The sequence below is a fragment of the Amycolatopsis thermoflava N1165 genome (assembly GCF_000473265.1).
Taxonomy (GTDB): domain Bacteria; phylum Actinomycetota; class Actinomycetes; order Mycobacteriales; family Pseudonocardiaceae; genus Amycolatopsis_E; species Amycolatopsis_E thermoflava.
Genome location: NZ_KI421511.1, coordinates 5,793,693 through 5,847,688, shown reverse-complemented (window position 1 = coordinate 5,847,688; position 53,996 = coordinate 5,793,693). Strand labels below are relative to the sequence as shown.

The following is a 53,996-nucleotide window of genomic DNA, read 5'->3' as shown; positions in this document are numbered from 1 at the left end:
TCCCGGTCCGGCGCAGCAAGCCGATCAGGCGGGCCCGCTCCAGCTGGTCCGGCGAGTACCGCCGGTAGCCGGAGATCGGGTCGACCGAAGCGGGCCGCAGGAGGCCCAGGTCGTCGTAGAGTCGCAAGGCCTTCGGGGAGAGTCCGGCCGCGCGGGCGAATGCCCCGATCGTGAGCAGTCCCATGTCGCCCTCCTCGTACCGGGCATTTTGCCCGGTGGAAGCGACTGTGGGGCCTGCCCCAGGGGCAAGGTCAACCTTGGTTCCACGTGGAACGGCCAGGACAGACGGGGAACTGTGCCGCGTCTGACCTGGCCGTGTCTCGGGGGTGGATCACTGCTCGCTGCGCTGCCGCGCCTCACCGAGCGCCGCTTCCTCCCGCGCCCGGTCGGCTTCGGCTTCCTTCTCGCTGACGCGCTGCTGCGCGTCCGCCTTCTCCTGCTGCGCGCGGCCTTCCCGCTGGGCCGAGTCGTTCCCCAGGAACGTGCCGGCGGTCTCCTTGACCTTGCCCTTCAGGCCCTCGACCGCGCCCTTGATGCCTTCCTGACGGTCTTCCTTGTCGGTCATTTCTGCCCCTCCTTCATCACCGTCAAGAATCGGCTACCCGGGTGGCAGGGGGGCTAATCACTCACGCGGGTGCCAGTGCGGGTTTGATGTTCGGATTGCGGTGCAGCAGGTTCTCCGGGTCGTAGTGTGCCTTGATCCGGGCCAGCCGCGCGTATTTCGCGGCCCCGAAACTCGCACGCACGCGATCGTCCTCGTAGTCGGTCATGAAATTGACGTAGCCGCCGGTGCCGGACGAATGCGGTGCCACGGCGTCCCACAGATCCCGGGCCCACTGCCGGTCGCGCGCGAGCAGGTCCGCGTCGGTGGCAAACGCGCCGATGCTGAACAGCACCACGGGTTTCCGGGCGCCGCCGAAAGCCGTGGCGTCGTCGGCGACCTCGGTGAAGGCGCCGCCCGCGAACATGTTGGGCAGGAACGACATCGGCGAGTTCCGCAGCGGCAGCCGTTCGGTGACCGCGGTGATGACCGGCTCCGAGAAACGGTCCAGGTAAAGCGCTTTCTCGTAGGCGAGGACGCCCGGCAGCGCGGTCTCGTCGAGCATTTGCTGGAGCGCGACGTAGGGCATCGGGGTGGTGAACTCGAACAGCGGCGCGAGACCGGCGCGGACCTGCTGCGCGACTTCGGCGAATTCCGGTTCCGGGCCGAACCCGCCGAGGAGGAGCGCGTAACCCGGGCGGAAGCGGTGCTCCTCGGGCACGAAATCGGCGGGCGGAGCGTTCAGCGCCGCGATGATGGCGCCGGCTTTCCGCGGCAACGACTCCACGATCCCCTGCATGTGCCGCAGCGCCTCGGCGCCGCGGTCCTCTTCCCAGAAGAACAGACCGACCTGGACGACCGGGCCGACCGGGTGGAGCCGGAACTCGAACTCGGTGACCACGCCGAAGTTCCCGCCGCCACCACGCAGGGCCCAGAACAGGTCGGTGTTCTCGGTGTCCGACGCGCGCAACACGTCGCCGGAGGGGAGGACGACCTCCGCGGAGAGCAGGTTGTCACAGGTCAGGCCGTACTGGTTGGTGAGCCAGCCGAAGCCGCCGCCGAGGGTGAGGCCGCCGACGCCGGTGTCGCTGACGGTGCCGCCGACCGTGGCCAGGCCGTGCCCCTGGGTGGCGGTGTCGACCTGCCGCCACCGCGCCCCGCCGCCGACCCGCGCGGTGCGGGTGCCGGGGTCGACCACGACCTGGTCGAGGCTGCTCAGGTCGATGGTCAGGCCGCCGTCGGCGACCGCGGCCCCGCCGACGTTGTGCCCGCCGCCGCGGACAGCCACCTCCAGCCCCGAGTTCCGGGCGGTCGCGAGCGCCGTGGCGACGTCACGCGGGCCGGACGGCTGGACGATGACCGCCGGATGGCGGTCGATGAGGCCGTTCCACACGGCACGGCCCTGGTCGTAGCCCGGATCGCCGGGTGTGAGGGCGGCGCCCTCGAGGGACCGCCGCAAGGTCTCCACGTCGAAGGGGTTCATGGCATCCTGCTTTCGCGGGCGGACAATGGACGTGGCGCGAACCACCAGAGGAAGTCGAAGTGGATGTGACCTGCATTACAGGTCAGGGCCGCCCCGCACCGCGCGAACCTCCCCCTGGCGGGTGCAGTAGCATCGTGAGGTCAGCCGGAACGTCGAAGAGGGGCCTGAACGTGAAGAAGCTGCTGGCGCTCGCAGTCGTCGCGGGTGGGGTGCTGTTCGTGATCAAGCGCAACAAGGACGCGAAGGCTGAGGCCGACCTGTGGCGCGAGGCCACCGCTCCGACCGAGCGCCCGCTGGCCGCGGTCTCGACGAACGGCAGCGCGCCGGCGAAGGCCGCCGAGGCGGGCACGAACAACTGAACTTCACGCGGGCTTGGGGGCCCGCGTCCGGGGCTGTAGCTCAATTGGTAGAGCGCTGCTTTTGCAAGGCAGAGGTCAGGGGTTCGATTCCCCTCAGCTCCACGCATGGGAGGCTCGTGCTCGCGGAGAGCGCGAGCCGATTGCGTTTCGCGTGTTTTGTGGGGGCGCAGCCCCCACGCCCCGCTCGGGGGCGTGCCCCCGAACCCCCCGCGTGTGGTTGCGTTGGTCGGGTGAGGTCGCGGTTGTTTTCGCGCACTGGAGGCTCGTGCTCGACGTGTGGGGGGCTCGTGCTCGCGGAGAGCGTGAGCTGTTTGCGTTTCGAGTGTTGCGTGGGGCTGCGTTGGTCGCGTGAGGTCGCGTTGGGTTTGGCGCATCGGAGGCTCGTCGCCGAATAGCGTTTGATGTGACATCTTGGGCTGAACCTGTCGCGCGCGGTCTGCCGATCATGGACAATCGGGGCTCGTTGATCACCTGATCCGCTGGGGTTCCCTTGTCCTCCTTGGCCGTCTGGCTCGCCGCTGCCGCGGTGCTCGTCCTCGCGGGCGGTGGTGTTGTGTTGCTTCCCCGGTGGCGCGACCGGCGCCGCTCCACCAGCACGGCTTGGTCCTCGGCGCGGGCGGCCGTCGCCAGGGCGCAGATCAGCCGTGATGCCTCCCGGACCGACGTCGAAGAGGCCGAACACCTCCTCGCCAAGGCGGAACGCCTCCTCGCCGACGGTGGCGGCACCGGCGCGGCCGAGACCGCCGAGCGCGCCGCTCGTCGGGCCGATCAGCTGTGGCGCGACGCGTGAAGCGCGGGCTCGAATGGCTGCGCTGGGGCTGCCTCGCCGCCGCGATCGGCGTCCTCGTCGTCTTCCTCGTCGCACAGGGACAGACCTTCGACGTCAGCTACGGGCAGTCGCCGACGCGCACCGACCCCATCCGGGAGGGCGAGGCCGGCGAGCTCAGCGACACGACCGTCCCCTCCGTGGCCGAGATGACCGCGCTCGTCGCCGCCAACCCGGTCACCCGGCTGCCCGGTTCCATCGCGCAGTGGGACGAACAGCAGGTCCGCGCGGCGATCGGCGCCACCGACGTCCGCATCCTCGTCGCCCCGCCCGGGCTGGACGAGGCCGAGCGCGACCGCGTCCGCGACGTCGAGAACGCGAACATCACGATCATGGGCACCCAGGTCACCGGCGACCCCGGCCAGGTCGTGGCCGACCGGCTCACCGGCTGGCGCGCCCAGTTCGCCGCCGGAGACGTCACCGACCTGCTGCTCTTCCTGATCGCCCACATCCAGGACCGGCCCGAACCACCCGACGCCGACACCATCCGGTACCGCCAGCCGACCGCCGCCGAACTCGAACCCGTCGTCGCCGACCTACGAGCCACCGGGACCCACGGCATGACCGACATCCCGTCCGCGGCCGACGCCTTCCCGAACGGCGCGCTGTTCGTCGTCCTGCCCCGGCAGCAGGCCGGACAGCCCATCCCGGACTACGGCAGCGCGCTGACCAGCGTCTTCCCCGGCAAACCGATCGTCGTCATGTACGGCGAGTGGGTCGAGTACCACGGACCGCAGGCCGCCGACTTCGCCGAGGTCGCCGCCGCCGGCTTCTACGGCCAGTACAGCGACCGGCTCAGCCTCTACGCCTACCCGCAGCGCAACATCCTCGGCGCCTACCTCGACCGCGTCACCGACGTCCGCTACGCGGGCCTGTTCGACCGCCCCCTGCCGTACCAGCCGTTCGACCCCGTCCGGGTCGCGCTGCCCGCGCTGCCGTGGATCTTCGCGGCCTGCGCGGTCGTCTTCCTGGTCCTGACGGCGCGTGCGGTGCGCACAGCCGCGCAGCGGCGGCCGGGCGCGAGCGTGCGGATGGCCGGCCTCACCGCGCTGGCCATCGAGGTCTCCGGCCTCACCGGCGACACCACCGACCCCGCGCTGACCAGGGCGATCGCCACCCTCCAGTCCGCGCGGGAAGCCGTCGCCGAGAACCTGCCGGACCAGCACGTCGCCGCCCTGCTCGACGACGCCGAGGCCGAACTCGACCACGTCGCGAAGACCCTGAAGCGCCGCGGGTACCGGCCCGCGGTCTACCTCCGGGGCAGGCTGGCATGACGAAGTTCTTCCGCAGCACCTTCGGCATCGCCACCGCCGTCTGCTTCGTCTTCGCGCTCTGGGCACTGTGGACGGGCGGGATCTTCGAGGGCGCCATGGCCCGCGATGTGCGCACGTCCTCGGTGTACGTCGCGGACGGGGTGGACCTCGACGAGGGCGCGGCCGAACGCGTCATCGGCAACCGTCGGCTCGTCGTCATCGTCGAAGAACCCGGCGCGGACCTCCGCGAAGGCTGCGACGACGTCGAGCGCGCCGCCGACGGCAACCTCGTCCTGCTGCTCAGCCAGGGCGACGACGAGTACGACACCTACGGCTGCGCGCTCCTGCCCGACCGCGACGACGAAAACTTCGGCAAGGCCTTCGTGGCGGAGCAGATCGTCAAGCGCGGCATCGACCAGTTCGCCGACCGGCCGCTGGAGGCGATCAAGGTCGTCGCGGTCAACTACGACCTGCTCGTCCGCGCCGGCACCGTCCCGGACGGCGCGCGGGAGGTCAGCGCGCCGCTGCCGCGGTTCCTCATCGCCGGCGCCGCGGTGCTGGCCGTCGTGCTCGGCGCGGTGGGCCTCAACCTCGCGGCCCGGCGCGCCGCCCGGCTGGCGATCCGGGTGCAGGAACAGCGGACGGCGGCCGGTGACGCCCGCAGCAGGCTCAACGCCGGGGCCGCCGTGCTGGCCCAGCAGATCATCGACCTCGACGGCAGGCACCCCGCTTCGATCGTCGACGACTACGTACGGTTGCTCGACGACATCCCGGACGCCCGCACCGAGGCGGAGTACAACGCGCTGGCCAAGCGGGTCGACGCGCTGAGCGAACGCTGCCGCCGTGTCACGTAGAGTTGCGGCAATGGCAGGAAGAGGCACGAAGCGGCGCGGCACCGCCCGCCCGGTTCCAGGCCGTTATCCGGTCCGCTTCGGACTCGCCGAGTTGCTCGCCGACGCCGACCGCGCCAACGCCTGGCTCCTGACCGTCGACGAGGTCGCGCAGTCCTATGTGGACCTGGACGATCCGACGCGCCTGGAGTTCGAGTACGTGCGGCGCATCGGGGACGTGATCGACTGCCTCGCCGACGGCCCGCTGGAGGCGCTGCACCTCGGCGGCGCCGGCTGCACCGTGCCGCGCTACGTCGCGGCGACACGGCCCGGCTCACGGCAGCTCGTCTTCGACGCCGACGAGCCGCTCATCGACCTGGTCCGCGAGCAGCTCGACCTGCGCGCGGTCCCCAACCTGCGGGTGCGCATCTCCGACGGCCGCGAGGGCGTGGCCACGCGCCGCGAAGGCTCGGCCGACCTGGTCGTCGCGGACGTCTTCCAGCGCGCGAAGATGCCGGGCGACGTGGCGACCCTGGAGTTCACCACCGACGTCGCCCGGGTGCTGCGGCCCGCGGGCACGTACCTGATCAACGTCGCCGACGGCCCGGGCCTGAAGTTCGCCCGCCGGGTCGTCGCCACGATCGGCGCCGTGTTCCCGCACGTCGTGATGCTCGCCGACTCGGGCGTGCTGCGCGGGCGGCGGTTCGGCAACGTCGTGCTGGTCGCCTCGCGCGCGGACCTGCCCGTCGACGAGATCACCCGTCGCGCCGCGTCCGCGGCCTTCCCGTCCCGTGTCACCAGCGGCGGGGAGCTGGAGCGGTTCCGCGGCAACGCCAAACCGATCCACGACGACGAGGCGCTGGACACCCCGCGCCCGCCCTGGAACGTCTTCGGCCTGCCGCCTAGGACCTGATCTCGGCCAGGTGGTTGTAGGCCGACGCGCGGGAGATCCCCAGTGCGGCGGCCACCTCCGGCACGGCCTTCTGCAGCGCGAACAGCCCGCGCTCGTCGAGGGCCCGGAACAGGTCCAGGCGCTCGGCGCGCGTCATGCGGCTCACCGGGCGGCCGAGCTTCAGCTCCTCCTCCGCCACGACCGCGCGGATCAGCTGCCCGACGTCGTTGGTGAACGTCGTGGTCGCATCGGGCAGCGCGGTCACCGCCGCCAGCTCGCCGAGCAGCACGGCCGCGTGCCGCAGGTCGGTCACGTCCAGGTTCACGCACAGCGCCCCGAACACCTCGCCGTCGCGGTCGCGCAGCAGCATCGTGGACGCCTTGATCACGCGCCCGGCCGGCGTCCGCGTCAGGTAGTTGATCTGGTCGCGTGCGTCGCGGCCCTGCTTGAGCAGGCTCAGCCCCAGCTCGCTCATCGAGCCGCCGGGCGCGCGGCCGGTGACCTCGCCCGCGACGGCGACGACGGAGCCCTCCGGTCGCCGGTAGTCGTGCAGGACGACCTCGCAGTTGCCGCCGAAGGTGGCGGCCAGGCCGTCGAGCACGGGTCGGAGCGCGGAGAGCACCGCGTCGGCATCGGTCACCTGGGCATGATGTACAAAACCTGGATCGATTGTCTAGCGCGCCTCGGAGATCAGGATGTCCACCGCCGCGTCGTTGCGGGTCGTCTCCCGCACGATCTCCTCGTCCGGCGGGTAGAAGCCGGGGAACGGACTCGTCGGGTACATCTCGAAGGTGAACGTCAGGATCTTGTGGGTGCCCCACATCCAGTCGTTGATGTCGCCGTCGGTGACGTAGAGGTCGCTGGACTGCTGGGCCTTGTACTGGTTCGTCGCGGCCATGCGCTGCCCCACGTCGTGGAAGCGGGCGTTCTCCTCGGCCGTCATGCCCTCGCCGGTGTCGTCCTGGGTGTGCCCGAATGGCCAGAGCACCAGCTCGGAGTAGGTGTGGAAGTCGATGTGCGCCTTGATCCGCTGCTTCCCGCCCGCCGCGCGGGAGTCGACGAACCTGGACACGGCCTGCGTCTCCGGCTCGGAGAAGGCCGACGGGCCGCGATAGGTGTCCGAGGCGGGCCGCGTGCTGGAGCCGTCGCAGCAGCCCCACTTGTAGCCCCAGTTGCGGTTCAGGTCGGTGCCGATCTTGCCGTCCTCGACCGGCCTGCGGTTCTTGCGCCAGTACTTGTAGTCGGTGTCCGAGATGTCGTACTCCGACCCGTCCGGGTTCACGTTCGGGACCACCCAGATCACGTGGCCGTCGACCATCGAGCGGATGTGCGGGTCGTTCGCGTAGCCCTCGGTGAAGCGCTGCACGATGTGCAGGCACATCTCGGTCGTCAGGTGCTCGCGCGCGTGCTGGTTGCAGGTGAACAGCACCTCCGGCTCGCCCTCGTCGGCGGCGGCGTTGTCGCTGATCTTGATCAGGTTCAGCTCGCGGCCCTCGTAGGACTTGCCCACGCTGGACAGCACCGCGATGTCCGGGTGGTTCGCGGCCGTCTTCTGCAGTTCCGTCGTGACCTCGGCGTAGGTGTGGTAGCCCTCGTCGCCGGCCGGGAATTCGGCCGCGACGGCCTGCGCGGGTGCGGTCCCGGCCAGCAGGGCGGCTCCGGTCACCAGGGCGAGCACGCCACTGGCGGCCCGACGTGAATACATTTCGCCTCCGAACGAACACGTAGAGTAGTCTCTTCTACCCTGCTGTAGCGGCGCGCCCGGCACAACCCGGCGGGCGCCGGGTGGTTCACTGATCGGGTTATGCGACGAGTTCTGCCCGCCCTGCTCGCGGCCGCCGCGTTGGCCGGCTGCGCCACCCAGCAGGCTCCGGAGGCGCCCCCACCCCCGAGCGTGCCGCCGACGACCGCCGTGCAGCTGCCGCCGGAGCCCACGCCGGCCCGCGCCGCGCCCTGCCCGTACCTGGAGAACTCGGTCGTCGCGAACGCCAACGGCCAGCGGGTGTCGAAGGTGGAGGTCTCCGCCGACCAGCCGCACCCGACGTGCTTCTTCTACGCGCTCTCCGGGAAGCTCCAGCTGACCGTGCGGGTCTACACCGGAGACCCGGCGGTGGCGGAGGCGATCGTCGACCAGGCGGCCCCGGTGGCCACGAGCAACCCCGCGACCGATCCGCCAGGGTGGCAGGGTGGTTACGCAGCGAAACCGGACGGCGCGGTATATGCCGTGGCCAAGGGCGGTACGGCGGTCGTCGTGACCACCGATCAGCAACAGACGGTGAAGGCGAGAACCGTTGCCCGGCAGGCGATCTCGCGGCTTTAAGGCCGCCAGGGTGCAGTGTCAAGTTGATCTTGTATTACCCTGATCGCACCTCGCAGCCGGGGGAGGACCAGCACGCGTACGGTCGAGACCTGCGGCCGGCGCCGTGCCACGGGCTGCGAGAAGCCCCCCGTGTACCTCGATGTGAAGAAGGACAGACATTCGTGGCTGACACCCTCAAGGAAATCCTGCTCGACTCCAGCAGGCGTCCGGCCGTTGTGACCGACCTGGAGACGCTGGTCGACGAAGAGGTCTCGGACAAGGGCGGCGTGTCCGGCGCCGTCATCAAGACCGGCTTCGCCGCGGTCAAGAAGATCAAGCCGGGCATCATCGGCTCCGCCGTCGACAGCCTGCTCGACGACTTCACCGCCGCGCTCGAGCCGTTCTACGCCGACTTCAAGGGCCAGGGTGGCGGCGACTTCGGCGCCTACCTGTCCAGCCGTGGTGACCAGGCCGCCGACGCGCTGCTGAGCGTGACCGACGCGCGCGCCGCCAAGAGCAGCCGCGACAGCATCAAGAAGGTCTACGAGAAGCTGCGCCCGAACGGCAAGAAGAACGTCGAGGAGGCGCTGCCCCGCCTGGGCAAGCTGATCGACAAGCACGCGGCCGCCGCCTGAGGCAGGCCACGCGCGCGAACGGCCGTTTTCCCTTCGGTACCAGTAGGGAAAGCGGCCGTTTTCGCATGTGCGGGCGTCCCGCGGATGGCGCCCGCGCAAGCGGAAGCGCCGCTCGACCCAGAGCCGAGCGGCACTTCCGTGGAACGTGTCAGTTCTGCTTTTCCGCGGGTGACGGGCTCGGCGCGTGCTGGCCGTTCGCCGTCGACTCCGGGGTGGCCGGCTTCGGCGCGGCGCGCGGCGGCTCGGTGGCCACCGGCGGCTCCTGCTTGCCACGCAGCGCGACCGCGGCGCCCGCCGCGGCCAGGACGCCCAGCACCAGGAAGAGCGGCCACTTGCGGCTCTTCCGCGTGCCCTTGGCGGCCAGCTTCGCCTCCTCCAGCGCGGCCCGGAAGTCCTTCTTCGCCTGCTTGAAGTCCTTCTTGGCCTTGCGCTTCGACTCGCCAGCCGCCTTCGCGGCCTGTACCGCGGCCTTGCGAGCCTTGCGGCCGGGTTTGCGCAGCTCGGCGAGCCGCGCCGCGGCCTCCTTGCGCGCCTGTTTGCTCGCCTTGCTCAGGTCCTTCCGGGCCTGACGGCCCCGCTTGGCGGCTTCCTTGCGCGCCTCCTCGGTGCTCTCGGAAAGCCGTTTCTCGGCCGCGTGGGCGGCCTGAGCGGTCACCTCGGCGCCTGCCTTGCCGACCTCGACGGCCCGCTTGCTCAGGCCGAGCAAGCCGGCCTTGACCGACTCACCCACCGAGTCCGCAGCTCGGGTCATGGCCTTTCACCTCGACAATCGTTTCGTCTCACGTTCCATCCCCGTAACCATCCTGCCCGTTTCCGGCCGATCTCGCTGCGGATGGCACGATGAAGCGGTGACCCAGAGCAGTGAATCCCTCGTTGGTGCGAAGGCGACCGCCGTGCTGCACACCAACGCCGGTGACATCCGGATCAACCTTTTCCCTGATCACGCCCCCAAGACGGTGGCCAACTTCGTCGGCCTCGCGGAGGGCACGAAGGAGTACCAGCGCCCGAACGCCAAGGGCGAGAACTCCGGCCCGTTCTACGACGGCGCGATCTTCCACCGCGTCATCTCGGGCTTCATGATCCAGGGCGGCGACCCGACCGGCACCGGCCGCGGCGGCCCCGGCTACCAGTTCGGCGACGAGTTCCACCCCGAACTGCAGTTCGACCGGCCGTACCTGCTGGCGATGGCGAACGCGGGACCGGGCACGAACGGCTCGCAGTTCTTCATCACCGTGGCCAAGACGCCGCACCTGAACTTCAAGCACACGATCTTCGGCGAGGTCGCCGACCAGCAGTCGCGCGACGTCGTGGACTCGATCGCGAACACCGCGACCGGCCCGGCGGACAAGCCGCTGCAGGACGTCGTCATCGAGAAGATCGACATCGAACGCGCAGGCTGAGCCAGGGTAGGTTGGAGGCATCGTGAACATGCCTCCCCACCCGCCTGCTTCGCAGCCGCCCCAGCAGTCGGCCCTGCCCGGTTGCTGGTGGCACCCGTCGCGCCCCACCGGGCTCGCCTGTGTCCGGTGTGGCCGTCCGGCGTGCCCGGACTGCCTGCGTGAGGCCTCGGTCGGCTACCAGTGCATCGACTGCGTGCAGACCGGGCGGCGCGAGCAGAACGTCCAGCGCTACACCCCGCGCACGGTCGCCGGCGCCCAGGTTTCGCACCGGCCGGTGGTCACGCCGATCCTCATCGTGCTCAACGTGCTGGTGTACGTGGTCACGGTGTCGCAGGCGGGCAGCCTGACCGGCAACGACACGGCGCCGCTGTTCCGCGACGGCGTGCTGTTGCCGGTGCTGATCGCGGACGACGGCGAGTGGTGGCGCCTGGTGCTGTCCGGCTTCCTGCACTACGGGCCGATCCACCTCGCGGTCAACATGCTCGCGCTGTGGATCTTGGGCCGAGACATGGAAACCCTGCTCGGGCGGGTCCGCTTCACCGCGCTGTACCTGGTGTCGCTGCTGGGCGGCGCGGTGGCGGTGTACCTGTTCGACGGCATGACCAGGGCGACCGCGGGCGCGTCCGGCGCGATCTACGGGCTGCTGGGCGCGATGCTCGTCGCGGTGATCCGGTTGCGGCTCAACCCGGCGTACGCGATCGGCACGATCGTGCTGAACCTGATCATCAGCGTGTCGCTGCCGAACATCTCCCTGCTCGGCCACCTCGGCGGCCTGGTCGTCGGCGCGCTGGTCACGGCGGCGATGGTGTACGCGCCGGCGAAGGGGCGCCAGTACTGGCAGGGCGGCGCGGTGGCGGCGCTGCTGATCGCGTTGGTGGTGCTGGTGTTCGTGCGTGACGCGCAGCTGGCCGGCGTGTCCTGCGAACTGCGCGGGAACTTGCTGTCCTGCGCGGGGCTCGCCGGCTAGGGCTGCAACGCGGTCAGTGCGTCGAGCACGTCCCGTGGATCGGCGCCGAGTTCGAGCCAGCCGAAGACGAACAGCTGGTCACCCGCTTCGATTTCCAGTGTCGCCGAATCCCGGCCGAAGCGGCGCGTGGTGCGCACGCGGGCGGTCACCTCGGGCCAGTGCAGGTCGTGTTTTCCCGTCGTGGTGCGGATCCGCAGCCCGCGCGGATCCGCGGTGAGACGGGGGCGGACGAGCAAACCGTGCAGTGACAACGCGGTCAGCGCGATCGCCGCGACGGCGAAGAACACGGTGCCCATGCGGTCGCTCGCGAGCACCGCCGCGGCCGCCGCGAAAACGGCCGCGGCACAACCGGCTCCGACCAGAACGGGTCGCGGAGCCCAGTGCGGAGACGAGTTATCCACAGTGGTTATCCACACTGGGGAAAAGTCACAGTGCTGTAATTAGGGGTCAAGCGGCTGTTCGGGGCAATCGTTGTGATCTTCCGCTCAGCGCCAGCGCATCGTCATGAGCAGACCGACGATCATCAACGCGAAGCCCACCGCGAAGTTGCCGTTGCCGAGGTCCGCCATGAACGGGATCTTGTCGCCCGCGATGTAGTTCACGACGAGCCAGACCAGGCCGAGCAGCATCAGCCCGAACATCACGATCTTGTAGACCAGGCTGGACGGCCCAGCGGCGCGCACCTTGACCGGCGTGCGCCGATCGGCCGGCGGCGTGTAAGCCGTCTTCTTGCGGACCTTGGACTTGGGCATCGGAACCTCGCGGTGTTCGTGTCTGGCCAGGTGGTGCGCATCCACCCGTACCGTCACACGTTAACGTAAGCGTCCCCGAGAGAGGAGCGCGCGTGGCAGTCCTCGACGCCCCGCCACCACAGAAGTCCGGTGGCGGTTTCGCCAGGACCGTGCGGACGATCGGCGAACTGCTGATTACCGCCGGACTCGTCGTGCTCCTGTTCGTGGTTTACGAGCTCTACATCACGGACCTGTTCTCCGCGCGCAAGCAGGCCAGCGCGACGGTGGCGCTGGACCAGGACTGGGCGCAGGGCCGCACGCTGCACGCCGACCTGATCGACGGCGAGGCGTTCGCGAAGATGTACATCCCCAGCTTCGGCGCGGACTACCACTTCACGATCCAGGAGGGCACGGACGCGAAGGCGCTCGAAGTCGGGCCGGGGCACTACAAGGGCACCGCGCTGCCGGGCGAGCCGGGGAACTTCGCCGTCGCCGGGCACCGCGTCGGCAAGGGCGCCCCGTTCAACGACCTCGACCTGCTCGCCTCGTGCGACGCGATCGTGATCGAGACGCAGAGCGACTTCTTCGTCTACCGCGTCCTGCCGCACTCCGACGAACTCGCGAACTGGAACGCGGACAAGGCCGCGCGACCGCAGTGCGCGAACGTCGGCACGCTGCGCACCGACGCGGCGGACGGCGGCCCGTACGGCCGCACCTACGGCCGGGAGATCGTGACGCCGGACCAGGGCGAGGTGGTCGCGCCGGTGCCGCACCAGACCGCCGACGTGCTGCCGCCCGCCCAGCAGGTCGCCCTGCTCACGCTGACCACCTGCCACCCGCGGTTCTCCGACAAGCAGCGGCTGATCGTGCACGCCGTGCTGACCAACCAGTACCCGAAGACCCCGGGTGCCACCTACGAACAGCTGCTGCAGGCGATCGGAGGCGTGTGATGTACGGCTGGATCTGGCGCAGGCTGCCCGGACCGGTCGCGGTCCGGGCCCTGATCGCGCTCGTGCTGGTGCTCGGCGTGATCGCGCTGCTGCTGTTCGTGGTGTTCCCCTGGCTGGAGCCGATGCTGCCCTTCAACCAGGTTTCGGTGAACTAGCCGCGCGAGACGCGGATCATCTCGTCGCGCTCCACGACCTTCACGCGCTCGCGGCCCTGCGGCTCGCCGAGGGCGCGTTCGTGCGCGTCGAGCTTGCCCCAGCCTTCCCAGGTGGTGAACGGGACACCGCGGTCGGCGAGGAACGACGTGATCGCGTCCGGCTCGGCCTGCTTCGGCGCGGTCAGCTGGTCCGCGTCGGCCAGTAGGTTGCGGATCGTCTCGGCCGCGTCGCCCTTGGTGTGGCCGATCAGGCCGACCGGGCCGCGCTTGATCCAGCCGGTCACGTACACGCCGGGCACCTGGTCGCCGTCGATGTCCAGCACCCGGCCGCCCTCGTTCGGGACCGTGCCGCTGTCGTGGTCGAACGGGATCTCCGGCAGCTCGGACGACAGGTAGCCGACCGCGCGGTACACGGACTGGACGTCCCAGTCGTGGAACTCGCCGGTGCCGCGGACGTTGCCGTCGCCGGTCAGCTCGGTGCGCTCGGTGCGCAGGCCGGTGACCCGGTCGTCGCCGAGGATCTCCGTCGGCGAGTGGAAGAAGTGCAGGTGCAGACGCTTCGGCCGGTCGCCCTGGTCGCGGATCGCCCACTCCTGCAGCGTCTTGACCACCATGTCGACCTGCTTGGACGCACGGATCGCGGCGATCGAGCCGTCGTCGAACTCGATGTCCTCGGGGTAGACGATGACCTCGACGTTCGGCGAGTGGTCCAGCTCGCGCAGCTCGAGCGGGGTGAACTTGGCCTGGGCGGGCCCGCGGCGGCCGAACACGTGCACGTCGGTGACCTTGCTGGACTTCAGGCCCTCGTACACGTTCGGCGGGATGTCGGTGGTCAGCAGCTCGTCCGCGGTCTTCGCGAGCACGCGGGCGACGTCGAGCGCGACGTTGCCGACACCGAGGACGGCGACGCTGGTCGCCTCCAGCGGCCAGGTGCGCGGGACGTCCGGGTGGCCGTCGTACCAGGACACGAAGTCCGCGGCGCCGTAGCTGCCGGGCAGGTCCACGCCCGGGATGTTCAGCGCGCGGTCGCTCATCGCGCCGGTGGCGAAGATGACCGCGTCGTAGAACTCGCGCAGGTCGTCCAGCTTGATGTCGGTGCCGTAGTCGACGTTGCCGAGCAGGCGGATGCCGGGCCGGTCGAGCACCTTGTGCAGCGCGGTGACGATGCCCTTGATGCGCGGGTGGTCGGGCGCGACGCCGTACCGGATCAGCCCGAACGGCGCCGGCATGCGTTCGAAGATGTCGATGCTGACGTCGGCGTCGGACTTGTCGAGGATGTCGGCGGCGTAGATGCCGGCGGGGCCGGCGCCCACGATGGCGACGCGAAGAGGACTACGGCTCACCCTTGCCACGGTAAAGATAGGTGACCCTTACTTTCACTGTGATATGAATTGCGGTCCACCATGTGGACGCCGGTACTCTGGGCCGGCCGCTTCCCCACCGCCACCCTCAACGGAGACGCTCCACGTCGCATACCCTGATCCAATGCGCGTATTGGTCGTCGACAACTACGACAGCTTCGTCTACAACCTGGTCCAGTACCTGGCCCAGCTCGGCAACGAATGCACTGTCTGGCGCAACGACGTCGTCGACCTCGACCGCGTGCCGGAGTTCGACGGCGTGCTCGTCTCGCCCGGCCCCGGCACGCCGGAGCGCGCCGGCCAGAGCATCGACGTCGTGCGCAGGTGTGCCGACACTCACACCCCGATGCTCGGCGTCTGCCTCGGCCACCAGGCGATCGGCGTGGCGTGGGGCGCGACCGTGGACCGCGCGCCGGAGCTGCTGCACGGCAAGACCAGCCAGGTGCACCACCAGGGCAGCGGCGTGCTGGCCGGCCTGCCCGACCCGTTCACCGCGACCCGCTACCACTCGCTGACCGTGCTGCCGGAGACGATCCCCGACTCCTTCGAGGTCACGGCACGCACCGAGTCCGGGGTGGTCATGGGCATGCGGCACCGCGAGCTGCCGGTCGAGGGCGTGCAGTTCCACCCCGAGTCGGTCCTGACGCAGGGCGGGCACCGGATGCTGGCGAACTGGATGGCGACCGCCGGTCACCCGGTCCAGGCGCCGGTGGTCGACGCGCTGGAGCGTGAGGTCGCGGCGTTGCAGAAGGCCGCCGCTGCGTGATCCGGCTGCTGGGGGTCGGCAAGCGCTACGGTGACGTCCCGGTGCTGACCGGGGTCGACCTCGAAGTGCGCCCCGGGACCGTGGTCGGCGTCGTCGGCGCCAACGGCTCCGGCAAGTCGACGCTCCTGCGGATCCTCGCCGGACTGTCCCGGCCCACATCCGGCACGATCACCGGCCGCCCGCGCGTCGGGTACGTGCCGGACCGGTTCCCGGCCTCGACCCGGATGAGCGCGCTCGCCTACCTGCGGCACCTCGGCCGGATCTCCGCCGCATCCGAAGTGGACCCGCAGGGGCTGCTGGACCGGCTGGCGCTGGCCGGCGGCCCGCGCGCCCCGCTGCGGCAGCTGTCAAAGGGCAACGCCCAGAAGGTCGGGCTGGCCCAGGCGTTGCTGACCGAACCCGACCTGCTCGTGCTGGACGAACCGTGGTCCGGGCTCGACCCGGACGCGCACGGTGTGCTGGCCGAGATCATCGCCGAGACCAGCGCCCGCGGCGCGAGCGTCGTGTTCACCGAGCACCGCGACGAGCGCGCCCACGCCCACGCGACCGAGGTCCACCGGCTGACCGGCGGCGTCCTGACCACCGTCGACCGGGCCGCCAGGGTGGTGCTGCGCGGTTCCGGCGAGGTGGACCTGCCGGGCGTGCTCGCCACGCGCCGCACCGGCGACCACGTCGAACTGACCGTCGCGGCGCAGCACACCGATGAGCTCCTGCTGAAAGCGCTGAACGGCGGCTGGTCCGTGGCGCGGGTCGACACCCCGGAGGCACGCCGGTGATCCGCTACCAGCTCGCGCTGCTCGGGCATTCGCAGCGCTGGCTGCCGCCGTCGCTGGCCTACCTGGTCCTGCTCGCCGTCCTGTACAACGACCCGACGGCGCCGGTCCCGCCGGAGTTCGCCGTCAGCGCAGGCGGTCTCACCGTCGTGGCATGCTGGCTGACCGTCGCGCTGGTGGACGCCGAGGACTCCGTGCAGCGGCTCATCACGCTGGTCCACGCCCGCCGGCTGTCCACTGTGCTCGTCGGGTTCGTGGCCACGGCCGCGCTCTGCTGCGTGGTGCTCACCGCGGTGTCCCTGGCGTGGGCGGCCCTGGTGCACCACGGTCTGCCCGCCGCCGTCCTGGCCGACGGGGTGGTCGCGCACGCGGCCTGCGCGGCGACCGGCATCGCGCTCGGCTTGCCCTGCTCCCGACTGCTGCTGCCGCGGATCGGCTACACCGTGCTCGCCGCGCTGGCGCTGCTCGGGGTCGTGCTGCTGGTCCGGTGGGTGCCGGTGGTGAACCCGATGCTGCGCTCCCTGACCGGCGCGGGCTCACACACCGGAGCGGTGGCGCTCGGCCTGCTCGGTGGCGGGCTGCTGCTGGTGGTGAGCGCCGCGGTTACGGGCCGGATCGTGCACCGGCGGGCATAGCGAAGGGCCCGCCTCCCCGGTGGGGAAGCGGGCCCTCGTCGGTCGGACTCTACGGGCCGCCCGGGATCGGGAACCTCGGCGAGCTGGTCGGCGACGTCGTGTCGTTGCCGCCACCGCCGCCGCTGTTGGACTCGCCGATCAGCAGGGTGATCGTCTCGCTCTTGGTGATCTGGGTGCCCGCCGTCGGCACGCTGCCGGTGACCTTGCCGTCCATGTCCTCGTCGGACAGCTTGTCGGACTGGTAGTTCACCGTGCCTTCCCAGCCCATCTGCTGGAGCTTCTGCAGCGCCTCGTTCTGGGTCAGGCCACGCAGGTCCGGCATCGAGATCTTCTGCTGCGACCCGTTCGACACCGTCAGGACCACGGTCGAGTTCTCGCGCTGCTGGCCCGCGTTCGGCTTCTGGTTGAGGACCTGGCCCTCCGGCTGGTCGGAGTCGGCCTCCTGCTTGCTGACCTTGAAGCCGAGCGCCTCCAGGCCGGCCTTCGCGACGTCGTACTGCTGGCCGGTGTAGTCGGTGACCTCCACCATGTTCGGCGTCTTGCCGACCTTGATCGTCACCGTGCTGCCCTGCGCGATCTGCGTGTTCGCGTTCGGGTTCTGGCTCTGGACCTTGCCGTACTGGTCCTCGTCGTCGACGTCCACCTCCTGGACGTTCGGGTCCAGGATCAGCCCGGCCTGGTTGAGCAGTGCCTCGGCCTCGTCCCGGGTCTTGCCGAGCAGGCTCGGCACCGCGACGTTCCCTGGCGCGCGCCCGATGTACAGCGTGATCTTCTGGTCGAGCGCGACGCTCACGCCGGCGGCGGGATCGGTGTTGATCGCTTTGCCGATCGAGTCGGCCGAGCAGGTCTCCACGCCGTTGGGCTGGCGCACGCACGGCTTGTCCGCGAGCACGATGTTGGTGAAACCCTTGTCCCGCAACGTCGCCTCGGCCTGCGCCTGCTGCTGGCCGTTGACCTCGGGGATCATCGCGGTCGCCGGCTTCGACTCGAACGCGCCGGCCAGCCACATGATGAACGCGATCAGGCCGAGTGCGATCAACGTGAAGATCACCGCGGCCGTGATGCGCCTGCGCTTGCGGCGCTTCTCGTCCTCTTCGACCGCCTCGGGGTCGTAGTCGTAGTCGGCCGCGTGGCCGGGCGCCCCGCCGATCACCTGCGTGCGCTCGTCGGCCGTCATCACCATCGGCGCCGACGGCCGCTGCCCGGACAGCGTCCGGACCAGGTCGGCGCGCATCTCGGCGGCCGACTGGTACCGGTTGGCCGGGCCCTTGGCCAGCGCCTTCAGCACGATCGCGTCGAGCTCCGCCGACACCGCGGGGTTGACCGCCGACGGCGCCTTCGGGTCCTCCCGCACGTGCTGGTAGGCCACCGCGACCGGCGAGTCACCGGTGAACGGCGGCTCGCCGGTGATCAGCTCGAACAGGACGCAGCCGGCGGCGTAGACGTCGCTGCGGGCGTCCACACCTTCGCCGCGCGCCTGCTCCGGCGACAGGTACTGGGCCGTGCCGATCACCGCGGCGGTCTGGGTCATCGCGGCCTGGCCGTCGTGCATCGCGCGCGCGATGCCGAAGTCCATCACCTTGACCGCGCCCTGGTCGGTGATCATCACGTTGGCCGGTTTCACGTCCCGGTGCACGATGCCGTGCCGGTGCGAGAAGTCGAGCGCGGCGCAGACGTCCGCCATGACCTCCATGGCCCGCTTCTGCGACAACGGCCCCTCGGTCTTGACGATGTCGCGCAGCGTCCGGCCGCGGACGTACTCCATCACGATGTAGGGCAGCGGACCGTACTCGGTCTGCGCCTCACCGGTGTCGTACACGGCGACGATCGCCGGGTGGTTCAGCGCCGCGGCGTTCTGCGCCTCGCGGCGGAACCGCTCCTGGAACTGGGGGTCGCGGGCGAGGTCGGCACGCAGGATCTTCACGGCGACCTCGCGGCCCAGCCGGACGTCCGTGCCGTGGTGGACCTCGGACATGCCGCCGTAACCGAGCGTGTCGCCCAGTTCATAGCGGTTGGACAGCATCCTGGGTGCAGTCATCGGAGAAAGCCGTTCCGTTCCGTCCAAGGTGTGCTCATCATGCCTCGTAGGTCGTCTCTTCAGGGGGAGGGAGTTGCCGCGTGCCGGGAACCATGTCGGTCGTGCCGACCTGACCGCCCGGGACCCGGCCGGTTCCGCGGTCGCCACCCCAGTCGGGCAGGAACACCAGCAGAACCACCACGATCCCGGCCACCAGAACGGCCAGCAGCACCCACACGGCGATCGGCACCCGCCGCCGCGGTGGCACCGGCATCGGCAGCACCCCGCTCGGGTGCGGCATACCGGGTGGGTTGACCGGCTGCATCGCCGGCTGCGAAACCGGGCCGACGGCAGCCACCGGGCCGACGACCGGGGCATAAGTCTGCACCAGTCCGGACGGCGTCGGTAACGCGTGCCCGTTGCGGACCGCGGCGATGGCGGCCGCGAACTCGCCGCCGCTGTTGTAGCGCTGCCGCGGGTCCTTGACCAGGGTCGCCTCGATCACCGCGCGGGCGTGCGGTGGCACGTCCGGCGGCAGCGGCGGCGGCAGGTCGCGGATGTGCATCATCGCGACCGTGACCGCGTTCTCGGACAGGAACGGCCGGTGCCCGGCCAGGCACTCGTAACCGCACACGGCCAGCGAGTACACGTCGCTCGCCGGTTCCGCGTCGTGGCCGAGCGCCTGCTCCGGCGCGATGTAGTGGGCGGTGCCCATGACCATGCCGGACCTGGTCACCGGCGCCGCGTCGGCGGCCTTCGCGATGCCGAAGTCGGTGACCTTCACCGTGCCGTTCGGCGTGACCAGGATGTTGCCCGGCTTGACGTCCCGGTGGACCAGACCGCGTTCGTGCGCGGCCTGCAGCGCGTTGCCCGCCTGCTCGAGGATGTCCAGCGTCCGGTCGGCCGCCAGCCTGCCCTCGCGCATCAGGATCCCGGCCAGCGGCTCGCCGTCGACGTGCTCCATCACGAGGTAGGCGATCGCGTGCTCGCCGGCGACCGTCTCGCCGTAGTCGTGCACGGCCGCAATGCCGGGGTGGTTCAGCGACGCGGTCGTGCGCGCCTCGGTGCGGAAGCGGTGCAGGAACTCCGCGTCCTGGGACAGCTCGGCCTTGAGCACCTTCACCGCGACGATCCGGTCCAACCGGGTGTCGCTGGCCTGCCAGACCTCGCCCATCCCGCCGACGGCGATCCGGTGGACGAGACGGTAGCGATCGGCCAGCAGCTGACCGGTGGACAGCATGCGCTACCCACCCCCGAGCTGGGCGTTGATCGCGGCGCGGCCGATCTCGGCCGCCACGGTGCCACCGGTCGCCTCCAGGCCGCGGTTGCCGCCGGACTCGACGATGACGGCGACGGCGATCTGCGGGTCGGCGGCCGGCGCGAACGCGGTGTACCAGGCGTGCGGCGGCGTCGCCTTCGGGTCGGTGCCGTGCTCGGCGGTGCCGGTCTTGGACGCGATCTGGATGTTCGCGCGCTTGCCGCCGCCCTTGGTGTTGGCCTCGGAGGCGATCATCATGTCGCGCAGCACGGCCGCGTTCTCCGCGGACAGCGCCGGCGTGCCGGTCAGCTCCTGCGGCGAGAAGGTCTCCAGGTCGGACAGGTCCGGCGCGAGCAGCTTCTTGATCAGCTGCGGCTTCATGGCCATGCCGCCGTTGGCGATCGTGGCGGACAGCATCAGGTCCTGCAGCGGGGTCAGCCGCACGTCGCGCTGGCCGATGCCGCTCTGGTACAGCGCGGCCTGCGAGTCCATCTCGCCGAGGCTGGACGGCGCGACGTTCATCGGGATCGACAGCGGCGTGCCGATGCCGAAGTTGACCGCGATCTGGTTCAGCTTGTCCGCGCCCAGCTCGCCGGCGAACGTCGCGAACGGCACGTTGCAGGAGTGCGCCAGTGCCTCCTTGAACGTGGTGCCGGGGCAGGCCGCGCCGCCGTAGTTCTCCAGCGTGGTCCGGGTGCCCGGCAGCTGCACGTTCGGCGCGTTGCTCACCGGGGTGTCGGGGGTGGCGCCGTTCTCCAGCTCGGCGGCCGCGACCAGCAGCTTGAACGTCGAGCCCGGCGGGTACGTCTGCGAGATGGCCCGGTTGAGCATCGGCTCCTTCGGGTCGTCCGCGAACTGCGTCCACGCCTCCTGCTGGGCGGTGCTGTCGTGTGAGGCGAGCGCGTTCGGGTCGTAGGACGGGGTGGAGATCATCCCGAGGATCTCGCCGGTCTTCGGGTTCATCGCGACCGCGGCGCCGGTGTAGCCCTTCGACGTCATCGCGTTGTACAGCGCCGCCTGGACGGCCGGGTTGATCGTCAGCTGCACGTTGCCGCCGCGCGGGTCCCGCCCGGTGACCATGTCCGACAGGCGGCGCACGAACAGCCGCGGGTCCTCGCCGTTGAGGATGTCGTCCTCGGCGCGCTCCAGCCCGCCGGAGCCGTAGCGCACCGAGTAGTAGCCGGTGACCGGCGCGTACATCGGGCCGTCGGTGTAGCGGCGCGCGAACTTCAGCTTGTCGTTCGTCGCCACGACGTCGGCGAGCACCTGGCCGTCGTACTGCGACACGATGCTGCCGCGCTGCCGGGAGTACTGGTCCAGCAGCACCCGCTGGTTGCGCGAGTCGGTGCGGTAGTCGTCGGCCTTCACCACCTGGATGTAGGTGATGTTGACCAGCAGCAGCACCACCATGGTGATCATGGCGATGCCGACGCGGCGCATGGGCTTGTTCATGCCGTCGGTTCCCCTGTCGGATTGCCCCCGGCCGGCGGCCGCTGCACCATCACCGTGTGCGCCTCGGCCAGCGGAGCCTGCTGCTGCGGCTGCTTGGGCCGGGGTTTCTGGGCAGGCCGCCGCGCCGCGTCCGAGATGCGGAGCAGCAGGGCGACCAGGATGTAGTTGGCCAGCAGCGACGAGCCGCCGTAGGACAGGAACGGCGTCGTGATGCCGGTCATCGGGATCAGCTTGGTCACCCCGCCGACGATCACGAACACCTGCATGACGATCGCGAACGACAGGCCGCAGCCGAGCAGCTTGCCGAACGTGTCCCGCACCGCCAGGGCGCTCCGCATGCCGCGAGTGGCCAGGAGCAGGTAGATCATCAGGATCGCGGCGAGCCCGACGAACCCGAGCTCCTCGCCGAGACCGGCGGTGATGAAGTCGGTGTTGGACTCCGGCACGATCTCCGGGCGCCCGGCGCCGAGGCCGGTGCCGCCGACCCCGCCGGTGCCGAGGCCGAACAGGCCCTGCGCGATCTGGTAGCCGCCGCCCGGGTCGGAGTAGGTCTCCAGCGGGTCGATCCAGTTCGCCACGCGCTGCTCGACGTGCGTGAACAGCTGGTAGGCGATCAGGCAGCCGACGATGAAGAAGCTCAGGCCGGTGACCACCCAGATCGCCCGCTCGGTGGCGACGTAGAGCATCACCAGCACGATGCCGAACAGCAGCAGCGAGGTGCCCAGGTCCTTCTCGAACACCAGGACCAGCAGGCAGACACCCGCCGCGATGAGCAGCGGGCCCAGGTCACGCGCGCGGGGCAGCTCGACGCCGAACACCTTGCGGCCCGCGATCATGAACAGGTCGCGTTTGGCCACCAGGAAGGAGGCGAAGAAGATCATCAGCAGGATCTTCGAGAACTCCGCTGGCTGGATCGAAAAGCCCGGCAGCTTCAGCCACACCTTCGCACCGTTGACCTCGGACAACGAGCTGGGCAGCAGTGCGGGCAGCGCCAGCGCGACCATGCCGACCAGGCCCGCGGTGTAGCCGTAGCGGGTCAGCGTCCGGTGGTCCTTGACCAGGATCAGCACGGCGAGGAACAGCACCAGCGCGAGCGCGGTGAACAGGACCTGCTTCGGCGCGTCCGCGGTGAAGTCCTTGCTGGCCTGCGTCGCCTTCTCCGCGTTGGCCAGGTCGATCCGGTAGATCATCACCAGGCCGAGGCCGTTGAGCAGCGCGACGCACGGCAGGATCAGCGGATCCGCGTACGCCGCCCACTTGCGCACGGCGGCGTGGGCGACCGAGAACAAGCCCAGGTAGGCCAGCCCGTACCAGACGATCGACCAGGACAGCTCCTGCTCCTGGTTCGCCTGCACGAGCACGAACGCGCACGTCACGATGAACGCGGCGAAACCCAGCATGGCCAGTTCCGTGCCACGCCGGGTCGGCATTTCCCGCGGGGGGTTGGTCGCGTAGATGGAGGCTGCCTGGTCCGACAGCGGTGGCTGGCTCATCAGCCACCGCCACCTGGCACCGTCGTCGTCGCGCAGTCCCTCCCCGCCTGCTGGCTCGTCGATTCACTCGGCAGCGTCGGCACGCCGGGAATGGTGGTCTGGGTGCAGTCCCGCAGCGTCTTGTAGCGCAGGAAGTTGTCGATGTAGTCGCGCGCGTCGGCCAGGCTGTCCTTCTTCACGCCGTTGCGCACCGCGGCCTGCGCGTCCTGCTGCAGCTGGGGCACGGTCAGCTCGTCGCACACCTGGTCGCCGGACGGGCACGAGCCCTCGGCCTGCTGGTGCAGCGGGATGCCGAGGATGCTGCCGGGCACGCCGCGGAAGATCGCGACCTCCGAATTGGCGCCCTCGCCGACGTAGTACTGGCTGAGCACGAAGTAGCGGGTCGCGATCGCGCCCGCGCCCAGCACCACCAGCACCAGCAGGACGCCGACGATCCAGCGCCACTTGCGGCGCTTCTTCGGTTCCTCCGGCGGCGCGATCATCTGCGGCGGCGGAGGCGGCGGCTGGGTCAGCGCGCGGGCCCTGGCCGCGGGGGAGTCGCCCTGGTGGTCGTACTGGTCGCTGCCGTCACCGGCCGCGCCGCCCACGATCGGGGCGTTCTCGCCGTAGTCGACGTCCACCACGTCGGCGACGATGACCGTCACGTTGTCGGTGCCGCCGCCCTTGAGCGCGAGCTCGATCATCCGGTCGGCGCAGTCCTGCGGATCCGGGATGCGGATCGCCTCGGCCAGCGTCTCGTCGCTGACCATGCCGGACAGGCCGTCCGAGCACAGCAGGTACCGGTCGCCTGCGCGGGCTTCGCGCACGGTCAGGCTCGGCTCCACCTCGTGCCCGGTGAGCGCCTTGAGCAGCAGCGAGCGCTGCGGGTGCGTCGCGGCCTGGTCGGCGGTGATGCGGCCCTGCTCGAGCAGCTCGTTGACGAAGCTGTCGTCGCGCGTGATCTGGGTGAGCTGCCCGTTGCGGAACAGGTAGGCGCGCGAGTCGCCGACGTGCACCATGCCGAGGCGCGAACCCGAGAACAGCATCGCGGTGAGCGTCGTGCCCATCCCGTCGAGGTCCGGGTCGTTCGCCACCAGTTCGCTGATGGCCGCGTTGCCGCCTGCCACCGCGTCTCTCAGCATGGTCAGCAGGTCGTCGCCGGGCTCGTCGTCGTCGAGCGGGGCGAGCGAGGCGATCACGACCTTGCTGGCCACCTCACCCGCGGCATGGCCACCCATGCCGTCGGCGAGTGCGAGCAGGCGGGGGCCCGCGTACACCGAGTCCTGGTTGCTGGACCGCACCAGGCCACGGTCGCTGCGGGCCGCGTAGCGAAGAACGAGTGTCATGGGCGAAGCTCGATCACCGTCTTGCCGATCCGGATGGGGACACCGAGTGGAACTCGGAGGGGTGCAGTGACCTTAGCCCGGTCCAGGTAAGTCCCGTTGGTCGATCCCAGATCTTCCACGTACCAGTCCGTGCCGCGCAGCGACAGCCGGGCGTGCCGGGTCGAGGCGTAGTCGTCGTCCAGCACCAGGGTGGAGTCGTCGGCCCGGCCGAGCGTGATCGGCCTGCCGTCGAGGGTGATCCGGGTGCCGGCCAGCGCCCCGTGGGTGACGAGCAGCTGGCGGGGCGTCTTGGCGTTGCCCCGCGGCTTCTTCTGCTCCTTGGCGCGGCGCAACCCGGGCATCGCGACCTTCAGGCCCGACGCCGCGTACAGGTCCGAGCGCACCACCCGAAGGGCAGCCAGCACGAACAGCCAGAGCAGCACGAGAAAGCCCACTCTGGTGAGTTGAACGACCAGCTCCGGCACGTGTCTCCGCCTTCTGTTCTCCCGACCGTGGCACGCGTGCGCCGCGGCGTCCCGCAGGGGTCATTCTGCGGGACACGGGATTTCGGGTGCGAACCCGGTCAGGCGCAGGTTACCGGCGCGCGTGTCAGCCCTGCGTGCGGAACACCAGCGAGGAGTGGCCGACCCGGATCACGTCGCCGTCCGCGAGCTGCCACGTCTGCACCGGGGTGCCGTTGACCGTGGTGCCGTTCGTGGAGCCGATGTCGGCGAGCGTCGCGCTCTGGCCGTCCCAGGTGATCTCCAGGTGGCGGCGGGAGACACCGGTGTCGGGCAGGCGGAAGTCGGCGTCCTGGCCGCGGCCGATGACGTTGCCGCCCTGCTTGAGGGTGTAGTTCCGGTTCGAGCCGTCGTCGAGCTGGAGAACGGCCTGCAGCTGGCGGCCCGCGCCCGGCGCTGCGGGCGGCGGAGCGTAGCCCTGCTGCGCGTACGGGTCCGGAGCGCCCTGCGGCGGACCGTAGCCGCCCGGCGGGGTGCCGTAGCCGGGCTGCTGCCCGTAGCCCTGGTCGTACCCACCCTGCGGCTGGCCGTAGCCCTGGTCGTAGCCGGGCTGCTGGCCGTAGCCCTGGTCGTACCCGCCCTGCGGCTGGCCGTAGCCCTGGTCGTAGCCGGGCTGCTGCTGCCCGTAACCCTGGTCGTAACCCGGCTGGCCGCCGTAGCCGGCGCCCTGGTCGTAACCGGGCTGACCACCGCCGTAGCCGCCCTGGTCGTACCCGGGCTGCTGGCCGTAACCCTGGTCGTAACCCGGCTGGCCATAGCCACCCTGGTCATAACCGGGCTGTCCCTGCTGTCCGTAGCCGTACTGGCCCTGCTGGCCGTACGGGTCACCCTGGTCGTATTGGCCTTGGCCGTAGCCGGGGGGCTGGCTCATTGCTGGGTCTCCTGCGTTGCTGGGTCGTGCTGACCGTCCTGCACCCGCGACGTTACGCGCGCTGACGTCGGGGTCGACGGATGAACGGGTCTTGAATTGTCCAGTATGCAGCGCGTCGTTGCGCTCGAGCGAAACTACGACGTCACCATAGGTGTCCCAACCGTGTTCGGCGAGGTGCTCCTTGACGGCTTCCGTGAGTACCCGGGTGACGCGCAACTCATCGCCGGCCATCCGGTCGTAGTCAGTCGGCCCCAGCGACACGATGTAGTGGTTGGGGGCGAGCAGCCTGCCACCGGCCAGCTCACGAACGTTGTCCTCGCCTTCGCGTTCCAGGGCCTGCGCCACCTCTTGCGTGACGACATTGCCGCCGAACATGCGTGCGAAGGTGTTTCCCACCAGGGATTCCAGGCGTCGATCGAAGCGCTCAACGCGACCCACGGAAACCCTCACCCTCCTCCGCACCATGTGCTTTCGCATCGATCCTATCGGGATCCGCGCCCTTCGACACGACCCCCGGTGAAGGGCCCCGAAACGGCCTGCTAGAGTTCTCTTCGCTGTCGCAGGCAACTCGGGCGAGTGGCGGAATGGCAGACGCGCACGGTTCAGGTCCGTGTGTCCGAAAGGACGTGAGGGTTCAACTCCCTCCTCGCCCACCCGATGACCCGGGCTCTGGATCCCAGAGCCCGGGTTTTTTCATTGCTCGACGTATCTGAACGACGGCGACGGCCGAGGCCTCGGATGCCCGCCCTGGCCGGGTGCTCGTGAGTGCCGTTGGTGATCTCAGAAGCTGATGTTGCCCTGGATGTCCCGCGCCTGGACGACGTTGCCGTGGACCGTGCCGGAAATCTGGTTGTTCGCGCCGTCGCCGTGCTGGCTCCACGCCTCGCGCAGGGCGCCGGCGAACTCCGGGTCCTCGCGGCCGGCCTGGTCGAGGCGCTCGGCGAGGACCTCGATGGTCTCCGGCGCCTCGGGCGTCGCGGTCTCGAGCACCGCGGTCGCCTCCGGGTCGTCGGCGAACCGCCGTTTGATCAGCTCGTACAGGCCCTGCACGGCCTTCGTCGCAGCGGCGGTGGCGATGCTCACCAGGATGGGTTCCGGCATGGACCCAGGGTAGTCACGGCGTCCAGTCCGCGTTGGCGCCGCAGAGCAGGACGCAGGGCACTTCGCCGGGCACGGCGCCGGCCAGCCACGCGGCGAACGGCACCGCGGCAGCCGGTTCGACGGCCAGCCGGAATTCGTCCCACAGGCGGTCCCGCGCTGCCAGGATCTCCGCCTCGCCGACGACCAGCGACCGCACGCCCGGCCCGGACAGCACCTCGAACGGGACCTCCCCGACGCGGGTCGCGCCCAGCGCCGACGCGGCGACCGAGTCCACCTCCGCGTCCACCGGGTGCCCGGCGGCGAGCGCCTGGTGCAGGCAGGAGCACCGCTCCGGCTCGACCGCGACCGTCAGCCGCCCGCCGGAGCCGAGCGCCACCCCGGCCGCGAGCCCGCCACCGCCGACGGCCACCGCGATCGCGTCCACCTCGGGCGCGTCGGCGACGATCTCCGCCGCCACCGTGCCCTGGCCGGCGACCACGACCGGGTCGTTGTACGCCTCGACGTACCGCGCTCCCGGCGCCTGCGCGGCTTCGCGGGCGGCCGCCGCCGCGTCCGAGTACCGCGTGCCCGCCCGCACCAGCCGGGCGCCGGCCGCTTCGATCCGGCGTGCCTTGCTCGGCGGCACGCCGTCCGGCACGAACACGGTCGCGGGCAGGCCGAGGATCGCCGCGGCGGTCGCCACGCCGATGCCGTGGTTGCCGCCCGACGCCGTGACGACCTGCTCCGGCCGCTCCCCGGTAAGCAGGGCGTTCAGCGCGCCACGCAGCTTGAACGAGCCGGTGCGCTGCAGGTGCTCGAGCTTCAGCACGAGCGGGCGGCCGTCGACTTCGGCACGCAGCACCGGGGTGTGGCGGACGTACTGGCGGATGCGTTCCGCGGCGGCGGTGACGTCGGGGACGACCGTGCTTGTCATGACTCCACTGTGCGCAGCACGGCCGTAAGCCGCCAGCGCTTTCCCGTTGCCCGGCATTAGCGATACTTACGGCATGCTCGTCGCCGAACGGCTGCGCGTCCTGGTCGAGGTCGCCCACGCCGGGTCCATCGCCACCGCGGCGCGGAACATGGGATTCACCGCATCCGCGCTGTCCCAGCAGCTGGCGCGCCTCGAACGCGAGGCGGGCTGCGCGCTGCTGGAGCGCCGGGCGACCGGCACGGTGCTCACCGAGGCCGGACGGCTGCTGGTCCGGCACGGCGAGGCGATCGCCGGGGAGCTGCGGGAGGCGGAGCAAACGCTTGCGGCCCTGCGCGACCAGCCACCCGCCGCGTTGACGGTGGGCACCTTCGCGACCGCGGGGCAGGTGCTGTTGCCGCAGGTCGTGGGGGAGTTCCGGCGCGCGTACCCGGCGACCCGGCTGCGGCTGGTGGACCTGGAGCCGCCGGAGGGCTACGACCTGGTGGTCTCGGGCGAGCTCGACCTGTTGATCACCCACCGCTACCCGGGGCGGCAGCTGCCGCCGTCACGCGGGCTGACGCGGGTGCCGCTGCTCGCCGACCGGCTGCGGCTGGTGCTGCCCGCCCACCACCCGGCGGCACGCAAGCCCGAGGTGACGCTGGTCGACCTCGCCGACGACGACTGGATCTCGGCCGACCGCCCGTGCCTGGACCTGCTGGCCGCCAAGGACGGGGTGGAGCCGCGGATCGCCTACGAGACCCGGGACTACGCGGCGATCCTCGCGCTGGTCCGGGCCGGGCTGGGCGCGGCGCTGGTGCCGGCGAGCGTGGTGCGTGGCGCCGACGGGATCGTGGTGCGCGACCTGGCCGGGAGCGCGCTGGACCGCGAGGTGTACGCGGTGCACCGGCCCCGGCCGGCCGCACACGTCGAGGCCGTGGCCGGCCTGCTGGCGCGGGTGGCGTCCCGGCTCAGCTGACGTCGACCAGGTCCACCACGAAGACGAGGGTCTCGCCCGGCTTGATGACGTTGCCCGCGCCGCGGTCGCCGTAGGCCAGGTGCGGCGGGATGACCAGACGACGGCGGCCGCCGACCTTCATGCCCTGCACGCCCTGGTCCCAGCCCGGGATGACGTGCCCGGCGCCGAGCGGGAAGCGCAGCGGCTCGCCCCGGTTCCAGGACGCGTCGAACTCCGCGCCGGTCGAGTGCGAGACGCCGACGTAGTGCACGGACACGACGTTGCCCGCGGCGGCTTGGGGGCCGTCGCCGACGGTGAGGTCGGTGACCTCCAGCTCGGCCGGGGGCGGCCCGGTCGGCTTGTCGACCTCGGGGCGTTCGAGTGCCATGCGTGTTCCTCCCTGTGTTTGCGGTCGCTGCACGGTACCCAGCGGCTCCGGGGGTCGCACGCCCAGCTCACGGTCGGCTGTTGTAATGAGCAGCGTGAACCTCGACGACCTCACCCCGCGCAGCCGCGCGGTGGCCGCCGGACGGCCGGACGAACCCGGTGAGCCGCTGAACACCCCGCTGGTGCCGGCGAGCACCTACCTGGCGGGCGCGGGCTTCCGGTACGCGCGGGAGGACGGCACGCCGACCTGGGCCGCGCTCGAAGAAGCGGTGGGAGCGCTCGAAGGCGGGCACGCGACGGCGTTCGCGTCCGGCATCGCCACCGCGGCCGCGGTGCTGGACCTGCTGGACGTCGGCGCCGAGGTCGCCGTGCCGGTCTACAGCTATGCGGGCACCCGCGGGCTGCTCGACCACGCCGCGGCCAAGGGGCGGCTGAAGGTGCGCCGCATCGAGCCGTCCGACCGGGAGGGCTGGCTGGCCGCCGCCCGCGAGGCCGACGTGGTGTGGGTCGAGTCGCCGACCAACCCGACCCTGGACCTGATCGACATCGCCGCGTTGACGGGCCACCGCGCGCGGGTCGTCGTGGACAACACGTTCGCCACGCCGCTCGGCCAGCAGCCGCTGTCGCTGGGCGCGGACATCGTCGTGCACAGCGCGACCAAGCTGATCGGCGGGCACAGCGACCTGCTGCTCGGGCTGACGATCGCGGCGGACGAGGGCGTGGCCGGGGAGCTGCGCGACGCCCGCACCCGGAACGGCGCCACGCCCGGCGCGCTGGAGGCGTGGCTCGCGTTGCGCGGGCTGCGGACGCTGCCGGTCCGGCTGGCCGAGCAGTCCCGCACCGCGGCGCTGCTCGCGGAGCGGCTCGGCGAGCACCCCGCGGTGACGAAGGTGCGTTACCCCGGCCAGGGCACGATGATCGCCTTCGACCTGGCCGACGCGGACGCCGCCGACCGCCTGTGCGCGTCGCTGCGGCTGATCCGGCACGCCACCAGCCTCGGCGGGGTGGAAAGCATCGTCGAGCGCCGCGCGATGTGGCCGGGCGACGCGCACGTGCCTGCCGGCCTGGTGCGGTTCAGCGTCGGCCTGGAGGACCCGGAGGACCTCTGGCGGGACCTGGCTCAGGCGCTGACCTGAGCCCGCCGCGTCAGCTGGTCCGGGTCCAGGTGCCAGGCGTGCACGACGCGCGGGTGGATCCGGATCAGCTCGTCGCTGAAGAAGCCGCGCCCGAACGACGGCGGCTCGACGCCGGTGAGCAGTTCGGCCGTGCCGCGGACCTCGACGCCGCGCCCCCAGCCGGGCTTGACGGCGCCCGGCTCGTCGGGGGCGATGTCGTCGACGACGAACGACACCTCGGGGTTGCGTTCGAGGTTGCGCCACTTCTGGCTCTTGCTGAGGTCGGGGCCGCCGATGTCGATCGTGCCGTCGTCGTTGAGCCGGAAGCCCAGCGGCCGGACCTGCGGGCGCCCCTTGGCGTCGACGGTGCCCATGCGGCCGAGCCGCTGGCCGGCGAGGTACGCGCGCTCGCGTTCGGTGAAGATCATGGCATTCACGCTAGAACCTCCAGATAACTGGAGGTCAAGGAAATGCGCGTGCCCGCCCGGCGCGAGCCCGTTAGGGTCGCGCCTGACATGAGTAAGCACATCGCCATGGTCGGGGTCCCGGCCGTCAGCCACGTCCTGCCCAGCCTCGAAGTGATCCGCGAGCTGGTCGCCCGCGGCCACCGCGTCACCTACGCCAACGACCCGGCCGTGGCCCACCTGATCGAGCCGACCGGCGCCGAACTGGTGCCGTGCACCTCGACGCTGCCGGTGGCCGACAACGACTGGCCCGCCGACCCGATCGCCGCGATGGACCTGTTCCTCGACGACGCCATCCAGGCGCTCCCGCAGCTGCGCGCCGTCTACGACGCGGACCCGGCGGACCTCTACCTCTACGACATCGGGGCGTACGGCGCGCGTGCCCTCGCCGAGTCGCAGGGTCGCCCGTTCGTGCAGTTGTCGCCGACGTTCGTGGCCTGGAAGGGCTACGAGGAAGAGGTCGCCGCGCAGTTGTGGGCGCTGCCCGGCGCCGACGCGCACCGGGCGAAGTTCGCCGATTGGCTCGCCTCGTGCGGGGCGACCACTTTGGACAGCGACGCGTTCTCCGGCCGGTCGCCGCGCGCGCTGGCGTTGATCCCCCGCGCGATGCAGCCGAACGCCGACCGGGTGGACGACAGCGTGACCTTCGTGGGTCCGTGCCTCGGCGATCGCGCGGACGCGGGCGGGTGGACGCGGCCCGCCGACGCCGGGAAGGTCCTGCTGGTCTCGCTCGGCTCGGCCTACACGCGCCAGGCCGCGTTCTACCGGGAGTGCCTCGCCGCGTTCGGGAACCTGCCCGGCTGGCACGTGGTGCTGCAGATCGGCAAGTACGTCGACCCGGCCGAGCTGGGGGAGGTCCCGGCCAACGTCGAGGTCCGGTCCTGGGTGCCGCAGCCGGCGATCCTGGCGCAGGCCGACGCGTTCGTCACGCACGCCGGCATGGGCAGCAGCGCCGAAGGACTGCACGCGGGCGTGCCGATGATCGCGGTGCCGCAGGCCGCCGAGCAGTTCATGAACGCCGACCGCCTGGTCGAACTCGGCGTGGCGCGGCGGATCGACACCGCGGACGCGACGGCCGACTCGCTGCGGACCACCCTGCTGGAACTCGTCGCCGACCCCGACGTCGCTCGCACGTCCGCCCGGCTGCGGGACGAGACTCGCGCCGAGGGCGGCTCGACGCGCGCGGCCGACCTCGTCGAGGAGCTGCTCCGCTAGACACCCGCGGCCGGGTATGGGAAGTCCGCCGGTGGCTTGGCCTTCGGGTCGACCCACCGGCGCATCCCGGCGTCGCAGATGGCGTAGCCCCAGTTGATCAGCCGCTCCTGCACGACGGCCGGGGTGCGACGCAGCCGGGTGGGTGACTCGGCGAGCGCGCGGGTCCGGCTGAGCGGCGCGGGGAGCGCGTCGTCGACCTCGAAGTTGTCGATGTCGCTGTAGCTGCCCCAGTAGGCGCCCGCGAACGTGCCGTCCACATAGGACTTGATCAGCGAGGACGTGCGCAGCGCCCGGACCTGGTTGTCCATGATGTCGAGCGTGCGCAGCAGCTGACCCGGCCAGTTCCGGGACACCGACCGCAGCTTGTCCATGCGCTTGCCGGCGTCGCTGACGAGCACCGTGTCGCAGTGCCCGATCACCGGGTCCAGGCCGAGGTTGTCGAACACGCCGGCGTCGCTCAGCTCGATGCGCCGCTCCTCGCCCGGCACCGGCGTGGTCAGCACGACCGGCGACAGGAACGGCGGGAACGCCGACGACGCCGCGACCGCGGTCGCGAGCTGCACCGGCGGGTCCTGCTGTCGTTCCCGGTAGAACCACCACTGGTCGCCGTCCTGCAGGTCGGTTGCCGTGAATACGAAGTGCGGGCCGTGCGCGGGCAGGTCCGGCAGCAGGAGGTCGCCGAACAGGTGCTTCCGGTACGCCGCCGCGAGGGCTTCCCCGGTGCTGTGGCCGGGTGTCACCAAGCCGCGCAGGATCACCGGCACGTCGAGGGTCCGCCCGGCGAGCGCGCGGACCGGCCGCACGACCTCGTCGGTGAAGTTCGCCGCCACCCCGCCGGTGAACTCCAGCCGCGGCCATGCGACGGCGAGCGCGCCCGCGGTGATCGAGCCGCCGGAGACGCTGGAGATCCGCGTCAGCTCGGGCAGCCGGCCCAGTTCGTTGATGCGCCACAACGCGCCCAGGTGGAACAGCATCGCGCGGTAGCCGCCACCGGACAGGCAGAGCCCGACCCCAGTCATACGGACGGGTGTACTACGGGTGTCCCGCCGGGAGCAAGGAGTCACCTCTTGCCAGACGGTTCCGCGGCCACTAACGTACAACCATGTGGTTGTAAGTCAACTCGACGACGCGGAGATCGACCGGATCTTCCACGCACTCGCGGACGCCACCCGGCGCGACATCGTCACCAGGGTGCTCCGTCAGGAGGAGTCGATCTCGCAGCTCGCCCGCAGGTACGACATGAGCTTCGCCGCCGTGCAGAAACACGTGGCGGTGCTCGCGCGGGCATCGCTGGTCGTCAAACAGCGGAGCGGGAGGGAGCAGCTCGTGCACGGCAATCCCGAGGTCCTGCGCAAGGCGGCCCGCCTGCTCGACGAATACGAACAGATCTGGCGCCACCGCGCCGACGCGATCGGCGACATCCTGTCCGAGGAGGACGAATGACGGTCATCAGCTCGCACAAGGACACCGAGGCCCTCACCCTCACGATCGTCGCGGAGTACGACGCCGCGCCGGAGCGGGTCTGGCGCGTGTGGGAGGACCCGCGCAGGCTCGAGCGGTGGTGGGGCCCGCCGACCTGGCCCGCCACCTTCGAGCAGCACGACTTCAAGGCCGGCGGCCGCTCCAGCTACTTCATGACCGGCCCGGACGGCACGAAGTCCCACGGCTGGTGGGAGATCACCGCGATCGAGGCCCCGCGCCGGCTGGAGTTCGACGACGGTTTCGCCGACGACAAGGGCGAGCGGAACACCGAGATGCCGGTCATCCACTGCGCGGTCACGCTGGAGGCGAACGGCAGCGGCACCCGGATGACCACCGTGAACTCCTTCGACAGCCTGGAGCAGCTGGAAAAGCTGATCGAAATGGGCATGGAGGAAGGCATGAAGCTCGCCGAGGGCCAGATCGACGCCCTGTTGGCCGAGGACTAGTTCCGGAACTCCCAGAGGATCATCGACGGGACATCGGCGCCGGCGGCCTGCGCGGCCGCCGGCGCCAGTCCGGCCAGCGACCACGGCCACGTCTCCCACGGGCCCGGCTCGGCCGCCGGGATCTCCCGCACCGGCGCCACCGGTTCCTCGCACCGCACCGGTTCGAGCCCGGCGGCGAACGCGGCCCGCAGATAGTCGCCGGTGCGGTGGCAGTGCGAGCGCACCCGGCCCGGCGCGCCGTCCGCGCGCCGCACCGCCGGAACGTGCCCGCGCGCCACCTGTTCCGGGTGTACGTCGGCGATCACCACGCGCCCGCCGGGGCGCAGCACGCGCGCGAACTCCGCGAACACCGGGCCCAGGTCCGGCACGTGCGTCAACGCGAGCGAGCAGGTCACCAGATCGACCGGCCCGGACGGCAGCGCGGTGAGGCTCCCGACGTGGAACTCCCCGTCCGGCAAGCGTTTCCGGGCCTGTCCGAGCATCCCGGGCGACGAGTCGACGCCCACCACCCGGTGGCCGCACTCCGCGAGCACCGCCGCCACCCGTCCGGTTCCGCAGGCCGCGTCCAGCGCCACCCCCGGGGACAGCCGGCAGGCGACCTCGCGCACGAACGGCTCGTCGAAGTCGAACGCCGGGTTCGGGGCGTCGTAGGTCGGCGCCCACAGGTCGTAACCCTCGACCGGGTCGACGTGCGCGACCTCCACACCGTCCGGGGACTCCGCCAGCAGCCGCCGGATCTCGGCGAGGCGCTCCGCGACGAACGCGTGGTCGTGCTCGCCGCGGAAGGATCGCAGCAGCGCCAGGCCTTCCAGTCCGAGTACGTAGGCCAGCGGGTGTTCGTACGCCATGCCCGGGACCGTAACGATCACCCGGGGCGGCCACCACGGATTTTCAGTCCAGCAGGTGTTCCAGCACGACCCGCTCGTCCGCGCCGACGTACTCGGCGTAGTAGTCGAACAGGGCGCGCCGCGCCAGCCGGGCCGCCAGCGGGCCGTCGCCGTCCTCCACCGCGCGCAGCACTTCCTTGTGGTGCGCGACCGACGCCGCCATCAGCGCCTGCCGGTCGGTCGAGTTCGCCAGCTTGCCCGCGATCAGGTCCAGCACCACCCCGCGCACGACCTTGCCGCACACCACGATCAGCGTGTTCCGCCCGGCCCGCGCGACCACGTCGTGGAAGGCGACGTCGGCGCGGCTGAACGTCGCGTAGTCGTCCAGGCTCTCCGTCATCGCCGCCAGCGCCGCGCGCAGCTCGGACAGGTCCTCCTCGGTGCGCAACTCCGCGGCCAGCCGGTACGCGGAGCCCTCCAGGATCATCCGGAACTGCAACAGCTCCGCCAACCCCAGCGTTTCCGCACGCGCCAGCCGGTCCAGCGACTTCTGCAGGCTCGCCGGGGACGCGGGCAGGACCTCCGGCCCACGTGGATCGCCAGGGCGCGAGCGGATCACCTCGCCGGCCTGCAGGACCCGCAGCGCCTCACGGATCGTGGAGCGGCTGACCCCGAACTGGGCCATCAGCTCGCGTTCCCCGGGCAGCCGCTCGCCCGGCCGGAGCCGGCCGGTGAGCACGGCCTGCTCGATCTGTTCCACGATCCGCTCGTAGGCGCGGACCGGGCTGACCGGCTCGAACTCCATCGTCGTCTTGACCTTCACCCCGTGTGGTGCAAACCTAGGCTACTGGTCGGACCAGCATACTGACTCGGGGTGAGGATGAAAGTCCGAATTTCCGCGGCGCTGGCGCTCCTGCTGGTGGTCTCGGCCTGCTCCGCCGGATCCACGGCCTCGGTCAGCTCCGGCCCGGACACGCTCGCCGTCGGGTTCACCGCCGAGCCGGCGAACTTCGACTTCACCCGCACCGACGGCACGGCCATCCCGCAGGCCCTGCTCTACAACGTCTACGAGGGCCTGGTGAAGCTCGACGGCAGCGGCAAGATCGTGCCGTTGCTCGCCCGGTCCTGGACGGTGAGCGAGGACAGGCGGACCTACGACTTCCAGCTCCAGCCCGGCGTGACGTTCAGCAACGGCGCGCCGTTCACCGCCGAGGACGTGAAGTTCTCCATCGACCGCGTCAAGACCGACTGGACGATCTCCATCAAGTCCAAGATGGACGTCGTGGACCACGTTGAGGTGGTCGACCCGCTGCACGCCCGCGTGGTGCTGAAGAAACCCAGCAACGGCTGGCTGTTCGACATGACCGGCCGCGTCGGCGCGATTTTCAGCCCCACCGGGGTCGCCGACCTGGCGGGCAAGCCCGTCGGCACCGGGCCGTACGAGGTGCAGTCCCGGCGGCGCGGAGACTCGATCGTGCTGGCCGCCAACCCGGCCTACTGGGGCCGGAAACCGGTCTACCGGACCGTGATCCTCAAGTACATCAAGGATCCGACGGCGTTGAACAACGCGCTGCTCAGCAACGGCATCGACGTCATCGCGCAGATCACCGCGCCGGACTCGATCCCGCAGTTCGAGAACGACAACCGGTTCACCGTCCTGCAGGGCACCACGAACGGCGAGGTCGTGCTCTCCTTCAACGGCGCGAAAGCCCCGTTCAACGACGTGCGCGTCCGCCGCGCCCTCACCCTGGCCATAGACCGGAAGGCCTTGCTGGACACCGCGTGGGCGGGTCGCGGCACGGTGCTCGGCAGCATGGTCCCGCCCACCGATCCCTGGTACGAGGACCTCGCCGGCTACTACCCGCACGACCCGGTGCAGGCGAAGACGCTGCTGGCCGAGGCGGGGCAGACGAACCTGTCGATCCGGCTGCGTGTCGCGAACCTGCCGTACGCGACGGCCGCCGCGCAAGTCGTCGCCTCCGATCTGGCCGACATCGGCGTGCGCGTCACGATCGAGCCGCTGGACTTCCCGGCCGTGTGGCTCAAGCAGGTCTTCACCGACCACGACTTCGACGCCTCGATCGTCCAGCACGTCGAAGCCCGCGACATCACGACCTTCGGCAACCCCAAGTACTACTGGGGCTACGACAACCCGCGGGTCAAGCAGCTCATCTCGGATGCGGACGCGGGCACGCCGGAGCAGCAGGTCGCGAACATGCGCGAGGCCGCCCGGACCATCACCGCGGACGCGGCGGCCGACTGGCTGTTCCTGTACCCGAACGTCGTGGTGGCGAAGAAGAAGGTGACCGGGCTCGCCGCAAACCAGGTCAGCGAGTCCTTCGACCTGACGGGGCTGGGCTGATGGCGCTAGCGATCCTGCGCCGTGTGGCGATCCTGGTGGTCAGCGTGCTGGTCGCCTCCATCGTGGTGTTCGCGTTCATGGCGGTGCTGCCCGGCGATCCGGCGCAGGTCGCGCTCGGCATCAACGCCACCCCGGAGCTGCTCGCCCGCACCCGCGCCGACTTCGGGCTCGACCGGCCGCTGGTCGAGCAGTACCTGAGCTGGATGGGCGGGGTGCTGCAGGGCGATTTCGGCCGCTCCTACGTCACCGGCGAGGCGATCGGGCCGCAGCTGGTCGACCGGCTGGGCGTGACGTTGTGGCTGGTGGGCGCGGGGATGCTGGTCGCGGTCGTGCTCGCGGTGCCGTTCGGCGCGCTGGCCGCGGTGTGGCACCGGCGCTTCGGCGGCACGGCCATCTCCGGCCTGTCGCAGCTCGGTGTCGCGGTGCCGGCGTTCCTTGCCGGGATCCTGCTGGTGCAGGTGTTCGCGGTGCAGCTGCGGTGGCTGCCGTCCGGCGGGTGGACGCCACCGAACCAGGACGCCGGCGAGTTCCTGCGCGGCCTGATCCTGCCCGCCCTGTCGCTCGGTCTCGTGCAGGGCGCAGTGCTCACCCGGTACGTGCGCTCGGCCGTGCTGGACACGCTCGGCCAGGACTACCTGCGTACCGCCCGGGCGAAAGGCCTGCGCCCGTACCCGGCGTTGATGCGGCACGGCATGCGCAACGCCGCCGTCCCGGTGGTGACCGTGCTCGGGCTCCAGCTGACCACACTGCTGGTCGGCGCGGTCGTGGTGGAGCGGGTGTTCGTGCTGCCCGGTCTGGGCAGCATGCTGCTGGACTCGGTGTCCGCGCGCGACCTGCTGGCGGTGCAGGGCATCGTGCTCGTGCTGGTGGTCGCGGTGCTGGTGGTCAACTTCGTGGTCGATCTGCTGTACGTGGTGATCGACCCCCGGCTGAGGACGGCGCGGTGAAGGGGCGGACATCGCCGGCGTTGATCGCCGGCGCGGTACTGGTCGGGCTCGTGGTGCTGGCGGCGCTGGTGTCGTTCGTGTGGACGCCGCACGATCCGCTGAAGGTCGAATCGACCGCCCGGCTGCTCGGGCCGAGCGCCGAGCACTGGTTCGGCACCGACAAGTTCGGCCGGGACGTGTTCAGCCAGATCCTCGTCGGCGCGCGCACCACGCTGTACGTCGGCGTGATCGCGGTCGGCGTCGCCGCGCTGGTCGGCACGCCGCTGGGCATCCTGGCCGGGATGTCGATGCGGTGGCTCGGCGAATTCGTCATGCGGGTCAACGACCTCGTGCTCGCGTTCCCGGCGCTGCTGCTCGCGATCATGCTCGGCGCCGTCTACGGCGCCAGCACGGTCACCGCGATGATCGCGATCGGCGTCGCGACCATCCCGTCGTTCGCGCGGGTGGCCCGCTCCGGCACGTTGCAGGTGATGAGCACCGAGTACGTGCTCGCGGCGCGCTCGGCAGGCCGGTCGCGGTTCTTCATCGCGCGGCGGCACGTGCTGCCGAACATCGGCGGGCTGGTGATCGTGCAGTGCTCGGTGTCGTTCGGCATCGCGGTGCTGGCCGAGGCGGCGCTGTCGTTCCTCGGGTTCGGCACCCGGCCGCCGACGCCGTCCTGGGGGCGCATGCTGCAGGAGTCCCAGGAACTGCTGACGGTGCAGCCGCGGCTCGCGCTGGTGCCGGGTCTGGCGATCGCGATCGCGGTGCTCGGGTTCAACCTGCTCGGCGACGGTCTGCGTGACCGCCTCGACCCGCGGCTGGAGCGGCGATGACCCTCGAAGTTTCGGAACTGTCCGTGCACGCTGGTGCGCATGCGCTGGTGCGCGAGGTGTCGTTCGCGGTGGGCGCCGGTGAGCGGGTCGGGCTGATCGGCGAGTCCGGGTCCGGCAAGTCGCTGACCGCGTCCGCGGTGATGGGCCTGCTGCCGGAGGGGTTGCGGGCGAGCGGTTCGGCGAAGCTGACCGGCACCGAGCTGCTGGGCGCGCCCGAGCGCGAGCTGTCGCGGCGGCGGGGGCGGGACCTGGCGATGGTGTTCCAGGAGCCGATGACCGCGCTGAACCCGCTGATGCGCGTCGGCCGCCAGGTCGCCGAGGCGATCCGGCTGCACACCCGCAAGTCCCGGCGGGCGGCCCACGAGGCCGCGGTGGCGTTGCTGGACGCGGTGAAGCTGCCCGATCCGGAGCAGCTCGCCCGCGCCTACCCGCACCAGCTCTCCGGCGGCCAGCGGCAGCGGGTGGTGCTGGCGATCGCCCTGGCCAACGACCCGGCGCTGCTGATCTGCGACGAACCGACCACGGCGCTCGACGTTACGGTGCAGGCGCAGGTTCTCGACCTGATCCTGACCGGGGTCGCCGAACGGGAGACGGCGCTGCTGTTCATCACGCACGATCTCGCGGTGGTGGCGCGGGTGTGCACGCGGGTGCTGGTCATGTTCGAGGGCCGGATCGTCGAGGAAGGGTCCACTTCGGACGTCCTCACCCGGCCGCGGCACGACTACACGAAGAAGCTGTTGGCCGCGTCGGACCTGGAGGCGGCGTGATCGAACTGCGGGACGTCCACCGCCACTACCGGCGGCCACGCGAGGTGCACGCGCTGCGCGGGGTGTCGTTCACCGTCGCGGCCGGGCAGCGCTTCGGCATCGTCGGCGAATCCGGCTCCGGCAAGTCCACCCTGGTGCGCCTGCTGGCCGGGCTGGACCGGCCCACCTCCGGCGAGGTCTCCTTCGACGGCAGGCGGATCGACGGCCTGCCCGAGCGGAAGCTGGGGTTCCTGCGCCGCGCGGTGCAGGTGGTGTTCCAGGACCCGATGGGCTCGCTGGATCCGCGGATGCGCGTGCGGGACATCATTTCCGAGCCACTGGGCCGCCGCGATCCGGACCGCGTCGCGGAGCTGCTGACCGCGGTCGGGCTGCCCCCGGACGCGGCGAGCCGCTACCCGCACCAGTTCTCCGGCGGGCAGCGGCAGCGGATCTCGATCGCCCGCGCGCTCGCGCCGCACCCGCGGGTGCTGATCGCGGACGAGCCGGTCAGCGCGCTGGACGTGTCGGTGCGCAAACAGATCCTCGACCTCCTCGCCGAGCTGACCGAACGCTTCGAGCTGACGCTGGTGTTCGTTTCGCACGACCTCGCCGTGGTACGCCGGGTCTGCGACACGGTCGCCGTGATGCGCTCCGGGGAGCTCGTCGAGCTGGGCGCGGTGGAACAGGTCTACGGCGATCCGCGACATCCCTACACGAGGGAGCTCGTCGCGGCGGCCCCGAACCTGCGTGCGGAACTGGCCAGGCTGCAGGGAGGACGATGATGTTCGACCCCTATCCGGACGGACTGCCGATCGGGTCCGACTGGGTGTCCACACCGGACACGACGGAGATCAGGTTCCCCTACGACGGCTGCGTGGTCGCGCGGGCGCCGGTCGGCACGCCCGACCTGGCGCACCTCGCGGTCAACGAGGCGGTGCTCGTCGCGCGGGAGGTGGCGAAGCTGCCCTCGCACGTGCGCCGCGAGGTGCTGCTCGGCGTGCACCGGTCGCTGCTGGAGTGGCGCGACGAGCTGGAGGGGTTGCTGGTCGTGGAGACCGGCAAGCCGCTCGTCGACTGCCGCGTCGAGGTCGCGCGGACGCTGGTGACGTGGCAGGCCGCGGCCGAGGAGGTCGCGCGGCTGCACGGCGAGACCGTGCCGCTGGACCTGCTGCCTGCCGGCGAGGGGCTCACCGGGTTCTGGGTGCGCAAGCCGATCGGCGTGGTCGTCGGCATCGCCGGGTTCAACTACCCGCTGCTGCTCGCCTCGCACAAGATCGCGCCGGCCATCGCGGCCGGGTGTCCGGTGATCGTGAAGCCGGCGCCGCAGACGCCGCTGTCGACGCTGTGGCTGGTGCACCTCGTGCGCGAGGCGGCGGCTGGCGTCGGCGCGCCGCTGCCGATGGTCCAGCTGGTCACCGGCGACGCCGAGGTCGGATCGGCGCTGGTCACCGACCCGCGGATCGGTGCGGTGTCGTTCACCGGCTCGGCTGCCGTCGGGCACCGCATCGCGAAGGACGCGGCGCCGCGGAAGACCCTGCTGGAACTGGGCTCGAACTCGGCGCTGGTGGTCGCCGAGGACGCGGATCTCGACGCGGCCGTGGACGCGGTGCTGCGCGGCGGGTTCTACGCGTCCGGGCAGGCGTGCATCTCGGTGCAGCGGCTGCTGGTCGTCGACGCGGTGGCGGACGAGTTCACCGAACGCCTGCTGGCCCGGCTGCCCGAGGTCGTCACCGGCGACCCGCGGGACGAGAAGACCCGGGTGTCGGCGCTGATCGACGAACGGTCCACCCGTCGCGTGCTCGACTGGATCTCGGCGGCGGTCGCCGCGGGCGCGCAGGTGGCCGCGGGCGGCGAGTCGGTGGACGGGATTATCCGGCCGACCGTGCTGACCGACGTGCCGGACGGCGTGGACTGCTGGGACGAGGAGATCTTCGGGCCGGTGGTGTGCCTGCGCAGGGTGCCCGACGTGGACACGGCGTTCACGCAGGTCAACGACTCGCGGTACGGGCTGCACGCGAGTGTGTTCACCCGCTCGCTGCGCACCGCGATGCGGGCGCTCGACGAGCTGGAGGTCGGCGGTGTCGTGGTGAACGAGGTGCCCGGGTTCCGGTCGGACACCATGCCCTACGGCGGCGTGAAGGACTCCGGCATCGGGCGCGAGGGGCCGCGGTTCGCGATCGACGAGCTGACCGTGACGCGGATGGCGGTGATCAGGGCGTGAACTACGAGAAGCTGTTCCGGCTCGACGGGAAGCGGGCCGTGGTGCTCGGCGCGGGCAGCGGCATCGGCCGCGAGTCGGCGCTCGCCCTCGCCGCGCACGGCGCGGAGGTGATCTGCGCGGACCGCAACGCCGCCGCCGCGGCGGAGACCGCGCGCGAGATCCGCGGCGAGTCCTACGAGATCGACGTGCTGGACTCGTCGGCGGTCGAGCGGGCGGCGGGCGAGCTGGGCGCGCTCGACGTCGTCGTGCTGACCGCGGCGACCAACGTGCGCAAACGCCTGCTCGACTACCGGCGCGAGGAGTTCGACCGGGTCGTCGCGCTCAACCTCGGCGCGACCTTCGACGTCGTCCGGGCCTTCGGCGCCGGCATGGTCGAGCGCGGGCGGGGCAGCATCATCGGGTTCTCCTCGATCCGCGGCACCACCGTCGAACCGGGTCAGGGGCCGTACGCGGCGACCAAGGCGGGGCTCGTCCAGCTGTTCCGCACCGCGGCAGCCGAGTTCGGGCCGTCCGGCGTGCGGGTCAACGCGATCGCGCCCGGCGTGGTCGAAACGCCGCTGACCGAACAGATCAAGGCCAGCCCCGACTGGTACGCCGCCTACGCGGGCAAGAGCGCGCTCGGCCGCTGGGCCAAGGCGTCCGAGCTGGCCGGGGCCGTCGTCTACCTGGCCTCCGACGCCGCGAGCTTCGTCACCGGGGCGGTGCTGGCCGTCGACGGCGGCTGGACCGCGGTGGACGGCCGCTACACACCGCCGGAATGAGGAGGGACCCGTGGAGCCGACCGATCTGACCGCGACCGAACTGCTCGCCGCCTACCGCGCCGGGACGTTGTCCCCGGTCGAGGTCACCGAGGCGGTGCTGACCCGCATCGACGCGCTGGAACCGTCCCTGCACGCGCTCTACGCGTACGACCCATCGCAGGCGCGGGACGCGGCCAAGGCGTCCGAACAGCGGTGGCTCGCGGGGGAGGCGGGGCCGCTCGACGGCGTGCCGCTCACGTTGAAGGAGAACATCGCGACCAAGGGCACGCCGGTGCCGCTGGGCACCGCGGCCACCGAACTGGTCCCGGCCCCGGCTGACGCGCCCGCCGCCGCCCGCGTCCGCGAGGCCGGTGCGGTGCTGCTCGGCAAGACCACGATGCCCGACTACGGGATGCTGACCTCGGGGTTGTCCAGCTTCCACACCGCGAGCCGCAACCCGTGGGACCTCTCGCGGACGCCCGGCGGGTCGAGCGCGGGCGCCGCCGCCGCGGCCGCCGCCCGGTATGGGCCGCTGCACGTCGGCACCGACATCGGCGGCTCGATCCGGCTGCCCGCCGGGTGGTGCGGGCTGGTCGGTCTCAAGCCGAGCTTCGGGCGGGTGCCGGTGCACCCGCCGTTCCCCGGCCGGGTCGCCGGGCCCCTGACGCGCACGGTGGCGGACGCGGCGTTGCTGATGGGTGTGGTGTCCGCGCCGGACAGCCGGGACCACCTGAGCCTGCCCCCGGCGGAAATCGCCTGGTCACAATTGGAACTCGACGTCACCGGACTGCGCCTGGGCCTGCAGCTGGACGCCGGGGTCGGGCTGCCGGTCGAGGACGACGTGCGGGCCGCGGTGCTCGACGCGGCCCGCCGGTTCGAGGCGGCCGGCGCGATCGTCAAACCGGTCGAACCCTTCCTGACCAGGGAAATGCTGGACGGGCTCGACGACTTCTGGCGCGTGCGGGCGTGGTGCGACATCAGCGCGCTGCCACCGGAACGGCAGGCGCTGGTGCTGCCGTACATCGCCGCCTGGGCGCAGGGCGGCGCGGAGGTTTCCGGTGTCGCGGCGTACCGCGGGTTCGCCCAGATGGACGCGATCAGCGTCGCCGCGCTGCGTGCCGGTGAGCCGTACGACTTCGTCCTGTCGCCGACCTGCCCGGTTTCCGCTCCGCCCGCGGAGTGGGCGTCGCCGACGAACGACCCGGAGCGGCCGTTCGAGCACATCGCGTTCACCGTGCCCTACAACATGTCCGGCCAGCCCGCTGTGTCGTTGAACTGCGGTTATACGAGTGGGGGACAGCCGGTCGGGCTGCAGATCGCCGGACGGCGCTTCGACGACCTCGGTGTGCTGCAGCTGGCTGCAGCATTCGAAGGAATTCGCGGCCCGCAGCGGTCGCCGGGGGTGTGAAGACGCGCCATCTGGGGGACGATCGGACCCATGCGGATGGTGTACACCGGAGCGGACGAGGAAGAGTTCATCGACGCCCGGCAGCGGCTGCTCGTCGAGCTGGACGCCTGGTCGCAGATGCGGCAACGGGTGGTGGACCCGGTGGTCGCCGGGGCGATGCTGGACTTCCGCTTCGAACGGGACGGCCTGCTCGGCCGCTGGACGCGTGACATCCTCCGCAACGCGCTGCTGGTGTGGTTCCCGCGCAAGGTCGTGCTGCTCGACCCGCACTCCTCGGCCGTGCTGTCCACGGTCGAGGCGCTGATGGACTTCTTCGACGACGCCGACCTGCTGGACGAGCGCAGCGAGCAACCGGCCGTGCTGCGCAGCTATCTGACCGCGATCGCCGACCGGTTCGACACGGCGATGAACGAGCCGTCGAACTTCGGGCTGGCCAAGTTCTGGGCCGTCGCGATGGCCGAGCACGGCATCGACCCGCTGAACGAGGTCGCCGCGCAGGCGTTCATCGACCGGGTGCGGCGGGGTGAGGTCGAGGTCGACCAGACGTTGCTGCACGACCTGGCCTACCGCCACTACCAGGGCGACCCGGACGCGGAGGCGGCCGCGCCGTCCCCGGTGTTCCCGCTCGCGTCGCCCGACCGGCTGGCGGCGGAGGCCGAGGTCACGGCGGTGGTGCCGCAGCTGCGCCGGTTCGTCGAGTGGATCGGCGACGGCCGGGACCTGGCGGAGATCAGCGCGCCCGCCGAGTTCGTCGCGATGGCCAAGCGGGCCGGGGTGGTGCGGGTCTACCGCGGACGGCTGGTGCCGGTGAAGAAGGCGGCGCGGCGGCTGGCCGACCCGGTCGAGCTGTGGCGGGCGGCGGTGGCGTCGATCCTGGGCAACCCGGTCGCGGCCGAGATGGTCACCGAGCTGGCTTCGGAGCCTGCCACCATCCCGATGCTGGTGGAGATGCTGGGCGGCGACGGCGGCACGATCCTGCGGGTGGTGCACCGGCTGGCCGAATACGGGCTGGTGGAGATCTTCCCCGCGGGCGAGGAGCACGTCGAGGACCTGCTGGACTTCGCCGGGGTGGACTACCTCGACGAGGTGCCCGAGGAGGAGCGGCAGGTCGTGCAGCTGCTGCCGCTCGGCGTGCAGGCGGCCTACGAACTGCGGGTCGCCGAGGGCGAGCCGGTGCTGACGGTGGACGACCTCGCGACCGAGACGGCGGAGGTCCTGTTCGCACGCCTGGCGCCGCTGGACGCGCAGGTGCTCGACGAGGGCTCGGCGACGTGGCTGCGCGCGCGGGACCCGGAACGCGCGATCGCCGAGCTGTCGGCGCTGGCCCGCCGGACGGACGACTTCGAGCACCTGATGCTGACGTTCCGCCTGCTGGCGCGCCTCGGCGGCGACGGCGTCGCGGCGATCGCCGCACTGCGGGACCACTCGGCAGCCGGCCCAGCCGCGACGACGTGGCTGTTCGACGCGGGCCTGATCGACCGCAGCGAGGTCGCCGGCCGCGAGCGCACGTACAGCAAGGTGGACCTACTGGCGGCGGACATCCGGACGGAAGGCCGGGAAAAGGCCCTCGCCGACTTCGCCTCACAACCCCGACCGGACCAACTGCTGTTCCTGGCAGGAGCGACGATCTGCGGCCACCCGAGCGCGCGGGAAGTGCTCGAATCGGTCGTCGTGGCACACCCCGACCGCGCCGTGTCGAATGCGGCGCGCAAAGCACTGGACTGGCTCCACGACGAACCGTTTTGAACAAACAAACCAAGGTAGCTGGGTGGTCATCCCGTCGCCTGACATCGGCGCGATCACCTTGAGCCAGGGCCGCAACCCGCGCCTTCGCGCGGAAAGCGCCTCACGGCGCCGGAAGGTCACCTTTCGACCACCCCCGCCCCCGATGCCTGATTTTGTTTCAGTCGCCGAGCAGCGGCGTCAAGGCGGGAAAGAGTACCTTGACCCCGCTGGTCGGCGACTAAAGATCGGCTGTGGATCGGGGGCGGGGGAGGTCTGGGGCGTAGTGGGTCTTCTTTCGTTGCCGGGTGCCGGTTTTCTTGTTGGCTAAAGCTTTCCTAGCTCTTTCCGGCGATCGCCTCGGCCAGTGCCAGGATCCGCTGCGCGTTCTCCACGTGCAGGTTCTCGATCATCCGCCCGTCCACGGTCACCACACCGCGTCCCTCGGCCTTCGCCTCGTCGAACGCGGCGATGATCTTCCGCGCCTGGGCGACCTCGTCGTCCGACGGTGCGAACACCCGGTTGCACGGCTCGATCTGCCCCGGATGAATGAGGGTCTTGCCGTCGAACCCGAACTGGCGTCCCTGCAGGCACTCCGCCTCGAAGCCGGCCAGGTCCTTCACGTCGTTGTAGACGCCGTCCAGGATGACCTTGCCCGTCGCCCTCGCGGCGAGCAGGCACAGCGACAAGCCACCCAGGAGCGGGGCCCGGCCGGGGACGAACTCCGCGTGCAGCTCCTTGGCCAGGTCGTTGGTGCCCATCACCAGCACCGTCAGACGGTCGCTCGCCGCAGCGATCTCCTCCGCGTGCAGCATCGCGACCGGGGTCTCGACCATCGCCCAGATCTTCGTCGAATCGGGCGCCCCGCCGAGCTCCAGCGCGCGTTCGATGTTGTGCACCTCGGCCGCCGAGTTGACCTTCGGCACGACCACCGCGGCCGGGCCGGCCTGGGCTGCCGCCCGGAGGTCCGCGTCGTGCCATTCGGTGTCCAGTCCGTTGACCCGGATGGTCACCTCGCGGCTGCCGTAGGCGCCGGAGGCCGCCGCCGCGCACACCCGCTCCCGCGCCGCCTCCTTCGCGTCCGGGGCGACCGCGTCCTCCAGGTCCAGGATCAGCGCGTCCGCGGGCAGCGTCTTCGCCTTCTCCAGCGCCCGCTCGTTCGCGCCCGGCATGTACAGCACCGAACGCCGCGGCTTCACTCCACTCATGCCAGCGCTTCCTTCGTCGCCTCGTCGTACGCCTGCTTCAGCTCCGGATCGCGCTCGGCCAGCTTGTCCGCCAGCTCCGCGACCACCCGGCACTGCTTGACCGAGGCGTCGTCCTGCATCTTCCCGTCGATCATGACCGCGCCGGTGCCGTCGCCCATCGCCGCGATCACCTTCCGCGCCCACGCGACGTCCTTCGGCTCCGGCGAGAACACCCGCTTCGCGATGTCCACCTGCACCGGGTGCAACGTCCAGGTGCCGACACAGCCGAGCAGGAACGCGTTGCGGAACTGGTCCTCGCAGGCCACCACGTCCCGGATGTCCCCGAACGGCCCGTAGTACGGCAGGATCCCGTGCATCGCGCACGCGTCGACCATCCGCGCGACCGTGTAGTGCCACAGGTCCTGCTGGTAGGTGGTGCGGCCTTCGTGCAAGTCCTCGCCGACCGGGTCGGTCCGCACCAGGTAGCCGGGGTGCCCGCCGCCGACGCGCGTCGTCTTCATGCGGCGGCTCGCGGCGAGGTCCGCCGGGCCAAGCGAAATGCCCTGCATGCGCGGGCTCGCGCCGGCGATCTCCTCGACGTTCGCGACCCCGCTCGCGGTCTCCAGAATCGCGTGCACCAGCAGCGGCCTGCGCAGACCGGCCCGCGCTTCCAGCTGCGCCAGCAACCGGTCGACGTAGTGGATGTCCTGGGCGCCCTCGACCTTCGGCACCATGATCACGTCGAGCTTGTCGCCGATCTCGGTGACCAGCGTGATCAGGTCGTCCAGCACCCAAGGCGAGTCGAGGCTGTTGATCCGCGTCCACAGCTGCGTCGAGCCGAAGTCGGTGGCCTTCGCGATCTCCACCAGGCCCTGGCGCGCGGCCTCCTTGCGGTCCGCGCGCACCGCGTCCTCGAGGTTGCCGAGCAGCACGTCGACCTTCTTGGCCAGGTCGGGGACCTTCGCCGCCATCTTCGCGTTGCTGGGGTCGAAGAAGTGGATCATCCGCGACGGCAGCGCGGGGATCTCGCGGACGGGGTCGGGCGCCCCCACGGCAAGGGGCGCGAAGAAGTCCTTCGGCGAGCGCATCCGTCCTCCCTTGGCACGGCCGTTGTAACCGACGAGTAACCCTAACCACGAAACCAGGGGAACCGCTGCGGCGAAACTCACCTCGGAGTGAGGTGCGGATGCGGAACTGGGCGGTGCCGGGCTTCACCGAAGTCGGGTTGCTGGGCGAAGGCGGGTTCGGCGAGGTCGTGCTGGCCAGGCACGACCCCTCCGGCACCCCGGTGGCGATCAAGTACCTGTTCGGGAAGCATCTCGGCGACCCGGCGCGGCTGGCCGCGTTCCGGCACGAGGCGCAGCTGCTGAGCCGCATCCAGTCGCCGCACGTCGCCCGGCTCTACGAGTTCCACGAGAGCCCGCACGGCGCCGCGATCGTGATGGAGGCCATCCACGGCGTCTCGCTGCGCGAGGTCCTCGGCCACGACGGCGTGCTGCCGCCCGAGTCGGCGCTCGCGGTGCTGAAGGGCTCGCTGCTCGGGCTGGCCGACGCGCACCGCGCCGGGGTCGTGCACCGCGACTACAAACCGGCGAACGTGCTGGTCGGGCCGGGCCGGGAGAGCAAACTGGTCGACTTCGGCATCGCCGTGCTGGCCGGGCGGCCCGGCGTGCCCGCGGGCACCCCGGCGTACATGGCGCCCGAGCAGTGGCGCGGCGGGCCCGCCACCCCGGCGACCGACGTGTACGCGGCGACCTGCGTGTTCTTCCAGAGCATCGCCGGGCGGCAGCCGTACGAGGGCGCGACCACCGACGAGCTCCGGGACCTGCACGAGAACGCGCCGGTGCCGCTCGATGCGGTGCCGGAGCCGGTGCGCGGGCTGATCGCGCGCGGCATGGCGAAGGAGGCGGACCGGCGGCCGTCCGCGGCGGCCGAGTTCGTCGCCGAACTGGAGACCGCCGCGGTCGCCGGGTACGGCCCGGACTGGGAGCAGCGCGGCCTGGGCAGGCTGGCCCAGCGGGCCGGGGCGTTGCTGGCGTTGTCGCCGCTGGCGCTGCTCGGCGCCGGGACCGCGGCCGCGCCGGGAGCCGCGGCGGGCGGGCTGGCGGCGGTCGGCACCGGCATCGGTCTCGGCGCGAAGATCGGCGCCACGCTGGTCGCCGTCGCGGTCGGCGTCGGCGCGGTGATCGGCACGATCGCGGTGATCGGCAACGGCGAAACCCTCCCGCCGGTCGCCGCCGCGCCACCCGCCGAGCAGCAGGCGGCGGTCCAGGTGAACCTGCTGACCCGCACCGAACCGGGCGCCGGGTTCCACGTCGACGCGCAGTACGCCGCGGTGAGCGGGATGCGGGACCCCGCGCTGCAGGACCGGATCAACGCCGCGCTCGCGAAACCGCTCGACGACTTCACCGCCTACGTCCGCTCCGGGATCGTCGACCCGACGGAGGACCCGGTGATCGAGAACAAGGTCACCATCGGCAGGCAGGACGAGCGGATCGTGTCCGTGCGGTACGACCTGACGGTGGAGTCGAGCCAGTTCGGCAACCACGGCGGCTACGCCATCCTCTGGCTGAATGTCGACCTGTCGACCGGGCAGGTGTTCACGGCCGGGGACGTCTTCGACGGAATCGCGGCCGACCAGAACGCGATGAGCGCGCTGGAGTCGCGGATCCTCGCCCGCTCACCGGGCGGCTACTGCGACGGCGGCGAACCGTTCGGCGAGCGCACCCCGCTCGCGCCGCAGGACCTGCGGCCGTGGGGGATCCTCGACGCGCCCGCGCTCCAGCTGGGATTCCGGCCCGACGGAGTGGTGTTCTGGCTCGCCACCGACGCGCGGAATTATCCGATGGCGTGCGGGTACCACGAGGTCGTGGTTCCCTACTCGGAGGTCGCCGACCTGATGACACCGCTGGGCCGGGAACTCCTGCCCTGATCCATACGTTGTCCACAGTGGAACGCGAATGGAATTGCTCCGTTCGGCGGTACGGAAACGCTGGGCGTCGGGTCGTTCAGCGGTCCGTCACCCATTCGGAAGCAGTGTCGGGCTGAAGTCCCGATACCGCTCATCGACCGGTCACCGACCGTTGAGCGCCGCCGATCGCAGGCGCTCCCGTTGTCCACCGATCAACCGGCCCACCCCTGGTACCTCTTTCCATGTGCCTCTTTTCACGAGGTGCGGGTAGGGAATCAGCGGTAAGAGGAGGCGGATCGTGGCGGTTACACCAGGGCACACCGGAAACTCGGTGGTGGCCGGCGGACGATCGTTCCCCACCCGCGTGGTGCCGCCCGTCGAGTTGCCCGCCAGCGTCAGCGTGCTGGCCCGCGACGCCGCCGCCCAGCTGGGCTGGCACGGCGTCGTGCTCCCCGAGGTCACGATGCTCGGCCGCCGCGTGTGCGTCGTCGCCAAGCTGCGCACCGCCACCCACGCCGAGCGGATCGCGATGGGCGTCGCCCCGGTGACCGACCGCGCGACCGTCGCCACCTGGACGTGGCCGGAGTTCGCGCCGACCGCCCCGGCCCCGGCCGCGGAGATCGTCGGCGTCCTCGCGGTCGCCCGGCACTGGCGCACCGGAATGGCGTCCGCCGTGCCGTTCAGCCGCTACGGCGAGGCGGCCGTGGTGCTGCCGACGTCGGCCGTGCTGAGCCGCGACTACCTGGACAACTGCCTGCCGCGCGCCCGTTCCTACGGCGTCGGCGTGGTCACCGCCGACGAGGACGCCCGGGTCGACCTGGACATCGACGTGCGCCGCGAGCGCATCCTCCTCCCCGAGGACGCCGTGTCCCGCTGGATCAACGAGATGGTCTACGAACAGCTCCTCGCCTCCTACGACCTGCCGGTGGCCTGACCCCGGCCTAGAGTCGGTCCCATGCGAGTCGTCATCGCCGGAGGGCACGGGAAGATCGCGCGTCACCTGGAGCGGCTGCTGGCCGGCACCGGGGACGAGGCCGTTGGCATCATCCGCAACGTCGAGCAGGCCCCCGCCCTGCGCGACCTCAGCGCCGAGCCGGTCGTGCTCGACCTGGAGTCCGCCGCGGTCGACGAGGTCGCCGACGTGCTGAAGGGCGCGGATGTTGCGGTCTTCGCCGCGGGCGCGGGCCCCGGCAGCGGCGCGGCCCGCAAGGAGACGGTGGACCTCGGCGCCGCGCGGCTGTTCGCCGACGCCGCCGAGCGCGCCGGCGTCCGGCGGCACATCCAGATCGGCTCGATCGGCGTCGACCGCCCGGCCCGCCCCGGCACCGACGAGGTGTTCGCGGCGTACCTGCGCGCGAAGAAGGCGGCCGAGGAGGACCTGCGCGCACGCGACCTGGACTGGACCATCCTGCGCCCCGGCCGCCTCACCGACGAGCCCGCGATCGGCGAGGTCCACCTGGCCGACAAAGTCGACTACGGCGAAATCCCGCGCGAGGACGTCGCCGCGGTGCTGGTCGCGCTCTTCGAGGAGCCCCGCTCGTTCCGCCGCACGCTGGAACTGGTGACCGGCAACACACCCGTCGACGAGGCGATCACTCGTTTGTAGATGATTCAGGAGAGCACCGAGATCGCGGACTGGCCCGCGGACGTGGCCTGCCGCCGCCGCGGTCCGGCTGCTTAACCAGCCGGAAGCCGCCCCGGTGGTACAGGCCATCGACGTCGCGGTCGAACTCGCCCCTGCTCGCCGAGTTCGGGCCGCAACCGCCGGGCGATCCACTGTGGATTCGCCGCTACTGGCACGACTGACGCGCTGCCTAGGGCAACGGGCCAAGCACGCGGTCCACATAGGAGTTCCGGAATACCCCGGCGGGGTCGCAGCGTTGCGCCACCTTCACGAAGTCGTCGAAGTGCGGGTAGCGCTCGCGCAGCGCGGCGGCGTCCAGGGTGTGCATCTTGCCCCAGTGCGGACGTCCGCCGACGGCCCCGACGATCGACTCGAAGCCGGCGAAGTACTCGCGGTAGGGCATGCCGACGAACTGGTGCACGGCGATGTAGGCGGAGTCGCGGCCCTGCGCCGTGGACAGCCAGATGTCGTCCGCCGCCGCGACGCGCACCTCCACCGGGAACGCCACCGGGTTCTCCAGCCGCGGCAACAGCGCCCGCAGTTCGCGCAGGACCTCCTGCAGTGATTCACGTGGAACGGCGTACTCCGACTCCACGAACCGCACCCCGCGGTGGGTCACGAAAACCCGGTGCGAGGTGTCCGAGTACTCGCGTGCCGACAACGCCGCCGACGCGAACCGGCCGAGCGGCTGGACCAGTCGCGGCACCGCCCGGCCGATGCGGCACAGCGTGCCGAACGCGACGTTCTCCATGATCTCGTAGTCGAGGAACTCGCGGGCCCGGCTCAACGGCCGCGGCGTCTCGCCCGCGGGTAGCCGGTTGTTGCGCTTGACCAGCGCGTTCTTCCCGTACGGAAACCAGTAGAACTCGAAGTGGTCGTTCTCGGCGGCGAAGGTGTCGAACCCCTCCAGCACCTGCTCCAGCGGCTCCGGCCGTTCCTGCGCGGCGAGCGCGAACGCGGGCTCGCATTGCAGCGTCACGTGCGTGATCACGCCGAGCGCGCCGAGCCCGACGCGGGCCGCGGCGAACAGGTCCGGCTGCCGGTCGGCCGAGCACGTGACCACCGAGCCGTCGGCGAGCACCAGTTCCAGCTGCACGATCTGCGTGGCCAGCCCGCCGAGCCGCGCGCCGGTGCCGTGCGTGCCGGTCGACACGGCGCCCGCGATCGTCTGCGCGTCGATGTCCCCGAGGTTGGTCAGCGCCAGGCCCAGTCCGTCCAGCTCGGCGTTGAGCTGCCGGATCGTGGTGCCCGACCGCACCGTGACGCGGTGGTTCCCGGCGTCGACCGCGGCGATCCCGGTCCAGCCGCGGAGGTCGATCGCGTCCGAGTCGGCCACCGCGATCGGCGTGAACGAGTGCCCGCTGCCCCACGCGCGGACGCGGCGGCCGTTCACCGCGACGCCGGTGACGACCTCGGCGATCTCGGCCGCGCTGCGCGGCGTGTGGATGCGCTGCGGGTCCGCGCTCGCGGTCCCCGCCCAGTTGTGCCACCGGCTCATGAAGTGCTCACCCGTCCGTGTCGAGTGACGAAACCGTAAGTGAAAGGTATTCGCGTTTCAAGTCGTTCTGACGTACGGTCCTAGCATGACGAGCTCCGCGACCACGTACGACACGGCGACGAAGGATCTCGATCCGCCGCTCGCCGTCGTCGACCTGGCCGCGTTCGACGCCAACGCCGCCGATCTGGTCGAGCGCGCCGCGGGCCTGCCGATCCGCCTGGTCAGCAAGTCCGTGCGCTGCCGCTATCTGATCGAGCGCGCGCTCGCGACGCCCGGGTTCGCCGGGCTGATGTGCTACTCGCTGGCCGAAGCCCTGTGGCACGCCCGCCTGGGCACGTGCGACGACATCCTGGTCGCCTACCCCACCGCCGATTTCGGCGCGCTGCGCGCACTCGCGGCCGACGAGCGGGCCCGCACCGCGATCACGATCGTGGTCGACTCGGCCGAGCACCTGGACCTTGTGGACGCCGCGCTGGGCCACGACCACCCGGAGATCCGGGTGTGCCTGGAACTCGACGCGTCCTGGCGCCCGCTGCCGTTCGTGCACGTCGGGACCCGCCGCTCGCCGGTCTTCACCGCGAAGCAGGCCGCGGCGCTGGCGCGGAAGATCGTGGCACGCCAAGGCTTCCGCCTGACCGGGCTGATGGCCTACGAGGGCCAGATCGCCGGGCTCGGCGACGCCACCGGCAGCCGCCTCAACGACCTCGTCGTGCGCTGGATGCAGCGCCGGTCGTCGGCCGAGCTGTCCCGCCGTCGCACGGCCGCGGTGGAGGCGGTGCGGGAGGTCGCCGACCTGGAGTTCGTCAACGGCGGCGGCAGCGGCAGCATCGAGCTGACCCGGGCCGACCGGGTGGTCACCGAGGTCGCGGCCGGGTCCGGGCTGATCGGCTCGACCCTGTTCGACGGCTACACCCGCTTCCACCCGCAGCCCGCGGTGTTGTTCGCGCTCCCGGTCGTGCACAAGCCGTCGCGCCACATCGCCACGCTCTACTCCGGCGGTTTCGTCGCCTCCGGCCCGGCTTCGGCGAGCCGGCTGCCGTCCCCCTACCTGCCGGAAGGGTTGCGGCTGCTGCCGTTCGAAGGCGCCGGCGAGGTGCAGACCCCCGTCACCGGCAAGGCGACCCGCGATCTCCGGGTCGGCGACCGGGTGTGGATGCGG

58 protein-coding genes and 2 tRNA genes (2 of these 60 cut by a window edge) are annotated in these 53,996 nt (G+C 71.2%); 34 read left to right on the top strand and 26 right to left on the bottom strand.

The window, feature by feature from the left end; all coding sequences use genetic code 11:
- From AMYTH_RS0128820 to AMYTH_RS0128810, 3 genes are all read right to left on the bottom strand, one after another.
- Positions 1 to 184, bottom strand: partial view of a MerR family transcriptional regulator gene (locus AMYTH_RS0128820; protein WP_027933172.1) — the beginning only. The gene continues 620 nt to the left of window position 1, outside the view; 184 of the gene's 804 nt are visible here — the first part of the coding sequence; the start codon lies at positions 182 to 184; the stop codon falls past the left edge of the window.
- 147 nt (positions 185 to 331) lie between these two features.
- Positions 332 to 565, bottom strand: a complete 234-nt coding sequence (mbp1, locus tag AMYTH_RS0128815) for a microaggregate-binding protein 1 (RefSeq protein ID WP_020416244.1) — start codon at positions 563 to 565, stop codon at positions 332 to 334.
- Between the two features lie 61 nt (positions 566 to 626).
- The gene (locus tag AMYTH_RS0128810) at positions 627 to 2,024 is read right to left on the bottom strand and encodes an FAD-binding oxidoreductase (protein WP_027933171.1); all 1,398 of its coding nucleotides are present in this window, start codon (positions 2,022 to 2,024) and stop codon (positions 627 to 629) included.
- Positions 2,025 to 2,194: 170 nt separating this feature from the next.
- On the opposite strand from AMYTH_RS0128810, the gene AMYTH_RS0128805 reads away from it, so the two are divergent.
- From AMYTH_RS0128805 to AMYTH_RS0128780, 6 genes are all read left to right on the top strand, one after another.
- Positions 2,195 to 2,383 (top strand): DLW-39 family protein, encoded by a 189-nt coding sequence (locus AMYTH_RS0128805; protein WP_017985983.1) that lies wholly within the window; start codon positions 2,195 to 2,197, stop codon positions 2,381 to 2,383.
- A 29-nt stretch (positions 2,384 to 2,412) separates the two neighbouring features.
- Positions 2,413 to 2,485, top strand: a tRNA-Ala gene (locus AMYTH_RS0128800).
- 397 nt (positions 2,486 to 2,882) lie between these two features.
- Complete coding sequence (locus AMYTH_RS0128795) at positions 2,883 to 3,173, top strand: DUF6403 family protein (protein WP_209440795.1); 291 nt, start codon at positions 2,883 to 2,885, stop codon at positions 3,171 to 3,173.
- Entirely contained in the window at positions 3,158 to 4,483 is a 1,326-nt protein-coding gene (locus AMYTH_RS0128790) for a hypothetical protein (RefSeq protein ID WP_027933169.1), read from the top strand. Before AMYTH_RS0128795 ends, AMYTH_RS0128790 begins: the two co-directional genes overlap by 16 nt.
- Positions 4,480 to 5,316 carry a hypothetical protein gene (locus tag AMYTH_RS0128785; protein ID WP_027933168.1) on the top strand — a complete coding sequence of 279 codons (837 nt, stop codon included), beginning with the start codon at positions 4,480 to 4,482 and terminating at the stop codon, positions 5,314 to 5,316. Before AMYTH_RS0128790 ends, AMYTH_RS0128785 begins: the two co-directional genes overlap by 4 nt.
- Positions 5,317 to 5,326: 10 nt before the next feature.
- Positions 5,327 to 6,205, top strand: coding sequence for a spermidine synthase (locus tag AMYTH_RS0128780; RefSeq protein ID WP_027933167.1), 879 nt, complete (start codon positions 5,327 to 5,329; stop codon positions 6,203 to 6,205).
- On the opposite strand, the gene AMYTH_RS0128775 is transcribed toward AMYTH_RS0128780, so the two are convergent.
- Positions 6,195 to 6,824: a helix-turn-helix transcriptional regulator gene (locus tag AMYTH_RS0128775; protein ID WP_017985988.1), complete on the bottom strand. Its 630-nt coding sequence runs from the start codon at positions 6,822 to 6,824 to the stop codon at positions 6,195 to 6,197. The two genes, AMYTH_RS0128780 and AMYTH_RS0128775, sit on opposite strands and share 11 nt — an antisense overlap.
- Positions 6,825 to 6,857: 33 nt before the next feature.
- On the bottom strand, positions 6,858 to 7,862 hold the full coding sequence (locus AMYTH_RS0128770; protein ID WP_027933166.1) for a M14 family metallopeptidase: 1,005 nt from the start codon (positions 7,860 to 7,862) through the stop codon (positions 6,858 to 6,860).
- Positions 7,863 to 7,988: 126 nt separating this feature from the next.
- Between AMYTH_RS0128770 and AMYTH_RS0128765 the strand changes: the two genes are divergently transcribed.
- Together AMYTH_RS0128765 and AMYTH_RS0128760 are read left to right on the top strand one after the other, a co-directional pair.
- Positions 7,989 to 8,504 carry a DUF2020 domain-containing protein gene (locus tag AMYTH_RS0128765; RefSeq protein WP_027933165.1) on the top strand — a complete coding sequence of 172 codons (516 nt, stop codon included), beginning with the start codon at positions 7,989 to 7,991 and terminating at the stop codon, positions 8,502 to 8,504.
- A 161-nt stretch (positions 8,505 to 8,665) separates the two neighbouring features.
- Positions 8,666 to 9,118 (top strand): DUF6918 family protein, encoded by a 453-nt coding sequence (locus AMYTH_RS0128760; RefSeq protein WP_027933164.1) that lies wholly within the window; start codon positions 8,666 to 8,668, stop codon positions 9,116 to 9,118.
- Positions 9,119 to 9,266: 148 nt separating this feature from the next.
- Here the strand turns inward: AMYTH_RS0128760 and AMYTH_RS0128755 are convergent, their stop codons facing one another.
- Positions 9,267 to 9,869 carry a hypothetical protein gene (locus AMYTH_RS0128755; RefSeq protein WP_228685000.1) on the bottom strand — a complete coding sequence of 201 codons (603 nt, stop codon included), beginning with the start codon at positions 9,867 to 9,869 and terminating at the stop codon, positions 9,267 to 9,269.
- A gap of 97 nt (positions 9,870 to 9,966) precedes the next feature.
- Here AMYTH_RS0128755 and AMYTH_RS0128750 point away from each other — a divergent pair, with 97 nt between their 5' ends.
- Together AMYTH_RS0128750 and AMYTH_RS0128745 are read left to right on the top strand one after the other, a co-directional pair.
- Positions 9,967 to 10,518, top strand: coding sequence for a peptidylprolyl isomerase (locus AMYTH_RS0128750; RefSeq protein WP_017985993.1), 552 nt, complete (start codon positions 9,967 to 9,969; stop codon positions 10,516 to 10,518).
- A 28-nt stretch (positions 10,519 to 10,546) separates the two neighbouring features.
- Complete coding sequence (locus tag AMYTH_RS0128745; RefSeq protein WP_410468339.1) at positions 10,547 to 11,485, top strand: rhomboid family intramembrane serine protease; 939 nt, start codon at positions 10,547 to 10,549, stop codon at positions 11,483 to 11,485.
- On the opposite strand, the gene AMYTH_RS0128740 is transcribed toward AMYTH_RS0128745, so the two are convergent.
- Both AMYTH_RS0128740 and crgA read right to left on the bottom strand, forming a co-directional pair.
- Entirely contained in the window at positions 11,482 to 11,781 is a 300-nt protein-coding gene (locus AMYTH_RS0128740; protein WP_209440793.1) for a PH domain-containing protein, read from the bottom strand. The genes AMYTH_RS0128745 and AMYTH_RS0128740 overlap by 4 nt on opposite strands.
- 189 nt (positions 11,782 to 11,970) lie before the next feature.
- Entirely contained in the window at positions 11,971 to 12,237 is a 267-nt protein-coding gene (gene crgA, locus AMYTH_RS0128735) for a cell division protein CrgA (protein ID WP_017985996.1), read from the bottom strand.
- Positions 12,238 to 12,329: 92 nt separating this feature from the next.
- On the opposite strand from crgA, the gene AMYTH_RS0128730 reads away from it, so the two are divergent.
- Both AMYTH_RS0128730 and AMYTH_RS49665 read left to right on the top strand, forming a co-directional pair.
- Positions 12,330 to 13,166, top strand: coding sequence for a class E sortase (locus tag AMYTH_RS0128730; protein ID WP_027933160.1), 837 nt, complete (start codon positions 12,330 to 12,332; stop codon positions 13,164 to 13,166).
- Complete coding sequence (locus tag AMYTH_RS49665) at positions 13,166 to 13,321, top strand: hypothetical protein (RefSeq protein ID WP_017985998.1); 156 nt, start codon at positions 13,166 to 13,168, stop codon at positions 13,319 to 13,321. Before AMYTH_RS0128730 ends, AMYTH_RS49665 begins: the two co-directional genes overlap by 1 nt.
- Here the strand turns inward: AMYTH_RS49665 and AMYTH_RS0128720 are convergent.
- Positions 13,318 to 14,634, bottom strand: coding sequence for an FAD-dependent oxidoreductase (locus AMYTH_RS0128720; protein ID WP_027933159.1), 1,317 nt, complete (start codon positions 14,632 to 14,634; stop codon positions 13,318 to 13,320). The genes AMYTH_RS49665 and AMYTH_RS0128720 overlap by 4 nt on opposite strands.
- Positions 14,635 to 14,806: 172 nt before the next feature.
- Between AMYTH_RS0128720 and AMYTH_RS0128715 the strand changes: the two genes are divergently transcribed.
- The 3 genes from AMYTH_RS0128715 to AMYTH_RS0128705 are packed head-to-tail and all read left to right on the top strand — an operon-like array spanning position 14,807 to position 16,856.
- Positions 14,807 to 15,448 carry an aminodeoxychorismate/anthranilate synthase component II gene (locus tag AMYTH_RS0128715; RefSeq protein WP_027933158.1) on the top strand — a complete coding sequence of 214 codons (642 nt, stop codon included), beginning with the start codon at positions 14,807 to 14,809 and terminating at the stop codon, positions 15,446 to 15,448.
- Positions 15,445 to 16,224, top strand: coding sequence for an ABC transporter ATP-binding protein (locus tag AMYTH_RS0128710; RefSeq protein WP_027933157.1), 780 nt, complete (start codon positions 15,445 to 15,447; stop codon positions 16,222 to 16,224). Before AMYTH_RS0128715 ends, AMYTH_RS0128710 begins: the two co-directional genes overlap by 4 nt.
- Complete coding sequence (locus AMYTH_RS0128705) at positions 16,221 to 16,856, top strand: hypothetical protein (protein WP_027933156.1); 636 nt, start codon at positions 16,221 to 16,223, stop codon at positions 16,854 to 16,856. Before AMYTH_RS0128710 ends, AMYTH_RS0128705 begins: the two co-directional genes overlap by 4 nt.
- Before the next feature lie 49 nt (positions 16,857 to 16,905).
- Here AMYTH_RS0128705 and pknB read toward each other — a convergent pair whose 3' ends face one another.
- The 7 genes from pknB to AMYTH_RS0128670 all read right to left on the bottom strand — a co-directional run bounded on the left by pknB (position 16,906) and on the right by AMYTH_RS0128670 (position 26,210).
- On the bottom strand, positions 16,906 to 18,894 hold the full coding sequence (pknB, locus tag AMYTH_RS0128700; RefSeq protein ID WP_027933155.1) for a Stk1 family PASTA domain-containing Ser/Thr kinase: 1,989 nt from the start codon (positions 18,892 to 18,894) through the stop codon (positions 16,906 to 16,908).
- A gap of 37 nt (positions 18,895 to 18,931) precedes the next feature.
- Positions 18,932 to 20,113: a protein kinase domain-containing protein gene (locus tag AMYTH_RS0128695; protein WP_027933154.1), complete on the bottom strand. Its 1,182-nt coding sequence runs from the start codon at positions 20,111 to 20,113 to the stop codon at positions 18,932 to 18,934.
- A 3-nt stretch (positions 20,114 to 20,116) separates the two neighbouring features.
- Complete coding sequence (locus AMYTH_RS0128690) at positions 20,117 to 21,583, bottom strand: peptidoglycan D,D-transpeptidase FtsI family protein (protein WP_027933153.1); 1,467 nt, start codon at positions 21,581 to 21,583, stop codon at positions 20,117 to 20,119.
- On the bottom strand, positions 21,580 to 23,076 hold the full coding sequence (locus AMYTH_RS0128685) for an FtsW/RodA/SpoVE family cell cycle protein (RefSeq protein WP_027933152.1): 1,497 nt from the start codon (positions 23,074 to 23,076) through the stop codon (positions 21,580 to 21,582). The genes AMYTH_RS0128690 and AMYTH_RS0128685 overlap by 4 nt, the downstream gene beginning before the upstream one ends.
- On the bottom strand, positions 23,076 to 24,401 hold the full coding sequence (locus tag AMYTH_RS0128680) for a PP2C family protein-serine/threonine phosphatase (protein WP_020416272.1): 1,326 nt from the start codon (positions 24,399 to 24,401) through the stop codon (positions 23,076 to 23,078). Before AMYTH_RS0128680 ends, AMYTH_RS0128685 begins: the two co-directional genes overlap by 1 nt.
- Positions 24,398 to 24,865: an FHA domain-containing protein FhaB/FipA gene (locus AMYTH_RS0128675; protein ID WP_026153666.1), complete on the bottom strand. Its 468-nt coding sequence runs from the start codon at positions 24,863 to 24,865 to the stop codon at positions 24,398 to 24,400. The genes AMYTH_RS0128680 and AMYTH_RS0128675 overlap by 4 nt, the downstream gene beginning before the upstream one ends.
- Before the next feature lie 124 nt (positions 24,866 to 24,989).
- Positions 24,990 to 26,210: a DUF3662 and FHA domain-containing protein gene (locus AMYTH_RS0128670; protein WP_027933151.1), complete on the bottom strand. Its 1,221-nt coding sequence runs from the start codon at positions 26,208 to 26,210 to the stop codon at positions 24,990 to 24,992.
- 132 nt (positions 26,211 to 26,342) lie between these two features.
- On the opposite strand from AMYTH_RS0128670, the gene AMYTH_RS0128665 reads away from it, so the two are divergent.
- Positions 26,343 to 26,425 (top strand) — tRNA-Leu (locus AMYTH_RS0128665).
- A 127-nt stretch (positions 26,426 to 26,552) separates the two neighbouring features.
- Here AMYTH_RS0128665 and AMYTH_RS0128660 read toward each other — a convergent pair.
- Together AMYTH_RS0128660 and AMYTH_RS0128655 are read right to left on the bottom strand one after the other, a co-directional pair.
- Complete coding sequence (locus tag AMYTH_RS0128660; RefSeq protein WP_027933150.1) at positions 26,553 to 26,873, bottom strand: hypothetical protein; 321 nt, start codon at positions 26,871 to 26,873, stop codon at positions 26,553 to 26,555.
- 13 nt (positions 26,874 to 26,886) lie between these two features.
- Positions 26,887 to 27,786, bottom strand: coding sequence for a serine/threonine dehydratase (locus AMYTH_RS0128655; RefSeq protein ID WP_027933149.1), 900 nt, complete (start codon positions 27,784 to 27,786; stop codon positions 26,887 to 26,889).
- A 73-nt stretch (positions 27,787 to 27,859) separates the two neighbouring features.
- On the opposite strand from AMYTH_RS0128655, the gene AMYTH_RS0128650 reads away from it, so the two are divergent.
- Entirely contained in the window at positions 27,860 to 28,741 is an 882-nt protein-coding gene (locus AMYTH_RS0128650) for a LysR family transcriptional regulator (protein WP_027933148.1), read from the top strand.
- On the opposite strand, the gene AMYTH_RS0128645 is transcribed toward AMYTH_RS0128650, so the two are convergent.
- Positions 28,734 to 29,108: an FKBP-type peptidyl-prolyl cis-trans isomerase gene (locus tag AMYTH_RS0128645; RefSeq protein ID WP_017986021.1), complete on the bottom strand. Its 375-nt coding sequence runs from the start codon at positions 29,106 to 29,108 to the stop codon at positions 28,734 to 28,736. The two genes, AMYTH_RS0128650 and AMYTH_RS0128645, sit on opposite strands and share 8 nt — an antisense overlap.
- Before the next feature lie 85 nt (positions 29,109 to 29,193).
- Here AMYTH_RS0128645 and AMYTH_RS0128640 point away from each other — a divergent pair, with 85 nt between their 5' ends.
- Positions 29,194 to 30,243, top strand: a complete 1,050-nt coding sequence (locus tag AMYTH_RS0128640; RefSeq protein WP_037322745.1) for a trans-sulfuration enzyme family protein — start codon at positions 29,194 to 29,196, stop codon at positions 30,241 to 30,243.
- Here the strand turns inward: AMYTH_RS0128640 and AMYTH_RS0128635 are convergent.
- Entirely contained in the window at positions 30,228 to 30,650 is a 423-nt protein-coding gene (locus AMYTH_RS0128635) for a PPOX class F420-dependent oxidoreductase (RefSeq protein WP_027933146.1), read from the bottom strand. The genes AMYTH_RS0128640 and AMYTH_RS0128635 overlap by 16 nt on opposite strands.
- A 27-nt stretch (positions 30,651 to 30,677) precedes the next feature.
- Between AMYTH_RS0128635 and AMYTH_RS0128630 the strand changes: the two genes are divergently transcribed.
- Entirely contained in the window at positions 30,678 to 31,901 is a 1,224-nt protein-coding gene (locus AMYTH_RS0128630; protein WP_408626477.1) for a macrolide family glycosyltransferase, read from the top strand.
- On the opposite strand, the gene AMYTH_RS0128625 is transcribed toward AMYTH_RS0128630, so the two are convergent.
- The gene (locus AMYTH_RS0128625) at positions 31,898 to 32,920 is read right to left on the bottom strand and encodes a patatin-like phospholipase family protein (RefSeq protein WP_027933144.1); all 1,023 of its coding nucleotides are present in this window, start codon (positions 32,918 to 32,920) and stop codon (positions 31,898 to 31,900) included. The genes AMYTH_RS0128630 and AMYTH_RS0128625 overlap by 4 nt on opposite strands.
- Positions 32,921 to 33,005: 85 nt before the next feature.
- Here AMYTH_RS0128625 and AMYTH_RS0128620 point away from each other — a divergent pair, with 85 nt between their 5' ends.
- Positions 33,006 to 33,344 carry an ArsR/SmtB family transcription factor gene (locus AMYTH_RS0128620; protein WP_027933143.1) on the top strand — a complete coding sequence of 113 codons (339 nt, stop codon included), beginning with the start codon at positions 33,006 to 33,008 and terminating at the stop codon, positions 33,342 to 33,344.
- Positions 33,341 to 33,829: an SRPBCC family protein gene (locus AMYTH_RS0128615; RefSeq protein WP_027933142.1), complete on the top strand. Its 489-nt coding sequence runs from the start codon at positions 33,341 to 33,343 to the stop codon at positions 33,827 to 33,829. Before AMYTH_RS0128620 ends, AMYTH_RS0128615 begins: the two co-directional genes overlap by 4 nt.
- Here AMYTH_RS0128615 and AMYTH_RS0128610 read toward each other — a convergent pair.
- Together AMYTH_RS0128610 and AMYTH_RS0128605 are read right to left on the bottom strand one after the other, a co-directional pair.
- Positions 33,826 to 34,677, bottom strand: coding sequence for a class I SAM-dependent methyltransferase (locus AMYTH_RS0128610; protein ID WP_027933141.1), 852 nt, complete (start codon positions 34,675 to 34,677; stop codon positions 33,826 to 33,828). The genes AMYTH_RS0128615 and AMYTH_RS0128610 overlap by 4 nt on opposite strands.
- Before the next feature lie 43 nt (positions 34,678 to 34,720).
- Complete coding sequence (locus AMYTH_RS0128605; protein ID WP_027933140.1) at positions 34,721 to 35,461, bottom strand: FadR/GntR family transcriptional regulator; 741 nt, start codon at positions 35,459 to 35,461, stop codon at positions 34,721 to 34,723.
- Between the two features lie 75 nt (positions 35,462 to 35,536).
- Here AMYTH_RS0128605 and AMYTH_RS0128600 point away from each other — a divergent pair, with 75 nt between their 5' ends.
- Genes AMYTH_RS0128600 through AMYTH_RS0128560 form a run of 9 tightly spaced genes read left to right on the top strand, consistent with a single transcriptional unit; the run spans position 35,537 to position 45,641 of the window.
- Positions 35,537 to 37,018, top strand: coding sequence for an ABC transporter substrate-binding protein (locus tag AMYTH_RS0128600; protein ID WP_027933139.1), 1,482 nt, complete (start codon positions 35,537 to 35,539; stop codon positions 37,016 to 37,018).
- Positions 37,018 to 37,965 (top strand): ABC transporter permease, encoded by a 948-nt coding sequence (locus AMYTH_RS0128595; RefSeq protein ID WP_027933138.1) that lies wholly within the window; start codon positions 37,018 to 37,020, stop codon positions 37,963 to 37,965. The genes AMYTH_RS0128600 and AMYTH_RS0128595 overlap by 1 nt, the downstream gene beginning before the upstream one ends.
- Complete coding sequence (locus tag AMYTH_RS0128590) at positions 37,962 to 38,780, top strand: ABC transporter permease (RefSeq protein WP_027933137.1); 819 nt, start codon at positions 37,962 to 37,964, stop codon at positions 38,778 to 38,780. The genes AMYTH_RS0128595 and AMYTH_RS0128590 overlap by 4 nt, the downstream gene beginning before the upstream one ends.
- A complete protein-coding gene (locus AMYTH_RS0128585; RefSeq protein WP_027933136.1) occupies positions 38,777 to 39,547 on the top strand; it encodes an ABC transporter ATP-binding protein in 771 nt (256 codons plus the stop codon). Before AMYTH_RS0128590 ends, AMYTH_RS0128585 begins: the two co-directional genes overlap by 4 nt.
- Positions 39,544 to 40,308 carry an ABC transporter ATP-binding protein gene (locus tag AMYTH_RS0128580; protein WP_027933135.1) on the top strand — a complete coding sequence of 255 codons (765 nt, stop codon included), beginning with the start codon at positions 39,544 to 39,546 and terminating at the stop codon, positions 40,306 to 40,308. The genes AMYTH_RS0128585 and AMYTH_RS0128580 overlap by 4 nt, the downstream gene beginning before the upstream one ends.
- Positions 40,308 to 41,747 (top strand): aldehyde dehydrogenase family protein, encoded by a 1,440-nt coding sequence (locus AMYTH_RS0128575; protein ID WP_027933134.1) that lies wholly within the window; start codon positions 40,308 to 40,310, stop codon positions 41,745 to 41,747. The genes AMYTH_RS0128580 and AMYTH_RS0128575 overlap by 1 nt, the downstream gene beginning before the upstream one ends.
- Complete coding sequence (locus tag AMYTH_RS0128570) at positions 41,744 to 42,508, top strand: SDR family NAD(P)-dependent oxidoreductase (RefSeq protein ID WP_027933133.1); 765 nt, start codon at positions 41,744 to 41,746, stop codon at positions 42,506 to 42,508. Before AMYTH_RS0128575 ends, AMYTH_RS0128570 begins: the two co-directional genes overlap by 4 nt.
- Positions 42,509 to 42,518: 10 nt before the next feature.
- A complete protein-coding gene (locus AMYTH_RS0128565) occupies positions 42,519 to 43,895 on the top strand; it encodes an amidase (RefSeq protein WP_027933132.1) in 1,377 nt (458 codons plus the stop codon).
- 30 nt (positions 43,896 to 43,925) lie between these two features.
- A complete protein-coding gene (locus AMYTH_RS0128560; RefSeq protein ID WP_027933131.1) occupies positions 43,926 to 45,641 on the top strand; it encodes a hypothetical protein in 1,716 nt (571 codons plus the stop codon).
- A 314-nt stretch (positions 45,642 to 45,955) separates the two neighbouring features.
- On the opposite strand, the gene AMYTH_RS0128555 is transcribed toward AMYTH_RS0128560, so the two are convergent.
- Positions 45,956 to 46,825, bottom strand: a complete 870-nt coding sequence (locus AMYTH_RS0128555) for an HpcH/HpaI aldolase/citrate lyase family protein (RefSeq protein WP_037322744.1) — start codon at positions 46,823 to 46,825, stop codon at positions 45,956 to 45,958.
- Positions 46,822 to 47,892, bottom strand: a complete 1,071-nt coding sequence (locus AMYTH_RS0128550; protein ID WP_017986040.1) for an HpcH/HpaI aldolase/citrate lyase family protein — start codon at positions 47,890 to 47,892, stop codon at positions 46,822 to 46,824. Before AMYTH_RS0128550 ends, AMYTH_RS0128555 begins: the two co-directional genes overlap by 4 nt.
- A gap of 98 nt (positions 47,893 to 47,990) precedes the next feature.
- Between AMYTH_RS0128550 and AMYTH_RS45865 the strand changes: the two genes are divergently transcribed.
- The 3 genes from AMYTH_RS45865 (at position 47,991) to AMYTH_RS0128535 (ending at position 51,321) form a co-directional block, all read left to right on the top strand.
- Entirely contained in the window at positions 47,991 to 49,736 is a 1,746-nt protein-coding gene (locus AMYTH_RS45865) for a protein kinase domain-containing protein (RefSeq protein WP_051362847.1), read from the top strand.
- Positions 49,737 to 50,013: 277 nt separating this feature from the next.
- Positions 50,014 to 50,649: a hypothetical protein gene (locus tag AMYTH_RS0128540; protein ID WP_027933129.1), complete on the top strand. Its 636-nt coding sequence runs from the start codon at positions 50,014 to 50,016 to the stop codon at positions 50,647 to 50,649.
- Positions 50,650 to 50,670: 21 nt separating this feature from the next.
- Entirely contained in the window at positions 50,671 to 51,321 is a 651-nt protein-coding gene (locus tag AMYTH_RS0128535; protein ID WP_027933128.1) for an SDR family oxidoreductase, read from the top strand.
- A gap of 208 nt (positions 51,322 to 51,529) precedes the next feature.
- Here the strand turns inward: AMYTH_RS0128535 and AMYTH_RS0128530 are convergent, their stop codons facing one another.
- Positions 51,530 to 52,837, bottom strand: coding sequence for a D-arabinono-1,4-lactone oxidase (locus AMYTH_RS0128530; protein ID WP_027933127.1), 1,308 nt, complete (start codon positions 52,835 to 52,837; stop codon positions 51,530 to 51,532).
- Between the two features lie 85 nt (positions 52,838 to 52,922).
- Between AMYTH_RS0128530 and AMYTH_RS0128525 the strand changes: the two genes are divergently transcribed.
- Positions 52,923 to 53,996, top strand: the 5' portion of a protein-coding gene (locus tag AMYTH_RS0128525; protein ID WP_027933126.1) for an amino acid deaminase/aldolase. 114 nt of this gene lie beyond the right edge of the window; only the first 1,074 of its 1,188 coding nucleotides appear in the window; it begins with the start codon at positions 52,923 to 52,925; its stop codon lies off the right edge, out of view.

Bases quoted from the DNA above. Each gene is read 5' to 3' on its own strand.
- mbp1 (WP_020416244.1), bottom strand. From the start codon at position 565: ATGACCGACAAGGAAGACCGTCAGGAAGGCATCAAGGGCGCGGTCGAG.
- AMYTH_RS0128810 (WP_027933171.1), bottom strand. From the start codon at position 2,024: ATGAACCCCTTCGACGTGGAGACCTTGCGGCGGTCCCTCGAGGGCGCC.
- AMYTH_RS0128785 (WP_027933168.1), top strand. From the start codon at position 4,480: ATGACGAAGTTCTTCCGCAGCACCTTCGGCATCGCCACCGCCGTCTGC.
- AMYTH_RS0128780 (WP_027933167.1), top strand. From the start codon at position 5,327: ATGGCAGGAAGAGGCACGAAGCGGCGCGGCACCGCCCGCCCGGTTCCA.
- AMYTH_RS0128765 (WP_027933165.1), top strand. From the start codon at position 7,989: ATGCGACGAGTTCTGCCCGCCCTGCTCGCGGCCGCCGCGTTGGCCGGC.
- AMYTH_RS0128755 (WP_228685000.1), bottom strand. From the start codon at position 9,869: ATGACCCGAGCTGCGGACTCGGTGGGTGAGTCGGTCAAGGCCGGCTTG.
- AMYTH_RS0128745 (WP_410468339.1), top strand. From the start codon at position 10,547: ATGCCTCCCCACCCGCCTGCTTCGCAGCCGCCCCAGCAGTCGGCCCTG.
- AMYTH_RS0128740 (WP_209440793.1), bottom strand. From the start codon at position 11,781: ATGGGCACCGTGTTCTTCGCCGTCGCGGCGATCGCGCTGACCGCGTTG.
- crgA (WP_017985996.1), bottom strand. From the start codon at position 12,237: ATGCCCAAGTCCAAGGTCCGCAAGAAGACGGCTTACACGCCGCCGGCC.
- AMYTH_RS49665 (WP_017985998.1), top strand. From the start codon at position 13,166: ATGTACGGCTGGATCTGGCGCAGGCTGCCCGGACCGGTCGCGGTCCGG.
- AMYTH_RS0128715 (WP_027933158.1), top strand. From the start codon at position 14,807: ATGCGCGTATTGGTCGTCGACAACTACGACAGCTTCGTCTACAACCTG.
- pknB (WP_027933155.1), bottom strand. From the start codon at position 18,894: ATGACTGCACCCAGGATGCTGTCCAACCGCTATGAACTGGGCGACACG.
- AMYTH_RS0128695 (WP_027933154.1), bottom strand. From the start codon at position 20,113: ATGCTGTCCACCGGTCAGCTGCTGGCCGATCGCTACCGTCTCGTCCAC.
- AMYTH_RS0128690 (WP_027933153.1), bottom strand. From the start codon at position 21,583: ATGAACAAGCCCATGCGCCGCGTCGGCATCGCCATGATCACCATGGTG.
- AMYTH_RS0128685 (WP_027933152.1), bottom strand. From the start codon at position 23,076: ATGAGCCAGCCACCGCTGTCGGACCAGGCAGCCTCCATCTACGCGACC.
- AMYTH_RS0128680 (WP_020416272.1), bottom strand. From the start codon at position 24,401: ATGACACTCGTTCTTCGCTACGCGGCCCGCAGCGACCGTGGCCTGGTG.
- AMYTH_RS0128660 (WP_027933150.1), bottom strand. From the start codon at position 26,873: ATGCCGGAACCCATCCTGGTGAGCATCGCCACCGCCGCTGCGACGAAG.
- AMYTH_RS0128655 (WP_027933149.1), bottom strand. From the start codon at position 27,786: ATGACAAGCACGGTCGTCCCCGACGTCACCGCCGCCGCGGAACGCATC.
- AMYTH_RS0128650 (WP_027933148.1), top strand. From the start codon at position 27,860: ATGCTCGTCGCCGAACGGCTGCGCGTCCTGGTCGAGGTCGCCCACGCC.
- AMYTH_RS0128645 (WP_017986021.1), bottom strand. From the start codon at position 29,108: ATGGCACTCGAACGCCCCGAGGTCGACAAGCCGACCGGGCCGCCCCCG.
- AMYTH_RS0128640 (WP_037322745.1), top strand. From the start codon at position 29,194: ATGAGCAGCGTGAACCTCGACGACCTCACCCCGCGCAGCCGCGCGGTG.
- AMYTH_RS0128635 (WP_027933146.1), bottom strand. From the start codon at position 30,650: ATGATCTTCACCGAACGCGAGCGCGCGTACCTCGCCGGCCAGCGGCTC.
- AMYTH_RS0128625 (WP_027933144.1), bottom strand. From the start codon at position 32,920: ATGACTGGGGTCGGGCTCTGCCTGTCCGGTGGCGGCTACCGCGCGATG.
- AMYTH_RS0128615 (WP_027933142.1), top strand. From the start codon at position 33,341: ATGACGGTCATCAGCTCGCACAAGGACACCGAGGCCCTCACCCTCACG.
- AMYTH_RS0128610 (WP_027933141.1), bottom strand. From the start codon at position 34,677: ATGGCGTACGAACACCCGCTGGCCTACGTACTCGGACTGGAAGGCCTG.
- AMYTH_RS0128605 (WP_027933140.1), bottom strand. From the start codon at position 35,461: ATGGAGTTCGAGCCGGTCAGCCCGGTCCGCGCCTACGAGCGGATCGTG.
- AMYTH_RS0128600 (WP_027933139.1), top strand. From the start codon at position 35,537: ATGAAAGTCCGAATTTCCGCGGCGCTGGCGCTCCTGCTGGTGGTCTCG.
- AMYTH_RS0128595 (WP_027933138.1), top strand. From the start codon at position 37,018: ATGGCGCTAGCGATCCTGCGCCGTGTGGCGATCCTGGTGGTCAGCGTG.
- AMYTH_RS0128585 (WP_027933136.1), top strand. From the start codon at position 38,777: ATGACCCTCGAAGTTTCGGAACTGTCCGTGCACGCTGGTGCGCATGCG.
- AMYTH_RS0128575 (WP_027933134.1), top strand. From the start codon at position 40,308: ATGTTCGACCCCTATCCGGACGGACTGCCGATCGGGTCCGACTGGGTG.
- AMYTH_RS0128560 (WP_027933131.1), top strand. From the start codon at position 43,926: ATGCGGATGGTGTACACCGGAGCGGACGAGGAAGAGTTCATCGACGCC.
- AMYTH_RS0128555 (WP_037322744.1), bottom strand. From the start codon at position 46,825: ATGAGTGGAGTGAAGCCGCGGCGTTCGGTGCTGTACATGCCGGGCGCG.
- AMYTH_RS0128550 (WP_017986040.1), bottom strand. From the start codon at position 47,892: ATGCGCTCGCCGAAGGACTTCTTCGCGCCCCTTGCCGTGGGGGCGCCC.
- AMYTH_RS45865 (WP_051362847.1), top strand. From the start codon at position 47,991: ATGCGGAACTGGGCGGTGCCGGGCTTCACCGAAGTCGGGTTGCTGGGC.
- AMYTH_RS0128535 (WP_027933128.1), top strand. From the start codon at position 50,671: ATGCGAGTCGTCATCGCCGGAGGGCACGGGAAGATCGCGCGTCACCTG.
- AMYTH_RS0128530 (WP_027933127.1), bottom strand. From the start codon at position 52,837: ATGAGCCGGTGGCACAACTGGGCGGGGACCGCGAGCGCGGACCCGCAG.